This is a genomic window from Sagittula stellata E-37 (assembly GCF_039724765.1).
In the GTDB taxonomy this organism is placed as follows: domain Bacteria; phylum Pseudomonadota; class Alphaproteobacteria; order Rhodobacterales; family Rhodobacteraceae; genus Sagittula; species Sagittula stellata.
In genome coordinates this window covers 2718227-2773598 of the sequence record NZ_CP155729.1, presented here as the reverse complement: position 1 = coordinate 2773598, position 55372 = coordinate 2718227, and the positions used below count along the sequence as shown (strand labels likewise).

Genomic DNA, 55372 nt, shown 5'->3' with positions numbered 1-55372 from the left:
ACGAAGGCGAGGACGCACCCAGCACCGCCGCGACCTGATCGGGCAGGGTCTCGTCCCCGAGTGCGTCCATCGCCTTGATCGTGTCGCGGGCGAGGGCGTCGGCTAGGTCGTCGACAACGGCCATGGCTGGCTCCCTGAAGCAAAGGCGCCCGGGCGCCTTTGCCCGGGCTATCGGTTCAGCGTGTGCTTTCGGTCAGACGCCGCTTCACGTAGCCGGTGACGCTGTCGATCATCGTTTCCATGTGCGGCTCTTCGAAGAAATGGCCGGAACCGTCGATTTCCTCATGAGTGATCGTGATGCCCTTCTGCTCGTGCAGTTTGGACACCAGCGAACGGGTGTCGGCGGGCGGCGCCACGCGGTCGTTCGTGCCGTTGATGATCAGGCCAGAGGAAGGGCAGGGCGCGAGGAAGGAGAAGTCGTACATGTTCGCGGGCGGAGACGCGGACACGAAACCGGTGATTTCCGGCCGCCTCATCAGAAGCTGCATTCCGATCCACGCGCCGAACGAAAAGCCCGCGACCCAGCAATGCTTGGAGTTCTGGTTCATCGACTGCAGATAGTCGAGCGCGGATGCGGCGTCCGAAAGCTCTCCGACACCCTGATCGTATTCGCCCTGGCTGCGCCCGACTCCGCGGAAATTGAACCGCAGGACGGTAAAGCCCATGTTGTAGAAGGCGTAATGCAGGTTGTAGACCACCTTGTTGTTCATCGTCCCGCCGAACTGCGGGTGGGGATGAAGAACGATGGCGATCGGGGCATCGCGGTCTTTTTGCGGATGGTAGCGGCCTTCGAGGCGGCCTTCGGGTCCTGGGAAGATGACCTCGGGCATGTACGGGCGCAGGCTCCTTGTTGGTGGGCGTCGTCGACGCTATCTTGGGTGATGCGCCAGAATTGTTGACGACTTCACTCGGACACTTTAGAAAGATTCTAAACCGGCACTGGGCCGGTCAGGGCTCCGAAGCAGATAGGCAATCGCGCGCGCAAGGTCAATCGGATCGCGCGGCGCGGATGCGCTGTGCGGCGCCGAAGCGAAGGGGCGAAGATGAAGCTGAGCACCAAGGGGCGTTACGCGATGGTCGCGTTGGTGGATATTTCCTTGCAGGGCTGCGACGACCTGGTGACGTTGGGTGACGTGTCGAAACGCCAGGACCTGTCCCTGCCGTATCTGGAGCAGCTTTTCGTGAAGCTCCGCCGCGCCGGGCTGGTCGAGTCGGTACGTGGCCCAGGCGGCGGATACCGTCTGGCGAAATCCCCGAGCGACATCCGCGTGGTCGATATTCTCGCCGCAGTCGATGAAACCGTGGATGCCATGCACAAGGGCGCGGGCGCGTCGGGCGGTCTGTCCGGGTCGAAGGCGCAATCGCTGTCGAACATGTTGTGGCAGTCGCTTTCGGCCCATGTCTACGTCTTCCTGCACCAGACCCGGTTGTCGGACGTGGTGGAGCGCGGATTGGCGCCCTGTCCGGCGGTGCCGGCGCTGTTCGCGGTTGTCGAAGATGACGGGTGAGGCAATGCAGAGTTTTCGCGGAAAACTTTGTCTTAGGTGGGCAAAGTCTTCGTCGAAGACTTTGTGGCGCCCATGACGCGCGTCTACCTCGATCACAACGCGACGGCGCCGTTGCGGCCCGAGGCGAGGGTGGCGATGATCGCCGCCATGGATCTTTGTGGCAATCCGTCTTCGGTGCATGGCGAGGGACGGGCCGCCAAGGCCGCCGTCGAGAAGGCGCGGGCCCAGGTGTCTGCGGCGTTCGGCGCAGACGGTGCCGACGTGGTCTTTGTCTCGGGGGCCACCGAAGCGGCGGCGCTGGCCTGCGCAGGGCGTGGGCTGGCGGGCGCGGACGTGGAACATGACGCCGTTGCCTCCTGGATAGATCCGGTTCTGCCCGTGGACCGCGACGGCCGCGTGACGGTGGACGATCCCGCGATGACCGCGCTGCAAGCGGCGAACTCGGAGACCGGCGTGATCCAGGCACTGCCCGACGGGCTGGCGGTCGTGGATGCGACGCAAGCCTTCGGCAAACTGCCCGTCGCCTTCAACTGGCTGGGTTGCCGGATGGCGTTGGTGTCGGCTCACAAACTCGGAGGTCCCAAGGGAATCGGCGCGCTGGTGATGAAACGCGGCACGGACATCGCCGCGCAGATCCGCGGCGGCGGCCAGGAAATGGGCCGCCGGTCCGGTACGGAAAACGTGATCGGTATCGCGGGTTTCGGTGCGGCCGCCGAAGCCGCCGCGCAGGATATGTCCGCGGGCGTCTGGTCCAACGTCGAAAACCTTAGAACGATTCTAGAGAATTTGATTGCGACCGGCGCGGAAGACACTATTTTTGTCGGGAAAGGCGCGGAGCGTCTGCCAAACACCTCGTGCTTCGCCACTCCGGGCTGGAAAGGCGAGACCCAGGTGATGCAGATGGACCTGGCCGGATTCGCGATCAGCGCGGGCAGCGCCTGTTCCAGCGGGAAGGTCCGCGCCAGCCGTGTGCTGCGGGCCATGGGATACGACGATACGGTCGCGTCGAGCGCCATCAGGGTCAGCCTGGGGCCGGAGACGACCGAAGAGAATGTGGTGCGCTTCGCCGAGGCGTGGCTGAAGAAACACCAGCGGTTCCGCGAACGGGCCGCGTGAGAAAGGATAGACGCATGTCCATGACCGAAGACGTTGCAGTCAAGGAAGGTGTCGACCAGCAGACGGTGGATGCCGTTCGCGACGTGTCGACCTACAAGCACGGCTGGAACACCGACATCGAGATGGAATACGCGCCGAAGGGGCTGAGCCCGGACATCGTGCGGCTGATTTCCGAGAAGAACGAAGAACCTGAGTGGATGACCGACTGGCGTCTGCAGGCCTATGAACGCTGGCTGCAAAAGACGGAACCGACTTGGGCTATGGTCGATTATCCGGAAATCGACTTCCAGGAACAGTATTACTACGCGCGTCCCAAGAGCATGACGGAGAAGCCGAAGTCGCTGGACGAGGTCGATCCCAAGCTGCTGGAGACATACGAGAAGCTGGGCATCCCGCTGAAGGAGCAGATGATCCTCGCGGGTGTCGAGGGCGCAGGGGACGCACCGGCGGAGGCCAAGGAAGGCGAGCGCCGTGTGGCCGTCGACGCGGTGTTCGACTCTGTTTCGGTGGGCACGACCTTCCAGAAGGAACTGAAGGCGGCTGGCGTGATCTTCTGTTCCATCTCCGAGGCGATCCGCGAACATCCCGAACTGGTAAAGAAGTACCTTGGCTCGGTCGTGCCGGTATCGGACAATTTCTATGCCACGCTGAACTCCGCCGTGTTCTCGGACGGGTCCTTCGTCTACGTGCCCCCGGGGGTTCGCTGCCCGATGGAACTGTCGACCTATTTCCGCATCAACGCCGAGAACACCGGCCAGTTCGAGCGGACGCTGATCATCGCCGACAAGGGCAGCTACGTGTCGTACCTCGAAGGCTGCACCGCGCCGCAGCGCGACACGGCGCAGCTTCACGCGGCGGTGGTCGAGATCATCGTGGAGGAAGACGCGGAGGTGAAGTACTCCACCGTCCAGAACTGGTTCCCGGGCGACGAAAACGGCAAGGGCGGCATCTACAACTTCGTCACCAAGCGGGCGGACTGCCGCGGCGACCGGGCGAAGGTCATGTGGACGCAAGTGGAGACTGGCTCGGCGGTGACTTGGAAGTACCCGTCCTGCATCCTGCGCGGGAACGAGTCGCAGGGCGAGTTCTACTCGATCGCCATCGCGAACAACCACCAGCAGGCCGACACCGGCACCAAGATGATCCACCTCGGCCGCGATACCAAGTCGCGCATCGTGTCGAAGGGGATCTCGGCGGGCGTCGCGCAGAACACCTATCGCGGCCTCGTGTCCATGCACCCCAAGGCCAAGAACTCGCGCAACTATACACAGTGCGACAGCTTGCTGATCGGCGGCAAATGCGGGGCGCACACGGTCCCCTACATCGAGGTGAAGAACAATTCGTCCCGGTGCGAACACGAGGCGACCACATCGAAGGTGGACGACGACCAGCTCTTCTATTGCCGCCAGCGCGGCATGGACGAGGAAGAGGCCGTGGCGCTCGTGGTGAACGGTTTCTGCCGTGAGGTTCTTCAGGCCCTGCCGATGGAGTTCGCAATGGAAGCGCAGCAGCTTGTGGCGATCTCGCTCGAAGGCTCGGTTGGCTGACGCTACGGGGACGGGGCGCGTTTCGCTCCGTTCCGCCGGCCCGAAAGGAATGAAACGATGTTGGCCATGGCGATCCATCAGTCTGCCGGCGTAGGCGTGGGCACCTTTCTGGGTGTGTTGATCATGATGTTCCTCATGCGGCGCTCCGGCAAGAAGGTGCGGCTGCTGAACGACAGCGTGGTTTACACGGCACTCGTGGCCGGCATGGGGGCCTGGACATTTGCCGCAGTGCTGCGCCTCGTCGTGGGGATGACCTGATGTCGGGCACGGTGAACCTTCATGCGGGCAGGGCTCGCGGCCATACCGCCCGCCACAAGGTGCGCTGCTACGACGTCAACATGAACTACCTTGTGCAACCCGCTGGAGAAGCACCATGATTGTCACAACGACACCCTCTGTCGAAGGCCACCTGATCGCTGAATACAAGGGTATTGTCGTCGGCGAGGCCATCCTCGGAGCGAACGTGTTCCGGGACATCTTTGCCGGGATCACGGACATTATCGGCGGTCGCTCCGGCGCTTACGAGGCATCGCTGGGCGAAGCACGCGAAACGGCGCTGAACGAACTTCAGGCACGCGCGGCGGCGCTTGGCGCCAATGCAGTGGTGGGTGTCGACCTGGACTATGAGGTCATCAACAACATGCTGATGGTCTCTGCCTCGGGCACTGCGGTTGTGCTTGGCTGATCTTGCGCGATGCGGTCCGGTCTTCATATCGCGGTGGGCTTTCCGGTACTGTTCCGATCGGAGGGGCGTTCATGAGCGCGCCGACACGGATCGACCGGCCCGAGCTGACTCTGCCGGAGGCGGAGGCGGCACTGCTGCGCGAGGCGTACCGCCGGGCGTCCGTGATCCTGGAATACGGGTCCGGGGGATCGACCGTGATGGCCGCCGAGATGCCGGGCAAGACGGTCTTTTCCGTCGAATCCGATCAGGATTGGGCGCACATGATGCGCGGCTGGTTCGCCGACAACCCGCCCGCGCAGGGCAGCACGGTGGAGGTCGTCTGGTCGGATATCGGGGCCACGAAGGAGTGGGGCCACCCAGTCGATCACACCGAATGGCGCCGCTTTGCGCGCTACCCGCTGGAAGTGTGGTCCCGGTCGGACTTCCGCCAGCCGCAGGTTGTGCTGGTCGACGGGCGGTTCCGGCAAGGCTGCGCGCTGGCCTGCGCCTTCATGTCCGGGGACCCTTTGGACCTGTATTTCGACGACTATGTACAGCGCCAACACTACCACAAGGTCGAGGAAATCCTCGGTCCGCCAAAGATCATCGGGCGCATGGCGCACTTCCATGTGCCCCCCCGACCTATCCCGCCGGAGCGCCTGATGTGGATCATCAAGCTGATGCAGAGCCCCTGACCGGCAAACGAACCCGCCCTTGAGCCGTCACACGAGACGGCAGGGCAAAAGAACCGGCCCATCGGCTGCCAAACGGCGGCGGGCACCCAAAACGAGAGGATGACAGAGATGTTGGAAATCAAGAACCTGCACGTGAAACTTGAGGAAGAGGACAAGCAGATCCTCAAAGGCGTCGACCTGACCGTCGAGGCCGGCAAGGTGCACGCGATCATGGGGCCGAACGGCTCTGGCAAATCGACGCTGTCTTACGTCCTGTCGGGCCGCGATGGCTATGAGATCACCGAAGGGACCGCGACGCTCGAAGGCGAGGACCTGCTTGAGATGGAAGTCGAGGAGCGCGCCGCCGCCGGTCTGTTCCTGGCGTTCCAGTACCCCGTCGAGATCCCCGGCGTCGGCAACATGACCTTCCTGCGCACCGCGGTGAACGCACAGCGCAAGGCGCGCGGGCAGGAGGAAATGTCCTCTGCCGAGTTCCTGAAGGTTATCCGTGAGAAGGCCAAGAGCCTGAAGATCGATGCCGAGATGCTGAAGCGTCCGGTGAATGTCGGCTTTTCGGGCGGCGAGAAGAAGCGCAACGAGATCCTCCAGATGGCGATGCTCGAACCGAAGATGTGCATCCTCGACGAGACCGACTCGGGCCTCGACGTGGACGCGATGAAACTGGTGGCCGATGGTGTGAACGCGCTGCGCGATGCGGGCCGCGGTTTCCTCGTGATCACACACTACCAGCGGCTTCTGGACCACATCAAGCCGGACGTGGTGCACATCATGTCGAACGGCCGCATCATCAAGACCGGTGGTCCCGATCTGGCGCTGGAAGTCGAGCACAACGGTTACGCGGACCTGATCGCGGAGGAGGCGTAAATGGCTTTGCCTCAAGCGAAAGAGAGCACGACCGAAGCGCGTCTGGCGTCGCTGACCCTGCCCGAGGGAGGCTGGTCGGATGCGGCCAGACAGGACGCGCTGACCCGGTTGCAGGCCATGGGGCTGCCGGGCGCGCGCGATGAGTACTGGAAATACACCCGGCCCGACACGCTGAACGCGGTGGAGGCGCCGGCAGCTACGGCGCTTGAGGCGCACGAAGCGCCGTTGTTCGGGGAGCGCGACCGCCTGCGGATCGTCTTTGTCGACGGTGTGTTCGACGCGGAAGCGTCGGACGACCTGTCGATGGAGGGCGTGACCATCGAACGCCTCGCCGAGGCGCGCGATATCCATTGGGCCAAGGACGTCTACGGCGTGCTCGAAGCGCGTGGCCAGACCCCGGTGCAGCGGCCCTTCGCGGTGCTGAACACGGCGTTTGCCACGGACGGTCTGCTGATCCATGTGACCGGCAAGGTCGCCAAGCCGATCCACATCAACTACGTCCACAAGGGCGAGACCTCGGACGCGATGCTGCACCACGTCGTGAAGGTGGACGCCGGGGCGGACCTAACCATCCTGGAGAACGGGCCTGCCGCTGCGCGGTTCAACCACGTGATGGAGGTGGAGATCGCCGACAAGGGCGCGCTGCACCACGTCCGTGCCCAGGGGCGCGACCACGACCGCCGGGCCGTCACACATGTTTTCGCGCGCCTCGGCGTCGAAAGCACGTTCAAGAGCTTTACGCTCACGGTGAACGGTGGGCTGACCCGCAACGAGTGCGTGATCGAGTTCACCGGTGACGACGCCGTTGCGCATGTCGCCGGGGCCTGCATGGGCGACGGGTCGTTCCACCACGACGACACTGTCTTTGTCACCCATGACGCGGTGAACTGCGAAAGCCGCCAGGTGTTCAAAAAGGTGTTGCGGAATGGGGCGGTCGGCGTCTTTCAGGGCAAGATCCTCGTCAAACCTGACGCGCAGAAGACCGACGGCTACCAGATCAGCCAGTCGCTGCTGCTGGACGAGGACAGCCAGTTCCTCGCAAAGCCGGAGCTGGAGATCTACGCCGATGACGTGGCCTGTTCGCACGGCTCCACCTCTGGCGCCATCGACGAGGATTCGCTGTTTTACCTGCGTGCACGCGGCGTGCCGCGCGGCGCCGCCGAGGACATGATGACCATCGCCTTCATCGCGGAAGCGACGCAAGAGATCGAGGACGAGTCGCTTCGCGAGGAACTGGTCGAACGGGTCGCGGCCTGGCTGTCGCGGCGCAGGGCCTGAGACTTGGCGGTCTCGACCGATATCGTCGCGATGTATCGGGGGCCGGCGCCGGTATGGCGGCGGCTCCTGTCGCGCGCGCACAGCGAACCGCGCGCGTTGGCCTATCTGATGGGGGCCTGCGGCATCATGTTCGTGGCCCAGTGGCCCGCCATCGCCCGCCGCGTCTGGGAAACCGATCCGGCCCGTTTCAACGCCGAAGGCGGCGCGTTCCAGCAGGCCGTGCAGCCCGAGATAGGTGGCGCTCTTTTGGGGGCGGTGATCTTTCTGCCGCTCATTTTCTACGTACTGGCGCTGATGCTGTCGCTTCTTTCGCGGCTGACCGGCCGACGTGTCGTGGCCTTCGACGGGCGGCTGATCCTGTTCTGGTCGCTCCTGGCTGCAACCCCTCTTGCGCTTCTGAACGGCCTCGTGGCCGGTTTTGTCGGCCCGGGTATCGGATTGACCATCGTGGGTGCCTTGTGGTTCGGGGTGGTTTTGTGGTTCGTGGGCACCGGGGTGCGGGAGGCGCACCGCGAGGCAGGAGTTACCGCATGACCCCCAAAGGTTTCTTCAATCTGGCTGTCGAGAGTATCTCGGCCCCACGGGAGGTCGCGCGCCTGCTCATGTCGATCAACATGAACAGGGAAGCGATCCTGACGGCTTTTGCGCTGGCCATCGTCCTGAACTCGCTGGTGTTCGGATTGACGCTGATGATGTCGTCCGCGCCGGAAAACGTGCCGTTCTTCCTGGCCTCGCCAACCGGTTTCCTCGTTGCGGAAACGGTGACGCTCGGCGGTACGATCATCGCCTTCACGGCCATGGGGCGGGTTCTGGGCGGCAGCGGACGCCTGCCCGACATGGCGCTCCTGATGATCTGGCTTCAGGTGCTCAACGTGCTGGTGCAGGTCTTCACCATTGCGCTCATTCCGGTGTCCGAGGCCTTGGTCGGTCTTGTCGTGCTGGTGTCTTCGGGCGTCGGCATCTGGATACTAGTGAACTTCGTGGCCGAAGCGCATGGGTTGCCCGGTCTCGGACGCGCGCTGGCCGTCGTTATGCTGGGTCTTCTTGCGCTCGGCTTCACTCTGTCGGTGCTACTTGTCTTGGCAGGGGTCTCCCCGGAAGGGATCATGGGAAATGTATGATGTGAACGCGGTCCGCGCGGACTTCCCCATTCTCTCACGCGAAGTGAATGGCAAACCGCTCGTCTATCTGGACAACGGTGCCTCTGCGCAGAAGCCGAAGGTGGTGATCGATGCGGTGACGAAGGGCTATGCTGAGGAATACGCAAACGTCCACCGCGGCCTTCATTTCCTGTCGAACCTCGCGACCGACAAGTACGAGGCGGTGCGCGGCGTGATCGCGACCTTCCTCGGCGCGAAAGACCCGGAAGAGATCGTCTATACAACCGGCACCACCATGGGCATCAATCTCGTGGCCTACGGTTGGGCGATGCCCCGGCTGGAGGCGGGCGACGAGATCGTCCTGTCGGTGATGGAACATCACGCCAACATCGTTCCCTGGCACTTCCTGCGGGAACGGCAGGGCGTGGTGCTCAAATGGGTCGACGTTGACGCCACCGGCGCGCTTGACCCGCAAAAGGTCATCGACGCCATAGGGCCGAAAACCAAGCTGGTCGCGGTCACGCATGTCTCGAACGTGCTGGGCACCGTGGTCGATGTTAAGGCGATCTGCGAAGGCGCCCACGCCAAGGGTGTTCCGGTGCTTGTCGATGGCTCCCAGGCGTCGGTTCACATGCCTGTCAACGTCGAGGAAATGGGCTGCGATTTCTACGCCATTACAGGACACAAGTTGTACGGTCCCTCTGCCTCCGGTGCGATCTGGATCCGCTCGGAACGCATGGCCGAGATGCGCCCCTTCATGGGCGGCGGCGACATGATCAAGGAAGTCTCCAAGGATGCGGTCAGCTACAACGACCCTCCGATGATGTTCGAAGCGGGAACGCCTGGCATCGTCCAGCAGATCGGTCTCGGCACCGCGCTGGAATACATGATGGATCTCGGAATGGAGAACATCGCCGCCCACGAGGCGGGGCTGCGCAACTATGCCATGACCCGGTTGGGCGGGCTGAACTGGCTGAATGTGCAGGGCACGACGCCAGACAAGGCCGCGATCTTTTCCTTCACGATGGAAGGGTCGGCGCATGCGCATGACATTTCGACCATCCTCGACAAGAAAGGCGTCGCGGTGCGTGCGGGGCATCATTGTGCGGGGCCGCTCATGGATCATCTGGGCGTGACGGCGACCTGTCGGGCATCCTTCGGTCTCTACAACACCGAGGCAGAGGTCGACGCACTGGTCGACGCGCTTGAACTGGCGCACGATCTCTTCGGCTGAGAAATCCGGGATCCGGGCCGCAGATCAGGTGTTGCAGCGGTCCGGGGCAGGGGTTATACGCCCCGTCAGACGTCCATGGTCAGGTGGGAAAGAGCACTGCTCTGATACGGCTTGGGTCATGGGTCGACTGTGTTGAGACGAGTGAAAATAGTAGATACAGATCAGTGGTTTGCGGGGCCGTCGATCTTTGCTTTTGTCCCGCGAAGATTTGAAGTAAAGTCTGCGCAAGCAGTTTGCACCCATAGCTCAGCTGGATAGAGTGTCGCCCTCCGAAGGCGAAGGTCGTAGGTTCGAATCCTACTGGGTGCGCCACTTCCCCCGACATCCCATACAATTGGTTCGCTGCGGTCGCTTGCCGACCGTTGCTACGCTTATGTCCAGACGGCCGGGGTTCAGTCGGTCCTTTACGGCGGTAGAGGCTTTTCGTTCGACACTCTTCGACCGCGCCGTCTACATCACGTGATGGGGTGAACGGGCAACCGGTATCCGTACGGAAGCCTTGTCATTTGAGGCGCGCGGCACTCACTGGATATGACCGTTCTCCCCGGGAGACGCCTCTTTTCGGCTGGGGAAGAAGGTCGATGCTGCTTCGGTGCGCCAACACAAGGTGCAAAGCCTGAACGATACGCAGCGACCGCCATAACTGACAGCAGACCTTGTGTGCGGCGTGTGACCGCTCTGGCGCAGGCCGGACGAGTTTGCCATCATGGGTGGTGACAGAAAAATCGGCGATCCGGACAGGCGATCCCGCAGAGTTGATCTGAACCCGTATTGCGTCAACGCGTGCCTGCGCTCGACACAGCCGCCGTCCCGCAATCAGCCACCCCGAGCCAAGAGGGCGTGCAACATGATGATCTCGACCCATTACTGCCTGACCATGGCGCGCTATAATGCGTGGCAGAACAAGCAGTTGAAGGCCTGTTTCGAGAAATTGGACAAGGCAGAGCTTGAGCGCGACAGGGGCGGATTCTTCGGGTCGATCTTTGCCACGGCCAACCACCTGCTCTGGGGCGACTCGATCTGGATGTCCCGTCTGACCGATCGTCCGCGCCCTCCGGGAGGCATAGACGACAGCCCCCGCATGACGAGATCCCGGGAAGACTGGGAGATCGGGCGTTTCCAGCTCGACGGGGACATCCTTCTATGGGCGGAACATCTGCGCGCCATCGACCTGGCAGGGGAACTGCGCTGGTACTCCGGCGCGGTCGGGGCCGACATGGTGAGGCCCGTTTCGCTTTGCGTCGCGCATATGTTCAATCACCAGATACACCACCGTGGACAGATCCATGCGATGCTGACGGCTGCCGGGCTGAAGGCCCCGACAAGCGACCTTGTCTTCATGTCGCAGGAGGGGCCCTGGCTCTAGGGTTGCGCTCCGCCTGCGGCTCAGTGAGAAAAGGCGCAACGTCATAAAGGAGAGCGATATGTTCAAGGCACTCGTGGTGGAGAAGGACGAAGAGAGCGGCAAGACCTCCGCGTCGGTGAAGGATCTCTCGCTGGATGACCTGCCCGATGGTGAGGTGACCGTCGCCGTCGACTATTCGACCGTGAACTACAAGGACGGGCTCTGCGTCGGCTCCGGCGGCGGGCTGGTGCGGAAGTGGCCGCATGTTCCGGGCATCGACTTTGCAGGTGTGGTCGAGGAGTCCTCCGATGACCGTTACAAGCCGGGCGACAAGGTCGTCCTGACCGGATGGCGCGTCGGAGAGGCGCACTGGGGCGGGTATGCGCAGAAAGCCCGGGTCAAGGCCGACTGGCTGGTTCCATTGCCCGATGGCCTGGACACGCGTTCGGCGATGGCCGTTGGAACCGCGGGTCTGACGGCGATGCTGGCGGTCATGGCATTGCAGGATCACGGTCTTGAACCCGGTCATGGCCCTGTCCTCGTGACGGGCGCCGCGGGTGGCGTGGGTTCCGTGGCGACGGCGATCCTTGCCAATCTTGGGCACGAAGTGGCGGCGGTCACCGGCCGCCCTGAACAGGAAGCCTACCTGCGCGGTCTCGGCGCCACTGAAATCGTGCCCCGCGAAGAGCTGACCGAGGTCACGAAGAAACCGCTGGAAAGCGAACGCTGGTCCGGCTGCGTCGATGCGGTCGCGGGTGCGATGCTGGGCCGCGTGCTGAAGCAGATGAATTACGGCGCCTCGGTCGCGGCCATCGGCCTCGCGGGCGGGGCGGCGATCGACGGGGCGCTCATCACGCCTTTCATCCTGCGCGGCGTCAACCTTCTGGGCATCGACAGCGTCATGCAGCCCTATGCCAACCGCGTCCGCGCGTGGGAACGCATCGCCTCCGATCTTCCCATGGCCAAGCTTGAGGAAATGGTTCAGCCGGCGGTACTGTCCGATCTGCCGCAGCTTGGCCGCGATATCCTGAAAGGCCAGGTGAAGGGCCGCGTCGTGGTGGATGTGAATGCCTGAACCGTCAGAGGCGGAGCTTGCCAGGATCCACGACGAACGCGCGGCAATCTTCCGCCCCGCATGGTTCGGGAACCTAGCAAAGGGGCGGCTGTCGCTCGGCGAGACCTTCTGGGGCGGTTATGTCGGCGTGCAATTGATCGCCATGCCGCTTTGGATCCTCGCCATGGTGCCTGCCATCGCTGCGGAAAGCGACGGGCTTGTGCCCTACAGCCTCCCGTGGGTCCTCGTGCTGGTGTTCTACCTGTTGCAGCTTGGCTGGACCCTTGCCGTCACCCGCGCCGTATTGGGCGTGGCGCCGAAAGCCAGGCAGGCCGGCGGCTGGCGCTGGGTGGCGATGATCGTTGCGCTCGTGATCGCGGCCCAATCCCTTGCGCTGATCTTCACGTGGGTCACGGGACGCCTCTGACGCAGGCGCGGCCCTTGCCTTGCGCCCGGACGTGCTACGTCCGGGCAAAGCAAGGAAAGAAGACCGATGACCGACACGCCGCCGACCCTCGTCTGGTTCCGCCGGGACCTGCGCCTCTCTGATCACGCCGCTCTGACAGAGGCCGCCAGTGGCGGACCGGTGATACCCGTTTTCATCCGCGACGCGCTGGTCGACGGCCTCGGCACCGCTCCGCAATGGCGCCTCGGACTGGGGCTGAAGTCCTTTGCAGAGGCGCTCGAGGCCAAGGGCAGCCGGCTGATCCTGCGGTCCGGTCCGGCGGTAGAGGTGCTCTCTGAGCTGGTGAATGAAACCGGTGCCAAAGCCGTCTACTGGAGCCGCGCCTACGATCCCGACAGCGTGGACCGCGACACCCGCGTCAAGGAGACGCTGAAGGGCGACGGCATCGATGCGCAAAGCTTCACCGGGCACCTGCTGTTCGAACCCTGGACGGTCGAGACCGGGCAGGGCGGGTTTTACAAGGTCTACACGCCCTTCTGGAAGGCTGTGCGCGGGTGCGACGTGCCCGCCGCGCTGTCCTCCCCCTCCGATCTCCAGGCGCCCGCCACCTGGCCCGATGGCGAAACCCTCGCCGATTGGGAACTGGGCAAAGGCATGCGCCGCGGTGCGGATGTCGTGCGCCCCTACGTTCAGCTTGGCGAGCAGGCGGCACAGACCCGGCTCGGGGTGTTCATGCGCGACAAGGTGGCCGACTATGCCACCACCCGCGACGAAGTCTCGAAAGACGGCACCTCGTGCCTCAGCGAGAACCTGTCGCTGGGCGAAATCAGCCCCGCCCAATGCTGGCACGCGGGCTGCCGCGCAATAGAGGACGGCAAGCCCGGCGCAGAAACGTTCCTCAAGGAACTGGTCTGGCGCGAGTTCGCGTATCACCTCATGTGGCATACGCCGCGCCTGCTCGACGGCAACTGGCGGCAGGAATGGGACGGCTTCCCGTGGAAGACCGACGAACGCCTGCGCGAAGTCAAGGCATGGAAGCAGGGCCGCACCGGCATTCCCTTTGTCGACGCCGCGATGCGTGAACTCTACGTCACCGGGCGCATGCACAACCGCGCCCGCATGATCGTTGCCAGCTACCTGACCAAGCATCTTATGTGCCACTGGAAGATCGGCATGGCGTGGTTCGAGGACTGCCTGATCGACTGGGACCCGGCCTCGAATGCACTGGGCTGGCAATGGTCGGCGGGATCAGGGCCGGATGCAACGCCTTATTTCCGGGTCTTCAACCCCGTCACCCAGCGCGAGAAGTTCGATCCGGACTGCGCTTACGTGACCCGCTGGATCGCCGAGGGACGCAAATCCCCCTCCGACACCGCACTCAGCTACTTCGACGCCATCCCCGAAAGCTGGCCGATGGCGCCAGGCGATGCCTATCCCGACCCGATCGTCGACCCGAAGGAGGGCCGCGAGGCGGCGCTCGACGCCTACCAGAACCGCGATTTTTGACAGCCGCATCCAGCCGCCACCGGCCCCTTCATCTTGGAAAAATACCTCGGGAGGGGTTCGGGGAGGGCAGGGCCCTCCCCGCGCGCGGGCCCGAAGGGCCCGCAAACCGGTCAGCCATTCGACACGCCGGCCATCGATCCCATGGCGACCCAACCGGTCCGCCCATTGCCGAAGTTCATCTTGCAAACCGGCTTTGAGTCGTCGCAGGTCTGGATGAACCCGCCCTCTCCGGGCAGCAGCGTGCCTGTGGCGGTCGTGCGCTCGGCTTCGCTGTAGATCGACACCGCGTCGCCGCCCATGTTGAAGTAGGCGATGTTGCGCGGCAGGTCCCGGCGCCAGTTCTGCGTGGCCGGTGTGGCGGCCGGCTGGCCGGGGGCCGGGCTGGACAATGTGGTGGAGCCCGACAGGGTGATCGGTCCGTCGGTTCGCGGGGACGGCTGGGTCGCAGGTTGCACCACCTGCCGCACCTGTCCGCATGAAGCGAGGCCCGCAGCCAGCAAACATGCCATCAGAATCTTTCGTCTCACGCCCCTGTATCTCCTGTTTTCAATTCATTCGGGCATCCGGGCACCCAGAAAACACCACTTTCAGCGAAATCCCAAGCCCGAAGCCTTGCCGGGTTGTTTCTCAAGCATAAACTCCTTCGAAATAAATGAAAATCGAAAGCTGCACATGGCCCTGACCTCACTCGCGAACCAGACCGGACTGCCCCGTTATTTCAGCCGCGTTTTCGAAATGGCGCAGGGAATGGAGCGCGGTCGGCTGGACATGATCCTTCCGGACGGTCGGCGTTTCAGGGCCGAAGGTGCCACACCCGGCCCGGTTGCAGAGGTCCAGCTCAACGATCCGGATATCTTCGCGCGTTTGATCCGCGAAGGAGACCTGGGGTTCTGCGAGGCCTACCTCGACGAAGGCTGGTCGACGCCGGACCTCATGGCCTTCCTCGATTTGGTGCATGCCAATGAGGACTCGCTGTTCGATGGGTTCCCGGGGCAGGGCCTCGTCCGTACGTGGGAGCGGTTCCGTTTCTGGATGGTGCGAAACTCCAGGAGGCAGGCGCGCCGGAACATCGCGCATCACTACGATCTCGGCAACGACTTCTACGGCCTCTGGCTTGACGAGACGATGACCTATTCCTCGGCGCTCTTCGAAACCGGGCAGGAAAGCCTGGAGAATGCCCAGATCGCCAAGTACGCCGCGCTCGTCGACGCGATGGAAGCGCAACCCGGCGATCACGTCCTCGAAATCGGCTGCGGCTGGGGCGGCTTCGCGGAATACGCCGCACGGGAACGCGGGTTGCGCGTCACCGGCCTGACGTTGTCGAAAGAGCAGCACGATTATGCACGGGACCGGATGCGGCGCGAGGGTCTTGCGGACCGGGTCGAGATCAAGCTGCAGGACTATCGTGACGAGCAGGGCATCTACGACGGCATCGCGTCCATCGAGATGTTCGAGGCCGTGGGAGAGAAGTACTGGCCGGTCTACTTCGACAGCGTGCGCGGCCGTCTGCGCCCGGGGGCGAATGCGTCGCTTCAGGTGATCACGGTCCAGCACAAAAGGTGGGAGGTCTATCGCAAGGGTGTCGACTTCATTCAGAAATACATCTTTCCCGGCGGCATGCTGCCCAGTCCCGAGGTCCTGCGCCGCGAGGTTGAGCGCGCAGGGCTGCAGGTGGTGAAATCCATCGAGTTCGGCGAAAGCTACAGCACGACTCTGCGCCGCTGGCACGACGTCTTCAACGACCGCTGGGACGAGGTCGCCTCGCTTGGATTCGACGACCGTTTCCGTCGCATGTGGAATTTCTATCTCGCCTCTTGCGCCGCCACGTTCCGCAGCGGTAACTGTGACGTGACCCAGATCACGATCAAGAGGCCAGCCTGATCCATGCCAACCGCCGCAAGACTGGTCGCCGCAATCTGTCTGGCGGTCGTTGCGTGGTTCGCATCGGAGGCGGTCAAGCAACTGTTTCCCGAAGGCACGAATTTTGGCTCATTCGATACGGTCAACGTGAGTATCGGCCTGCTGATCGGCTGGTTCGTTCTAGGCGCGCGCAGCGGGCGGGGCTATGCTTCGGGCATATCGAACGGCTTCACCAGCGTGATCGCCCTGACGTTCTGGGCGTTGTTCGTGCAGGCGACCTACGAGATGGTGAACCGTTCCTTCCGGCGCTTCTACGACAGCCCTTTCGAAGCCATCGGCTCGATATTCGAGATCGGTATGGATTATGGCCTGAAGATGCTCGATCCGACTGTGATCGTCACTCTGCTGATCGGGGGTATCGTCTCCGGTCTGGTGGCGGAGGTTGCCGGTCAGCGATGGAAGTGATCCGATGACCGACCTGTTCTTTTACGGTACGCTGCGCGATCCGGCCCTTCTGGACATCGTACTTGGCCGAGCCGCAGATACGACGCCGGCGCATCTGCCGGAACACGCTGTGGTCGAAGCCGAGGGCCAATCCTTCCCGCTGCTCATCGCAAAGGAGAACGCAAGGGCCGAGGGCGTACTTGTGCGCGACCTTTCCGAGCGCGACATCGCACGTCTGGACTTCTACGAAGGCGCCTTCGACTATGCACTGATGTCCTTGACGGTGGACACGGCGGACGGTGCGGCGGACGCGCTCGTCTACATGCCGCCCGTGGGGCGCTGGCCGGAGGGGAACGCATGGTCGCTTGACGCCTGGCAGGCACGGTGGGGAGAGGTCTCGCGGCGCGCCGCCTCCGAAGCGATGGGCCGTTTCGACACGCAATCGGGGGAATCGGTCCGGGCGCTCCTGCCGTTTTTCCGCAATCGGGCATGGTCGCGGATGATCGCTGCGGAGGGCGCACCGCAAACGCTGCGCACCTCGCGCACCATTGCCGACGTCGAACTGAAGGCCGAGGATGGCGGCTATGACGGCTTTTTCCGCCTGAAGCCCTTTCGACTGCGCTATCCCACCTTCGACGGCGGCATGAGCGAGGAACTGAGGCGAGAGTGCTTCGTGGCATACGACGTCTCGCTGGTGTTGCCCTACGATCCGGCGACCGATTGCATCCTGCTGGTCGAACAGCTCCGCTTCGGCCCGATCCACCGTGGCGACCCGGTCCCATGGGTACTGGAAGTGGTGGCCGGGATGGTCGACGCCGGTGAAACCCCCGAAGAGGCCGCCCTGCGCGAGACGCGCGAGGAGGCCCGGCTCGACCTCGACCGGCTGATACGGGTGTCAGGCGGCTATGCCTCGCCCGGATACAGCACGGAGTTCTATCACAATTTCATCGGTCTGTGCGATCTCTCCGAGAGCAGTGCGCGCTTCTCCGGCGGCCTCGACGAGGAACACGAGGACATTCGCAACCATGTCCTGAAGTTCGACGACGCCATTCGCCTGATCGAAACCGGCGAGATCAACGCCGTCCCGCTCCAGATGCTGCTCTATGCCCTGATGGCGCGGCGCCCGGAATTGCGCGCGGATGCTTGAGTTCCCGGAGGGGCACGCCTAAACCATAGGGCCAGACCACGCGAGCCGAAAGGACCCCTGATGCATATCGCCGCCGACCTCCCCCAGGCCGTTGGGAACACGCCGCTGATCAAGCTCAGGAAAGCTTCCGAGATGACCGGATGCGAAATCCTCGGCAAGGCGGAATTCATGAACCCGGGCCAGTCGGTGAAGGACCGGGCCGCGCTCTACATCATCAAGGATGCGGTGGAGAAGGGTCTCCTTGCGCCCGGTGGCACCATCGTCGAAGGCACGGCAGGCAATACCGGAATCGGCCTTGCGCTGGTCGGCGCCTCCATGGGCTTCAAGACGGTCATCGTCATGCCCGAGACGCAGAGCCAGGAAAAGAAGGACATGCTGCGCCTTGCCGGGGCCGAACTGGTTCTGGTGCCCGCCGCGCCGTACTCCAATCCCAACAACTATGTCCGCTATTCCGGCCGCCTGGCCGAGGAGCTGGCCAAGACCGAGGCGAAGGGCGCGATCTGGGCCAACCAGTTCGACAACACCGCCAACCGTCTGGCGCACATCGAGACCACCGGTCCGGAGATCTGGGAACAGACCGGCGGCAAGGTGGACGGCTTTGTCTGCGCCGTGGGTTCCGGCGGTACGCTGGCCGGTGTCGGCATGGCGCTGCAACCGAAGGGCGTGAAGATCGGTCTGGCCGATCCGGAAGGCGCGGGCCTTTACAAGATCTACACCGGCGAGGAAAACCCCGGAAACTCGATCACCGAAGGTATCGGGCAGGGGCGGATCACCGCCAACCTCGAAGGCTTCACCCCCGATTTCTGCTGGCGCGTGCCCGATGACGAGGCGCTGCCGGTTGTCTTCGATCTGTTGCAGGAAGAAGGGCTTTGCCTCGGCGGGTCGTCCGGCGTGAACGTCGCGGGCGCGATCCGCCTCGCGAAGGAAATGGGGCCGGGTCACACCATCGTCACCATACTTTGCGATTATGGCAACCGCTATCAGTCCAAGCTGTTCAACGTCGACTTCCTGAAGGACAAGGGCCTGCCCGTTCCGGCGTGGATGGACCGCGCACCTGCCAGCATCCCGGGCGTGTTCGAAGACGCATGACCTATCTCAGACGGGCATTGTCGCGGGTCCTGATCGCAGGGCTGCTTTGTCTTGCCATGTTCGCGGGCGAGGTATCGGCCCAGGACGTGGCTCAGCCGGACTACACGGAATGGGAGCTGCGGGCGCGGGCCGACGAGGTGAAGCTGGACCTTGGCACCGCGGCCGTGACCGAGCTGGAAACCATGCGTGCCCGGATCGCCGACTGGCGCGCGCAATTCCTCTCCGCTCAGGGCACGAACGAGGCACGCATTGCCACGGTACGCGCGCAGATCGACGCGCTGGGTCCCGCGCCCAAGGAAGGGGACAGTGAACCGGCGGACATCGCGGCACGGCGCGAGGCGCTGAACAGCCAGCTTGCGGAACTGCGCGCCCCGGTGATCCAGGCCGAAGAGGCCTACACCCGCGCCGATGGCATCATCTCCCAGATCGACAGCATCATCCGCGACCGCCAGGCTCGGGAGGTTCTGGCGCTGGGGCCTAGCCCGCTCAATCCGGCCAATTGGACAAGGGCGGCGTCCGATCTGCTCAATTCGTGGCAAGGTGCCTGGCAGGAGATCAAGGACAACGTCACATCGCCTGCCTACCAGACAGAGGCGCGGCGCAACCTGCCTTTGGTGCTCCTGCTTATGGTGATCGGCGTGATGCTGATCGCGCAGGGCAAACGCTGGGCGCTGATGGGTGTGGAACAGGTCCGCGGCAAGGCCCGGCGCGGCACCGGTGTCTTCCGTTTCCTGATTTCCCTGGGCCAGATCCTGCTGCCCTACCTCGGGATCTACGCGTTGGTCGAGGCCGTCGAGGCCACCGGCTTTTCGGGCACGCGCTGGGAATTCCTGCTGGGCGAATTGCAGTACTGGGCGGCGCTCATGCTGGGCACACGCTGGCTGGCCGACCAGACCTTCCACGAGGACAGCGACCGCGCCACCATCCCCCTCAAGGACAATGCACGCTGGGAGGCCCGCCGCCTCGCCAATGCGCTGGCGTTAGTCTACGTCTTCGCCGAGATGGTCGTGGCCCTTGGCGAAGTCGACAGCTATTCCGCCGAAACAGCCGCAGTGGTGAAGTTTCCGGTGCTGGTGATCGCCAGCCTCGCACTGTTCCGACTGGGGCGGATCATCTCCCTAGACGGCAACGCCGAGATGTCGGACGGCGAGGATCGCACCGCCTTTCGTCTGCGCTTCCAACGCTTGCTGGGCCGGATGGCCATGGTGGTGTCGGTCGTGGGCACGTGCATGGCGGCGATCGGTTACTTCCGCTTCGGCGAGGCCACGGTCTACCCCTATATCGCCACCCTCGCTCTGGTGTTCATCGTCCTCGTTCTCCAGCGGTTCATCTTCGACCTGTCGGAACTGATCAACGGGTCGACACACACGGAAGGCGATGGTCTGATCCCGGTTCTCGCGGGTTTCATTCTGAGCGCCGCCGCGTTGCCGTTCCTCGCTTTGATCTGGGGCGCGCGCAGCGCCGATTTGTCCGAGGTCTGGACGCGGTTCCGCGAAGGCTTTGTCTTTGGCGACACCCGGATTTCGCCGACCGATTTCCTCGTGGTCATCATCGTCTTTGTCGTCGGCCTCATGCTGACGCGCCTGTTGCAGGGCGCGCTCAAGTCCTCCGTGCTCCCGAAGACCAAGATCGACAAGGGCGGGCAGACGGCGATCACTTCAGGTATCGGGTATATCGGCATCTTCCTTGCCGGTGTCGTGGCGATCACCGCCGGCGGGCTAGACCTATCGTCGCTTGCCATCGTCGCAGGTGCACTGTCAGTCGGTATCGGTTTCGGTCTCCAGACCATCGTCTCCAACTTCGTCTCGGGCATCATCCTGCTGATCGAACGCCCGATTTCCGAGGGCGACTGGATCGAGGTCAACGGCACGCATGGCATCGTCAAGGACATCTCTGTCCGCTCCACCCGGATCGAGACCTTCGACAAGTTCGACCTAATCGTTCCCAATGCTGACCTGATCTCTGGCACCGTGTCGAACTATACGCGTGGCAACTCGCTCGGGCGGCTCATCGTGTCGGTCGGCGTGGCCTACGGCACCGACACGCGTAAGGTGGAGAAGATCCTGCTCGACATCGCGCGCCGTCACGACATGGTGCTGATGAACCCCGAGCCGTTCATCAACTTCGCGGGGTTCGGAGCAGACTCGCTCGATTTCGAGATCAGGGTGATCCTGCGCGATGTGGGGCAGGTGCTGGTGGTGGGCACCGACATGCGCCATCAGATCATGGAGGCCTTCAGGGAGGCCGGGATCGAGGTGCCGTTCGCGCAGCGCGACATCTGGCTCCGCAATCCGGAGGTGCTGTCGCCCGGCGGCGGCCGGCAGCCCAAGGAGCCGGCCAGAGAGGCCACCGTCATACCGACACAGAAGGGCGGGCCAGGCACCGCCGCCGGAGCCGAGCCGCCGGGTAACGATGGCGAACCGTCGGGCGACACCGGAGAAGGAGACAGGTAGATGACGGACCACTTGTACGGCGAGGACACGTACCGGCGCGACGCGCCCGGTGTCGTGGTCGCCCAAACGCCAGAGGGCGGCGTTGTCGTCGAACCCGCTCTCTTCTACCCCAAGGGCGGCGGGCAGCCGGGAGACAGCGGCTGGCTCGAATGGGATGGGCGTTCGCTGGCCATTGCCACGACCGTCAGGGGCGAGGGCGGTTCCAGTATCCTCGTCCCGGCCGAACCTGCGCCGCTGCCGCCGCTCGGCGCCCATGTGGTCCAGATCCTCGACTGGGAACTGCGCCACAAATACATGCGTGTCCACACGGCGCTTCACCTGCTCAGTGTCGTCATCCCGCTACCGGTCACCGGCGGCCAAATCGGAGCAGGGACCGGACGGCTCGACTTCCTCATGCCGGAACCGCCGTCCGACAGAGACGGGATAGAACAGGCATTGGTCCACCTCGTCGACCGCGACCTGGAAGTGACCGATGGCTGGATCTCCGAGGATGAACTGGACGCGCGCCCGGAACTGGTCAAGACCATGTCGGTCCAGCCGCCGCGCGGGGCGGGGCGCATCCGGCTCGTCCGTATCGGCACTGGCACCGAACAGGTGGATCTCCAGCCATGTGGGGGCACGCATGTGGCCCGTACCGGCGAAATCGGGGCCGTGAAGCTCGGCAAGATCGAGAACAAGGGCAAGCAGAACCGACGGGTGAACATCATCCTCGCCTGAGGTCTGTTGCGGCAAAGTGCTGGCTTGCCGACCCTGCGGTGGGCGGGCCCGAGTGGCGACCGGTCGGACTTGGCGATGAGAGTGAGGGCCACGGCGGTCCAATCAAACGGGAGTTGCGCCGGGACACTGCGTTGTCGGGCTGACCGCATCGAATAGTCCGCACCCGAACCGGCGCGCGGGTCTTACTTTCGCTTCTTGATCGGGGTGCCGTACAGTTCCATCCGGTGGCCCTTCAGCCGGTAACCGAGCTTCTCTGCGATCTTTTCCTGCAGGGCTTCGATCTCTTCATCTACGAACTCGATGACCGCTCCGGTGGTCAGGTCGATCAGGTGGTCGTGGTGTTCCCGGTCGGCGTCCTCGTAGCGCGCACGGCCGTCGCCGAAATCGACCTTTTCAAGAATGCCGGCCTCTTCGAACAGCTTCACCGTCCGGTAGACCGTCGCAATCGAAATGTTGGGATCGCGGGTCGAGGCGCGGGCATAAAGCTCTTCCACATCCGGGTGATCTGTCGCGTCTTCAAGCACTTCCGCGATTGTGCGCCGCTGGCCTGTCATGCGCAGACCCTGCGCGGCGCAACGCTCTGTGATGGTGTCGGGCATGTGCGGTCCGGCAAGGTTATGACTGCGTGTCCTCCGTTGTAGGCAATCGCGTGGCGAAGGCCAAGAGGCGCGCGGCGTCTTGGAGACCGGAACCGACCTGCCAACGGAGCCGGGTGTCGCACCGGGGATTGACCCGGAGCGTGATCGGGTGTCTGGGAAGGCATGGAACGCAAGAGCTCTATGGATTTGCCCGGAGCGGCCGGTTTGACGGCCTTTGCCGTGGCGCTCGCCTTCAATCAGGTCGTCATCAAGCTGACCAATGCCGGATTCGGCCCGGTGTTCGGGGCCGGACTACGGTCACTTCTGGCCTTGGCGGTGCTGTCCCTCTGGGTGGTGATGCGCCGCCGCCGCATGGGCAATTTGACGGCGACGCTTTGGCCGGGTCTGCTTCTGGGCTCTCTCTTCGGGCTGGAGTTCATATTTCTATTCAAGGCGTTGGACATGACCTCCGTCTCGCGGGCCTCGATCCTCTTCTACTCGATGCCGGTCTGGCTGGCGGTGGTGGCGCATCTGACCCTTCCGGGCGAACGGCTGTCCCTGCGGCGCACGGCTGGGCTCGGGCTGGCCATGGCTGGCGTGGCCTGGGCGCTTGCCGATCCGCAAAGCCGGGCCGGGGGCGACCTGTTGGGTGATCTGCTGGCCCTTTGCGCCTGCTGGTGCTGGGCCGGGATTGCACTCACGGTCCGCCTGTCGAAGGTATCGCAACTCCCTGCCGAAGGGCAGTTGTTCTGGCAGCTTGCGGTGTCGAGCGTGATCCTTCTGTGCGTCGCACCGCTCATGGGGCCACTGATCCGGACCCCGGACTGGATAAGCTATTCGGCGCTGGGGTATGGCGTGCTGGTGGCAAGCATGGGCTTCCTGTTCTGGCTATGGCTGATGACGATTTACCCGGCCTCCGATATCGCATCGTTCAGCTTTCTCTCGCCAGTGCTGGCGGTTGTGTTCGGCTGGCTCATCTTCGCAGAACCGGTCGGCCCGCAATTCATCCTGGCGCTTGGGCTGGTGGCCGTGGGGATCGTTCTGATCAACCGGCGAAAGCGACCTTCGCCGCTGGCCGAACCCGCTGGTCCCGAAGGACTCGCCTCCGCCGGTCGCGACACAGGTTCACTCAAGTCGGACTGACACGTTTCTGGGTAGGCGCGTCAGCGTATCGAGTGACGGATTCGTGCGTGCCCCTACGCTGCCGACTGGCTTGGCAAAAAGCGGGCCCGCAACGGCATTTTTCCCAGAAACGAAGCTGTCGTTTGCGCCACTACTGCAGGCGCCGAGCTTCCAAGGCGCGATCAAATGCTGTGCGAGGGGCTGCCAAGGCCCCTCACGATTGTGCCGAGTTATCACGTACCGCAGAAGGTGGCGGTGACGACTTCATCCTCTTTCGGCGGCCGCGTCAGGTAGTAATAGTCCTCCGAAAGTTCATACGGCTTGGCAAGCGCGTCGCGCAACATATTGAAAACGCTGTCATCACCAGTGGCCGCTGCCTGGATCGCTTCCTCGATCCGATGATTGCGCGGAATGACAAACGGGTTCGCGGCAGAGAGCACGGCCTGCGGATCGTCCTCTTCCGACAGGCGGTCTTGCCAGCGGCGGTGCCAATGGTCGTAGGCCGCGCGGTCAGCGATCTCATCCCGGGCCGATCCGAGCCTCAGCGCTGCGAAAGTGTTGGTGAAGTCGGACCCGCCCGCCTGCATGAGCTGCAACAGCTCGCCGATCAGCGCACCGTCCCCGTCGCGTGGGGCGTCAATCCCCAGTTTCGCGGAGAATCGGGCCAACCACTCAGCCTGGAGGTGGTCCGGCATGGCGTGGACCTCCTTTGTGAAGGTCTCTACCGCCGCTTCCTGATCCTGCATCAGGGGAATCAGCGCGGTCGCCAACTGAGCCATGTTCCAGACGATGATGTCAGCCTGGGCCGCATAGGCGTAGCGCCCGTAGGTGTCGATCGAACTGAAGACCTTGCGAGGGTCATAGGCGTCGAGGAAGGCGCAGGGGCCATAGTCGATGGTCTCGCCCGACAGCGTGCAGTTGTCGGTGTTCATCACCCCGTGGATGAAGCCGACGGACATCCATTGCATCACCAGCGCGGCCTGCCTGCGGATCACGGCGCGGAGCAGGTCGGTCGGAGAGCCCGCGTCGGGATAGTGGCGATCCACGGTGTAATCGAACAGCGTCTGGAGGCCCGAATGGTCCTTGAGGTTCGCGAAGTACTGGAAGGTTCCGACGCGGATGTGGCTGGACGCGACGCGGGTGAAGACGGCGCCGGGCAGAGGGCGGTCGCGGATGATCTCCTCTCCGGTGCGACACGCGGCCAGCGCACGTGTGGTCGGAATGCCAAGCGCATGCATCGCCTCGGATACGAGGTATTCACGGATGACCGGACCGACCCACGCCCGCCCGTCGCCACGGCGCGAAAAGGGAGTCGGTCCCGATCCCTTCAACTGGATGTCGACGCGGCGGCCGTCGGGGGTCAGCACCTCGCCCAGAAGATGCGCGCGGCCGTCGCCCAGTTGCGGTGAATAGCCGCCGAACTGATGCCCGGCATAGACCTGCGCCAGTGGCTCCGCACCATCCGGCAGCGCGTTGCCCGAGAAGAGCGCGGCCAACGCGTCGTCGGTCATGTCGCGCGTTCCGGTGATCCCGAGGCTTTCCGCAAGCGGGTGGTTGAAGGCGATCAGGCTGGGACGCGCCACGCGGCTGGGAGGCAGGCGGGCTGCAAAACCTTCGGGGAGGCGGGCGTAGCTGTTGTCGAACGGGATATGCAGGGTCATGACCGAAATATAGGCGGGCAGGGGGCCGCTTGACAGGGGGAGCAGCGGTGTATCGCTTTCCCTATGCGCGCGCCAACGCACTGGACCGGAAGATGTGCGTGACATGCCGCGCTGCAGGAGCACGTCCCCGGTGTGGTGTCAGAGCACGCGAGACATGAAGATGTAACCATCGCGCGCCTTGAACTTGTTGCGGGCGTAAAAGGTCTGGGCCTTGTCGTCTTCGCGGTCGACCTCAAGGTGCAGGGCGCGGACACCCGCGTCCTTCAGTGCCATGGCGATGCCATGCACCGCCTCGCCGCCCATGCCTCGTCCGCGAACGGCGGGCCGTATGTAGATCTCGTCCACGATGGCGTCGAGCCCGCCGAATTCCAACGACCAACCGAAAGTAATAGCGATGTACCCGACCGGAGCCCGACGCGGTCCGATCAGCCAGATCGCGCCATGCGGAGAGCCGTCGAGCAACGGCTGGATCGCGGCCCGATGATGCTCGGCATCCGTGCCAAACTCCATTTCCGCATGAAAACCGGCCACCATGGGGAGCAATTTCGGCAGATCGTCGGCAGTGGCGAGGTGCAGGGATTTCATGCGGACGTCCAACGGGCAGAGGCCGCAATCAGAGCAAAGGGGTCCGGAGCCGCGCAAGACAAGGGGTCTGTTGCATCCTGTCGCATAGCAAACCCGGCACCGGCCAAAAAAAGTGACAGGGCGCGTCCACGAGCGCTGCCATCCTGCTTCCGCACGCACATGTTTCGAACTGTCATAGTCGGCCCAGCCGTTCGGTGAGCAGGGCAAAGAAGCCGTCCGCGTCTATGGAGCCCATAAAGGTCGCGTTGGGCGCGCGGTCAGTGACACGCCACCAGTCGGCGACGGTCATGCCGAGGGTGAGGTCGGAGGCGGTCTCGATCTCGACGTTTATGTGCCGGCCTTTGAACAGGTCGGGGGCAATCACGTAGGCCGTCACGCAAGGGTCGTGCAAGGGGGCCCCGAGGGAGCCGTATTTCTCCTTGTCGAAGCGTTCGAAGAAGTCGGTCATCTCGGCCACAGCTTGGCCCACCGGTGTTCCGAGCGCGCGGAAGGCATCATTGCGGGGCTTTGTCACCAGTGCCTTGTGGGTGACATCCAGCGGCATGACGGTGATCGGCGCGCCACAGGCAAACACGAGCTTGGCGGCCTCCGGGTCGACGTAGATGTTGAATTCTGCGGTGGGCGTGATGTTGCCGACCTCGAAATAGGCGCCGCCCATCAGGACGATCTCGGCGATGCGCGATGCGATGTCGGGGGCCTTCTGCAACGCAGTCGCGATGTTCGTAAGCGGTCCGAGGGGGCAGAGGGTGACGCTGCCTGCCGCCTCGGCGCGCAGGGTGTCTATGATGAAATCCACCGCGTGCTGGTCGGCGACGGGCATCGTGGGTTCGGGCAGAACGGGGCCGTCGAGGCCGGTCTTGCCATGGACATGTTCGGCGGTGACCAGGGGCCGGGCCAACGGTGCATCGCAACCCGCGAAGATCCGGGTTTCTGGCTTGCCTGCCAGTTCGCAGACGATCCGAGCGTTTCGGGTGGTCAGGTCCAGCGGCACGTTGCCCGCGACCGTGGTGACGCCGAGGACCTCGATGTCTTCGGGAGAGGCGAGGGCCAGCAGAATCGCGACGGCGTCGTCCTGCCCGGGGTCTGTGTCGATGATGATCTTGCGGGGCGTGGTCATGGCGCGTCTCCTCGTGCGGGGTTTTGGTGACACGCGGGGCGGAGTGCTGCAAGTGGCGAAAGGAAGCCGGCAGGCAATGGCCCGCCGAAAAGGCTTGCACCGCGGCGGCTTACACGTTGGGGATGATTTGCTGACCGAGAATCGCGTACCTCAGGCCGAACAGCTTGCCCCGCCGAGGACGCAGAACTTGGCGCAATGGGGATGGTTCAGGGCGACCTCGCCCTCGGCCTCCGCCAGGGTGGTGCCAAGCTCGAACTCCGCATCGTAGGGCAGGAGCGTGCAGGCAAGGACGGCGGGGCGGTCGGCGCCTTTCCGTTTCACAACCATGCGCGAGGACGAACACATCACGGAGGACGGCTGTTTGCCGAGGATGCCCCAGCATGCGGTCGTGATCTCCGGCACCTCGACGGTCTCGTCCATCTCGGGGAAGAGCACGGTCTGGCCCGGGTTGGTCGCGTTGATGTCGAAGTGTTCGAGCGCGAACAGATCGGCAAAACCCTGCCGCGCCCCGGCATCGGATTCGTGCCAAAGGGTGCGTCCGGCGACGGCCATCCTGATCCCCTCGTCACGCAGCCAGCGCATGCCTTCGATTGTCTTGGCAAAGCTTCCCGCGCCGCGCTCTGCGTCGTGCTGGCTGGCGGAATAGTGGTCGAGCGAGATGCGCAGGTTCAGCCGGTCGCCGTGTTCCGCCTGAAGCTCCCTAAGGCCGCGCTGGACGTGGGGGCGCATCATCGGGCGCATGGCATTGGTGAGGATCAGCACCTCGTACCCACGTTCGAGCGCGGCGCGGGTCATGGCGATCATTTCGGGGTTCATGAAAGGCTCGCCGCCGGTGAATCCGATCTCGCGCACGCCCCAGTCGCGATCTTCGAGCTGGTCGAGATAGCTCTCGACCTCGGCGGTGGTGATGTAGACGAGGCTGTCGTTCTCGGGCGAACTTTCGATGTAGCAGTTGGCGCATGTGATGTTGCAGAGCGTGCCTGTATTAAACCAGAGCGTCTGAGGGTCCGTCAGCGCGACACGCGCCCGGGGTTCGCCTTTCGCGGTCACGTACGGATCGCTGAATTTGCCCTCGTTGGCGAGGTTGGCGTCTTTCATCTGGCTCTCCGTGCTGTGCGACCGTGCCAGAAGATGATGCATCTCTTGGGCCGACAAGACAATTTGGTCCCACGCCTTTGTGAAGGGCAAGATCGCTGTTAGACTCTGTGCAACAGATGGGCTACGTCGTGCTCGACAGGTCGTTAGCGCTAACGATGCTGCGGAACTGAAAGGATGTTTTGCCATGGTGTCTCGTGTCATTCCTGTGGATGGTTTCGACCTCGTGATCTTCGGCGGCACAGGCGATTTGGCGCGCCGCAAGATTTTGCCCGGCCTCTTCCGCCGTTTTTGCGCGGGCCAGATGCCAGAGGATGCCCGTATCATCGGCGCCGCCCGGTCCGAGATGGACGACGCGGCGTTTCGCGAGACGGTCGCCGAGGCGATCCGGGAGTTCGGCGGCGCACAGGGGGCCGACGAAGCGCTGGCCGAGGCCTTCCTTGAGCGGGTCGGCTACGAGCACGTGGACGCCACGGGCGAAACCGGCTGGGAGTCGCTGAAAGGGCGGCTCAGGGATGGCGTGGTGCGGGCATTCTATTTTTCGGTCGCGCCGTCGCTTTTCGGGGCGTTGGCGGAACGGCTGCGCAGCTTTGGACTTGCCGACGACGAAAGCCGCGTGGTGGTCGAAAAGCCGTTCGGCAAGGACCTTGAGACGGCAAAGGCGCTGAACGCCACGCTGGCCGAGCATTTCGACGAGACACAGATCTACCGGATCGACCATTACCTCGGGAAGGAGACGGTTCAGAACCTCATGGCCGTGCGGTTCGGGAACATGCTGTTCGAGCCCCTGTGGAACGCGCAGTACGTGGACCACATACAGATCACCGTGGCCGAAACGGTGAGTGTGGCGGGCCGGGGTTCCTACTACGACACGTCCGGCGCGATGCGGGACATGGTGCAGAATCACCTGATGCAGCTCCTGTGTCTAATCGCGATGGAGCCGCCTGCGCGGTTCAATCCTGACGCTGTGCGCGACGAGAAGCTGAAGGTGATCCGGGCGCTGGACCCAGTGGACCACCACCAGGTCGTGCGTGGGCAGTACGAAGCGGACGACACACAGCCGGGCTACAGGACCCATGTGGACGACCTGCGCTCGACGACCGAAAGCTTTGTTGCGCTGAAATGCCATATCTCCAACTGGCGATGGGCGGGCACGCCGTTCTACCTGCGCACCGGCAAGATGTTGCGCTCGCGCACCTCCGAGATTGCTGTGGTCTTCAAGGACGCGCCGCATTCGATCTTCGGTCCCGAAGCGGGCACCCACCGCAACGTGCTGGCGATCCGCTTGCAGCCGAACGAAGGCATGACGCTCGGCGTGACCATCAAGGAGCCGGGACCGGGCGGCATGCGCCTTGTCGACGTGCCGCTGGACATGACCTTCGCCGAAGCGCTGGGGCCGGATGCAGAAGAGGTGCCGGATGCCTATGAAAGGCTCATCATGGACGTGATCCGGGGCAACCAGACGCTGTTCATGCGGGGTGACGAGGTTGAGGCAGCCTGGGCCTGGACCGACCCGATCATCGCGGGCTGGAAACGGCGCGGCGATGTGCCCAAACCCTACGATCCCGGTTCGAACGGGCCCGAGGATGCGCTGATGCTGATGCATCGTGACGGCCGCAAGTGGCGAGAGATCAAGGCTTGAGACACGACGCCCGATGACGCATTTTCCCGGCGGCGGCTCTCGACCGTGGTCGGGTCTTCGCCGAATAGGGTTGCAGTGGACGGTCTTGCTCCCGAGTGACGAGTGGCGCGCCTGTGGCGGGTGCGCCGCGGACAGACCGAGGAAGGACATGACGGTTTGACCTACGAATTTTTCGAGTACCCGGATCGCGAAATGCTGTCGATCGAGCTTGCGCAACGTTTGGCGGGCGACCTGCGTCTGGCGCTGCAGCACGAGGATCGTGCTGCACTGGTTGTGCCGGGCGGCACGTCACCCGGTCCGATCTTCGACGATCTCTGCGCGGCAGACCTGGATTGGAGCCGGGTGGATGTGCTGCTGGGCGATGAACGCTGGGTGCCGGAGGACAGCCCGCGCTCAAACACTGCGCTGATAAAGTCGCGGCTGCTGGTCGATCGTGCGGCAAAAGCCCGTTTTCTGCCCCTCTATGCCCCTTTCGATGCGCCTGAAGACGCGCTTGAGGACTTGAGTGCGCCCATCGCCGATGTGCTTCCGCTGGCCGTCGTCCTTCTGGGGATGGGCACGGACATGCACACCGCATCGATGTTCCCGGAGGCCGACCGCCTGGAAGAGGCGTTGAAGCCTGACGCGCCGATCCTGATGGCGATGCGTGCCCCCGGTGCGCCTGAGCCGCGGATCACGCTGTCGGCGCATGTGCTGAACGGCGCCATGTCGAAACACGTGCTGATCTACGGTGAGGAAAAGCGGGCGGTGCTGGAAAGCGCCCGTGGAAAACCGGCTCTCGAGGCGCCCATCAACGCGGTCCTCGATGAGGCCAAGGTACATTGGGCGCTTTGAACCGCTGTTTCGCGCGGCAGAGCAGTGAGACATCTGAAATCAGGCCGGATGCTAACGCCCGGCGAGCAATGGGGAAACTGGAATGTTCGAGGCTGTAAAGGCGCAGGCGGCGCGCATCGGAGATCGCAGGATCGAGGACCTGTTCGCCGACACCGGGCGTGCCGAGAGGTTCAGCGTAGCCGCGCTGGGGATGCTCTTCGACTATTCCAAGACGCAGATCGACACGGAGGTCGAGGCCGCACTGCTGGCGCTGGTCAATGAAGCGAAGGTCGCGGAGCGGCGCGAAGCGATGTTCGGCGGCGCCAAGATCAACGAGACCGAAGGGCGCGCGGTGCTGCATACCGCACTGCGCAACCTCGACGGCGATCCGGTTCTTGTCGACGGCAACGATGTGATGCCGGAAGTGCTGGAGACACTCGGACGGATGGAAGCCCTGTCCCGTGAACTGCGGGGCTCCAACGTGACCGACGTGGTGAACATCGGCATCGGCGGTTCCGATCTGGGGCCGGTGATGGCGACGCTGGCACTGGCACCCTACCACGACGGACCGCGTTGCCATTTCGTGTCGAACGTCGATGGCGCCGATATCACTGACACGCTGAAGGGACTGGATCCGGAGAAAACGGTTTTCATCGTGGCGTCCAAGACATTCACCACGATCGAAACGATGACCAATGCACGATCGGCCAAGGACTGGTTGGCAAGCCATGGTGTTTCCGACGAGGGAAAGTTCATCGCTTTGTCCTCCAACGCGGAGAAGGCCGGAGCCTTTGGTATCCCGGAGGAACGCGTCTTCGGCTTCGAGGACTGGGTCGGTGGACGCTATTCCATGTGGGGCCCCATCGGTATGTCTGTGATGATCGCCATCGGGCCGGAGAATTTTCGGGCCTTCCTGAACGGCGCGCGTGCGATGGACGTCCATTTCCGCGAAGCGCACCCGTCGGCGAACCTGCCCGTCATGTTGGCCCTTGTGGGGATTTGGCACAATCAGGGGTTGGGGTATGCGACGCGGGCGGTGCTGCCGTACGAAAACCGGTTGATGCGGCTGCCGGCCTACCTCCAGCAGCTTGAGATGGAGAGCAATGGCAAGGGTGTCAGCATGGACGGCGCCGATCTGCCCTTCGACAGCGGTCCTGTCGTGTGGGGCGAACCGGGCACCAACGGCCAGCACGCCTTTTACCAGCTGATCCATCAGGGCACGCGGGTCATCCCGTGCGAGTTTATGGTCGCCGCGAAAGGGCATGAGCCCGGTTTGGCACATCATCATCAGCTTCTCGTCGCGAACTGCCTGGCACAATCGGAAGCGCTGATGCGTGGCCGGAGCCTCGACGAAGCGCGCAACAAGGTCGCGGACAAGTTCGTGGGGAACGAGTTGGAGCGTCAGGCGAGGCACCGGGTTTTCCCGGGCAACCGGCCCTCGACGACGCTGATGTACGAAACGCTGGACCCGGAAACCCTGGGCAAGATCGTGGCGCTCTACGAGCATCGGGTGTTCGTCGAGGGGGTGATCCTCGGGATAAACTCTTATGATCAATGGGGCGTGGAGCTGGGCAAGGAGCTGGCGACTGCGCTTGGACCGCTGGTGAGCGGAGAGGCGCCGATATCCGGAAAGGACGGCTCTACCGAGCAATTGCTGCATTTCGTCCATACAAATCAGGGTTGAGCGTGTCGTGAAGTATCGTCGCAAGAGGCGTGGAACGCGGATGAATGCGGAATGTTCCGCGCCAATGCGAAAATATTGAGCGGAACAGAAAAGGGAGGGTGGCGTTTTCCGGTCATCTGGATGGGATATGGAGAATTCCTATGAAACGCTTTCTTTTGACGACCGCAACCGCCGCGCTGATTCCCGCTTTCGCGCTTGCGCAGCAGGCGTCTGACGACACGAAGCTTCTGCCGAAGGATCAGGTGGAACAGTCCGACCAAGCGATGACCGACGATTCCGCATCCGATGCCGAAGACATGGTCGACAGCACGTCCGAGGAGGCCACCTCCGCCGACGGCGAGATGACCGCTGACAGCACCGATCCGATGGCACAGGATCAGGACGCCACCGATACCGCCGACGCGAACGACACCCCGGTGTCAGAGGATCCGATGGCCGGCGCGGAAAATGCGTCCGATGTGGCTGAGTCCGACACACCGATGGCAGAGGAAGAGCAGTCGGCCGAGAATGCCGACACGACCGATCCCATGGCTGCCGGGAACGACACGATGGAGACCGCTGAAGGCACCGACTCCATGGCCGGTGACGCGGACCTGCCGAGCGACATGGCGATGAACGAAGACGGTCTTGGCGTGACTGGCGACGTGGCCGCCACCTCTATCATCGGCAACCGTGTCTACGTGATCGAAGGCGAGTGGGACAAGACCGCGTCCTTCAACGCCGTGGCCCAGGACTGGACCCGCGTGGGATCGGTGCAGGACATCGTTATCAGCGCTGACGGTGGGATCGAAGGCATCGTTGCGGAAGTCGGCGGTTTCCTCGGCATCGGAGACAAGTTCGTGCTGCTGCAGTCCGGTGAAGCAAAGCTCGTACCGCTTGAAGGCGGTGGCTACGACGTCGTGACCTGGTACTCCAACGACCAACTGTCGGAGATGCAGGCGTACGATACGGCTCAGATGCAGTAAACGCCTTTCACACGACAAGAGCGGCCCGGGCTTAGCCCGGGTCGTTTCGTTTCCGGAAGTGTTCTCGATCTTTGTGTCGGTTCAGTCAGGCAATGTCGAAACCCGGCGGCGCCAGTTCGAAGCCTTCGAAGTGGAAGCCGGGCGAGACAGTGCACCCTACAAGCGCCCAGCCCGTTCCCGCCCGCGCCGCCTGCCAGTGTCCTTCGGGCACGATGACCTGCGGGGTTTCGCCCTGCGTCAGATCCGGTCCCAAGAGTACGTCCTGTCGCGGTCCTTCACGAGCGGCAGAGATGGACAGGACCAAAGGCGTCCCGGCGTAGAAATGCCAGATCTCGGTTGCATCGACGGCGTGCCAATGGCTCTTCTCTCCGGCCCTAAGCAGGAAGTAGATGCAGGTGCCGGCGGGTCTCGACCCATTTTCTGCCTCGGCGATCCACGTTTGCCGGAAGTGGCCGCCTTCCGGGTGGGGCGCAAGATCCAGACGCGCAACGATGTCTTCGGCGGTCAGCTCCGTCATGGCGGCGCGCGCTCCTCACAAAGGCTGTTAACCAAACCACAGCAGGGTTGCGGCATCGAGTGACTCTCATGAGGAGGCAAGAACGATGGCAACAGCACAGCATGTGCGGCAAATGGCACAGGAAATCGTTGCGCGCGAGGGTGGCTATGTCAATGATCCCGACGATCCTGGCGGCGCCACGAAGTACGGGGTGACGGTGCATACCATGCGGCGGCTTGGTCTCGACCTGACACGCGATGGTGCGGTCGACGCCCAGGACGTGAAGCGCATCACACGTGCGCAGGCGGTGGAAATCTACCTCGAACACTATTTCCTGCGTCCGCGCATCGCGGAATTGCCGGAGGCGCTGCAGGCGACGGTCTTCGACATGTACGTCAATGCCGGTGCCAATGCGGTGCGTATCCTTCAGCGGCTGTTGGTGGAAATGGGAGAACAGGTCAGCGTCGACGGAGCCATCGGCCCGCTGACCATCGCCGCTTGCGCGCGCGCCTATGTCAAGGCACCGAACCACATGGCGGATGCCTATGGGATCGCGCGGCGCAACTATTATTTCCGTCTGGCGGACCAGCGCCCGGCCTCGCGCAAGTACGCTCGCACTCGGGCGGGTGGAAAGGGTGGCTGGATCCGTCGCGCAGAGGAATTCATCTCGGCCCGTTATCACATGACAGATGCTGAGTTTCAGGCTCGGGTGGCGACATGGGGATAGTGCAGGGTCTTCTTGAGACGTTGTTCGGCAACGGCAGGAACGTGATCCGCGACACTGCCGAGGTCTTCCGGGTGAACGCCGAACAGGACGCGGTGCGCGAGGCGATGGCCCAGCAGGCCGCGCTCGGCCAGTTCGGGACGGAGTTCCGGGTGGCGGACCGTGGCTGGTTCGACCGACTGATGGACGCACTCAACCGCATCCCGCGCCCGGCCATGGCGCTTGGCACAATGGGCCTTTTCGTGGCGGCGATGGTCGATCCCGTCTGGTTCGCGGCACGCATGGCCGGGATCGCGCTTGTACCTGAACCTCTGTGGTGGCTGCTCGGTGCGATTGTCAGCTTCTATTTCGGCGCGCGCCATCAGGCGAAGGGACAGGAATTCCAACGTGAGATCGCAGTGACCATGGCGGCTGTGCCGCAGGTGGTGCAGACAGTGCACGACGTAGAGGCGTTAAGGGGCGGCGCGCAGGTGAATGCCGATGCCCGTGAGCCAGAGGTGTTCGAGGCATCCGGCGACAATGCGGCCCTGAACGACTGGCGCAAGGCATCCTGAGGACACCTCACAAGAAACCTACAAGACAGGCGTCGGGCACTGGCCGGCGCCTGTTTCCTTTCATCGTGTCGCCATGCAATGGCCAAGGCAACAGAGCGCAACGGTTGCCCGCGACAAAGTGAACGGATGATCCGCGCGATTTCGTTTGGCCCGGCGTTGCCAGACACCTATAACCGGCGGCATGATTGCAGAGCTCGGACACTTCGCCCTTATCCTCGCTTTTCTCGTCAGCCTCGTGCAGGCGACGGTGCCGCTGATCGGGGCACACCGAAGGTGGCCGGGGTGGATGGCCGTGGCCGAACCCGCCGCAACTGCGCAGTTACTTCTGGTGGCGGCCTCATTCGCGGCATTGACCTATTCGTTCGTCGTGTCGGATTTCTCGCTGCGGCTGGTCGTGTTGAACAGCCACTCCGCCAAGCCGTTGCTGTACAAATTCTCCGGCGTCTGGGGCAACCACGAGGGCTCCATGCTGCTGTGGGTGCTGATCCTTGCTCTCTTCGGGGCGATGGCTGCGTGGTTCGGGGGCAACCTGCCGCCGACTCTTCGGGCGCGCGTTCTGGCCATCCAGTCGCTGATTGCCGCGGCCTTCTTCGCGTTCATCCTGTTCACCTCCAATCCGTTCCTGCGCATGGCCATCCCGCCGCTGGACGGACAGGACCTGAACCCGCTCCTGCAGGACCCCGGGCTCGCCTTCCATCCGCCGTTCCTCTATCTCGGCTACGTGGGCCTTTCGATCTGCTTCAGCTTTGCAGTCGCCGCCTTGATCGAGGGGCGCGTGGACGCCGCATGGGGCCGCTGGGTGCGGCCCTGGACGTTGGCCGCGTGGGTCTTCCTCACAATCGGCATCGCACTGGGATCGTGGTGGGCCTACTACGAACTGGGCTGGGGCGGGTTCTGGTTCTGGGACCCGGTCGAGAACGCCTCTTTCATGCCCTGGCTCTTCGCGGCGGCGCTGCTGCATTCCGCCATCGTGGTCGAGAAACGCGAGGCGCTGAAAAGCTGGACCGTGCTCCTGGCGATCCTGGCCTTCGGGTTCTCGCTGATCGGGACGTTTATCGTTCGGTCCGGTGTTCTGACCTCCGTCCACGCCTTCGCCAACGACCCTGAAAGGGGCGTCTTTATCCTTGCCATCCTCGTTTTCTTCACTGGCGGGGCGCTGACGCTGTTCGCGGCGCGTGCGTCGACGATGGAGGCGAAGGGCGTCTTCGGTGTCGTCAGCCGGGAATCCGCGCTGGTTGCGAACAACATCCTGCTGGCGGTGTCCTCCTTCGTGGTTTTCGTCGGAACGATGTGGCCGCTCGTCGCCGAGATGGCCTTTGACCGGAAACTCTCGGTCGGCGCGCCTTTCTTCGAGATGGCATTCCCGCCGTTCATGATCGTACTGGGACTGATCCTGCCCGTTGGCTCCATGCTGGCATGGAAACGCGGGTCTATCGGCCGAGTGACGCGGCAACTGGTGCCGGCCTTTATCCTTGCCGTGGCGCTGGCGGGACTCGTCTGGGCCATGCAGACCGGACGGACGCTGCTGGGGCCGATCGGTGTTTTCCTGGGGGCCTGGGTCATCGCCGGGTCGCTGACAGACCTCTGGAGCCGCACGGGCCAGAAACGGGAACTCGGCCGTCTTCTGCGCCTGCCGCGCGCCGAATGGGGCAAGACGGTGGCCCACGCGGGGCTCGGCATCACGATCCTCGGCGTATCCGGGCTGCTGGCCTGGCAGCAGGAGGACATCCGTGTCGCACAGGTGGGCGAACCCTTCGACGTCGGCGCCTACACCCTCGAACTGACGGATGTGCAGCGCGTGCAGGGGCCGAACTACATGTCCACCACGGGCGAGGTGATCCTGTCCCAGGACGGCAACGAGATGGCGCGCCTATTCCCGGAAAAGCGGACATACCCGGTCCAGCAGATGCCCACCACCGAAGCGGCCATCGATTACCGTTTCCTGCGTGACGTCTACGTGGTGATCGGCGATCCGCAAGACAACGGGGGCTGGGTGATGCGGTCCTACATTAAGCCGCTGGCGAACTGGATCTGGGGCGGATGCATCCTGATGGCCATCGGTGGCCTTCTGAGCCTGAGCGACCGGCGCTATCGCGTGGCCGCCGGCGCCCGCAAGACCGCGCGCATGCAGGGCGTTCCCGCGGAATGATCGGGCGAAGAGATATGCGGGGGTGGATCGCGGGTCCACTTTGCCTTTTGGTTCTGGTCTTCGCGTTTGCCGCCAACTTGGCACTTGCGGTCCAGCCGGACGAGATGCTGGACGACCCGGCGCTTGAGGCGCGCGCGCGCGACATATCCGCCGGTCTGCGCTGCCTCGTGTGCCAGAACGAAAGCATCGACGACAGCAATGCCTCGCTCGCGCGGGACCTGCGGTTGCTGGTCAGGGAGCGGCTGGTGGCCGGTGATAGCGATGCCGAAGCCGTGGAGTTCATCGTGGACCGCTACGGTGAGTTCGTTCTGCTGAAACCGACGGCGGGCGGATGGAACTGGCTGCTTTGGGCCGCCGGACCCTTGATGTTTGTGATCGCTATGGGATTGGGCCTGGCTTACATCCGGCGCCGGTCACGGGCTCCGGAAACTGTTCAGGACGAATTGTCGGACGAAGAACGTCGGCGGCTGGAAGAATTGCTGAACAACTGATCTTTGGCCGGATGCTGCGGACGGTACGCGCTTGCTCTGCAGCTTGGGCACCCTCCCGCATCTTGCGGGTTCCGCGGCTCCGGGTGCTTTGCAGGTCCACCCGAAAAACCCACCGAAGGGACGCGGCGTTTCACTTTGCCAATCCCCGCGCTCCGGTGTTTGATGCGCTCCGACAGAGGAGATGCCCGATGATTTACGAAACGATCAACTACGCCGTTAGGGACGATGTCGCGACCATCACGCTGAACAGGCCGGACGTCATGAACGCGCTCAATACGCAGATGCGGGCAGAAATTGCCGACGCCTTCGGGGCGGGCGGGCGCGAGGCGCGTGTGGTGGTGATGACCGGCGAGGGGCGCGCGTTCTGCTCGGGCCAGGACCTTGGCGATCGGGAGACAGCGGCCAATCTCGACCTCGAACGGGTGCTTCGGGACGAATACGTGCCGATGCTCAAGGCAATATACGACTGCCCGGTTCCGACGATCTGTGCGGTGAACGGAGCGGCGGCGGGGGCAGGGGCGAATCTTGCGCTGGCGGCCGACGTGGTGATCGCCACCGAGTCCGCCTTCTTCATGCAGGCGTTCACCAAGATCGGCTTGATCCCGGACGCAGGTGGGACGTGGTTCCTGCCGCGCCAGATCGGTCTCGCGAAGGCCATGGGCGCCGCACTGTTCGCCGAGAAGGTGACCGCCATGCAGGCCGATCAGTGGGGCATGATCTGGGAAGCGGTCCCTGACGCCACCTTCCGCGACCACGTGGCACAACGCGCCGCATCTCTCGCACAGGGGCCGACGGCGGCTTATGCCCGGGTCAAGCAAGCGCTATACGCCGCCACGGACAACACACTCGAAGAACAGCTTGCGGTGGAGTCGCGCCTGCAGGGCGAATGCGGCAAGACGCGCGACTTCAAGGAAGGGGTCGTAGCCTTCATGGAGAAACGTCCCGCAGTCTATGAAGGTCGCTGACCGAGACGCCGGCAAGCTCTTAATAAAGGAAAACCCCCGAAGCTCAGGCTCCGGGGGTTTAAAAAGTCAGGTCCGACAGGCGTCAGCGGTTTTCGATATTGACGTAATCGCGCTCCGTTTCGCCAAGGTAGAGCTGGCGCGGGCGTCCGATCTTGTTCTGCGGATCCGCGAGCATTTCCTTCCACTGGGACACCCAGCCGACAGTCCGCGACAGCGCGAAGATCGGCGTGAACATCGACGTCGGGAAGCCCATGGCCTCCAGGATGATGCCCGAATAGAAGTCCACGTTCGGGAACAGCTTCTTTTCGGCAAAATACGGATCGGCGAGGGCCTGCTGTTCCAGTTCCTTCGCCGTGGCGAGGATCGGGTTGTTCTCGATTCCCAGCAGGTCCAGCACTTCGTCCGCCGATTGCTTCATCACCTTGGCGCGCGGGTCGAAGTTCTTGTAGACGCGGTGCCCAAAGCCCATCAGGCGGAACGGGTCATTCTTGTCCTTGGCGCGCGCGATGTACTCCGGGATCTGGTCCGGGCTGCCGATTTCCTTCAGCATTTCGAGACATGCCTGGTTCGCGCCACCGTGAGCAGGTCCCCAGAGGCAGGCCACACCCGCGGCGATGCAGGCGAACGGGTTCGCCCCGGACGACGACGCCAGGCGCACCGTGGAGGTGGAGGCGTTCTGCTCGTGGTCGGCGTGCAGGGTAAAGATCCGGTCCATCGCGCGCGACAGGATCGGATCGACGTCATACCGCTCCGCCGGAACGGAGAAACACATGTGCAGGAAATTGGCCGCGTAATCGAGATCGTTGCGCGGATACACGAAGGGCTGGCCGATGGAGTACTTATAGGCCCATGCCGCGATGGTCGGCATCTTGGCGATCAGGCGGTGCGAAGCGATCTCGCGCTCCCGCTCGTCGTTGATGTCGGTGGAATCGTGGTAGAAGGCCGCCATGGCACCGACCACGCCCACCATGACCGCCATCGGGTGTGCGTCGCGGCGGAAACCGCGGAAGAAGTACTGCATCTGCTCGTGCAGCATGGTGTGGCGGGTGATCGTGCTTTCGAAGTTTTCGAGTTCCTCGGCCTTCGGCAGGTAGCCGTAGAGCAGCAGGAAACAGACTTCGAGGTAGTGCGACTTGCTGGCGAGCTGGTCGATGGGATAGCCGCGGTGCAGAAGCTCACCCTTCTCACCGTCGATGAAGGTGATGGTGGAATCGCAGGACGCGGTGGACGTGAAGCCCGGGTCGTAGGTGAAAACGCCGGCCTGGCCGTAAAGCTTGCGGATGTCGATAACATCGGGCCCGGCGGTCGGGGAGTGGACGGGCAACTCGTAGTTCTTGCCCTCCAGGGTCAGAGTCGCAGTCTTCTGGGCGTCAGCCATGCTTGTCATCCTTGCCTTAAATGGTGGGGCCGGGCCGCATCGGACGGCCCGACCGGGTAGGTCTCACATGGCCGAGGTGCGCTTCAAGCGCGCCCGTCGGCCGCCTGGTCCTGAATACGGGAAAGGCTTTCCTCCCGTCCCAGGACCAGCATCATGTCGAAGACCGAAGGAGTCACGGACCGGCCCGCCAAGGCCGCACGAAGCGGCGCTGCAAGCTTGCCGAACTTGGTCCCCTGTTCTTCGCAGAAGCGGTTCATCGCCGCCTCCAATTCCTCTCGCGTCCAGCTAGCATTTTGCAAGTGCGGCGTCAACTTGACCAGTATACCACGGGATACCGTATCGAGGGCCTTTTGTGCCTTCTCGTCCGGTGAGATCGGCCGAGACGCAAGGATAAACTCTGCTTTTTCAAGGAGTTCCGGGAAAGACTTGGCGCGCTCCTTCAGGCTGTACATACCACGCAACAAGCCGTCGCGCTGTTCGGCGGACAGCGGTTCACGCCCGTTTGCATCAAGGAAAGCCTCGATTTCTTGCAGCAACGCGGCATCCTCTGCGACAGCTATATGTTGACCACACAGGTTTTCGAGCTTCTTGAAGTCGAAACGTGCGGGCGACTTACCGATTCCATTCAGGTCGAACCACTCGATTGCCTGATCGTCGGTAAAGAATTCGTCGTCGCCGTGGCTCCAACCCAGCCTTGCGAGGTAGTTCCGCATCCCGGCCGCCGGGTACCCCATCTTTTGGTACTCGTCCGCCCCGAGTGCGCCGTGCCGCTTGGACAGTTTCTTGCCGTCGGGCCCATGGATCAGCGGGATATGTGCATAGACCGGCAAGTCCCATCCCATCGCGGTGTAGATGCCCATCTGGCGCGCGGCGTTGTTGAGGTGGTCGTCGCCGCGGATGACATGGGTCACGCCCATGTCGTGGTCGTCGACCACGACCGCCAGCATGTAGACCGGCGTGCCATCGGACCGCAGCAGCACCATATCGTCGAGCTGGTCGTTGCGGATCCTGACCGTGCCCTGCACCTCGTCGTTGATCACGGTCTCGCCGTCCTGCGGTGTCTTCAGGCGCACGACATATGGCAGATCGGGTTGAGACGATGGATCGGCGTCGCGCCACGGGCTCTGGAACAGGGTGGAACGGCCGTCGGCGCGGGCGGCTTCGCGGAAGGCCTCGATCTCTTCCTGCGTCGAGAAGCACTTGTAGGCGGCGCCTTTCTCCAGCAGTTCTTGCGCAACCTCGGCGTGGCGGTCAGCGCGCTCGAACTGGCTGATGACTTCGCCGTCGTGGTCGAGGCCAAGCCAGGACAGCCCCTTCAGGATCGCCTCTGTCGCCTCCGGGGTGGAGCGGGCTCGGTCCGTGTCCTCGATGCGCAGCAGGAACTGACCGTCCCGCCCGCGCGCATACAGCCAGTTGAACAGGGCCGTGCGTGCTCCGCCGATGTGAAGGAAACCGGTGGGCGAAGGGGCAAAGCGGGTGACAACCCGGGACGAAGCGGCGGACATCTTGGTTAACCTTATCCTAGGGATGGCGGGGCTAGAGTTTGAGCGTTCCTAACCCGGCGCCCGGTGCCGGGGCAAGCAGGGGTCTGCCTGCCGATGATGAGGTTATTCCGCCGGATCGCCGAAGCGATGGGGGCACAGTGCGGTTGGCTGTTTCCATGGGTCCCGGTCTTCCTGGGCTGCGGCATCGGGCTTTACTTCCAGATACGGTGGGAACCTCCGGTCCTGATGCTTTGGCTGGCATTCCTGCCTGCCGCGCTGATCTTCTTCCACGCCCGCGCCGGCGAGGTTGCCGGCCCGCTGCTGGCCGCACTCGGTCTGATCTGCGCCGGCTTCGGGCTGGCCGGGATGCGTGCCCATGCCGTCGCCGGGCCGGTCATCGACTTCCGCTACTACGGTGCCATCGAAGGCCGCGTTGTGGACATCGACCGCTCCGCCTCCGACGCCACGCGACTGACGCTGGACAACGTGGTGCTTGAACGAATGGACCCCAATGATGTGCCGCGCCATGTCCGCGTTTCCCTGCACGGCGATCTGCAACCGTTGAAGCCACTGCCGGGCATGACGGTCATCCTGACCGGACACCTCGGACCACCCGGCGGCGCGGTAGAGCCCGGAGGTTTCGATTTCCGCCGCCATGCGTGGTTTCAACAGATCGGCGCAGTAGGATACACCCGCACGCCGGTCCTGATGCTCGAACCGCCGCCCCGAGGGTTTGCCTCCGGCTTGACGGTCACCCGTGCGCGCATGGCACTCTCCGCGCATGTTCAATCGGTCCTGGAAGGAGAGACCGGCGCGTTTGCCGCCGCAATCATGACCGGCGACCGGGCCGGGATGGGCGCGGACACGCTCCAGGACCTGCGCGACACCAATCTCGCACATCTGCTGGCCATATCAGGATTGCACATGGGGCTGTTGGCGGGATTCGTCTTCGGCACGCTGCGTCTCGCTTTGTTGCTTGTGCCGCGCGTCCGTCACCACTGGCCGGTCAAGAAGATTGCCGCAACGGGTGCCCTCGTGGCGGCGGCGGCGTATCTGGGCTTGTCGGGCGGCAATGTTGCGACCGAACGCGCCTTCATCATGGTGGCCGCCGCGCTGACCGCACTGCTGCTGGATCGTCGGGCATTGTCATTGCGCTCCGTGGCCATTGCGGCACTTGTGGTGCTGATCCTGCAACCAGAGGCGCTGCTGGGGCCGGGCTTCCAGATGTCGTTTGCCGCGACGACGGCTCTGGTCGCGGTCTTCGAACGGCTGAGCGCGGCGCGCGCGGGGCGAAAATGGCCTGGCTGGCTGGGCCCAGTGCTGTCCGTCTTCGTCTCGTCCGCCGTGGCGGGGGCGGCGACAGCGCCCGTCGGCATGGCGCATTTCAACCAGGCATCGGTCTACGGACTATTGGCCAACCTCGTTTCTGTTCCGGTGATGGGCGTCGTCGTGGTTCCGCTGGGCGTGGTCGCGGGCCTGCTGATGCCGTTGGGTCTGGACTGGATCGCCCTGCACGTTATGGCGCTGGGACTCGACTGGATACTTTGGGTCGCCCGTGCCGTCTCTGACTGGCCCGGATCGGTCAGACCTGTCGTCGCACCGCCACCGGTCGTCCTGCCGACGATCGCGGCAGGCGGGCTGGTCCTGTGCCTGTGGCGGGGCAGGGCGCGGCTGGCCGGGCTGATTCCCGTGGCGGTGGCCGTCGCGCTCTGGTCCCAGACGCAAAGGCCGGACGTGCTGATCGCAGACAACGGTTCGCTGGTCGGTATCATGACACCGCAGGGTCGGGGCTTGTCACGCGATCAGGGCGCGGGGTTCATCGCCGACAACTGGCTGGAAAACGACGGACGCGGCGGCACACAAGATGACGCGGCGCGTCGTTGGCCCGGTACACACCGTAATCGTTTTGCACAAGCGGACAGCACGGTCGGGCAGGTGATCCACGTTCAAGGAAAGCGCGCGGCCCGCCTTCTGACCCGCTGCGTCTCAGACCAGATTGTGGTGGCCAGCGTGGACATCGCCATCGACGGCACTTGCCGGGTCTTCGATCCCGTCACGCTTGGCGCCACCGGGTCCGTCGCGCTCTGGAGCACACCCGGCGGCCTGCGTGTGGAAACGGCGAGCGAGCGCTCGGGTCGCCGTCTCTGGCTCGGCGCCGAACCGGCGCGCCCAGGACTGGCGATTTTGCGTTTTCGGTCAGGTCAGTAAGTGCGGATCAATCCGACAAGGCGTCCTTGCACATTGACGTCCCCACGTGGAAGCACGCGCGGCTCGTACGCGGGGTTTGCCGCTTCCAGAACGATCATCTCACCCTTGCGGCGAAAGCGTTTGAGCGTCGCCTCGTAGCCCTCGATCTGGGCCACCACGATGTCACCGTCCGCTGCATCGCTGGTTTCGCGTATCACGACGACATCGCCATCGTTGATACCCGCCTCGATCATCGAGTCGCCCCGAACTTCCAGCGCATAGTGGCGGCCCTGACCCTTCAGCATCATGCCCGGCACTGCGATGCCCGGCGGCTCGTCGTTGATCGACTCGATGGGCACGCCGGCGGCGATGCGGCCCATGATTGGCAGCTCCGTCACATCCAGAGTGTTGATCTCGGTCGCGCGGCCGGGCGTGTTGTCAGGGCGGTCGCCCTCGATCACGCGCGGCGAAAACCCGGCTGGCGCACCGCCGAGGCTTTCGGGCAGCTTGACGATCTCGATCGCGCGGGCACGATGCGCAAGCCGACGGATAAAGCCGCGCTCTTCCAGTGCGGTGATCAACCGGTGGATGCCGGATTTGGACCGCAGGTCGAGCGCATCCTTCATCTCGTCGAAGCTGGGCGGCACACCGTCACGCGCCATCCGCTTGTTGATGAAATCCAGCAGGTCCAGTTGTTTCTTGGTCAGCATGCTCGTGCCCCATACCCGTTTTTGTGCCGCACCCTGCGCCAGGCAGGCCGCGTTAGCGTTTGTTCTACGCATGTTCCCGTTTTGTGTCAACGGTCTTGGGGAGGACAAGATCTAGTATCAGTTGAGTGGAATGTACTCCACGCGCTCACCGACCTCGCGTGCAGGATCGTCTACCGGGCGGACCAGCAGGGCATTGGCGCCGCTCAGAACGCTCAGCAGGCTGGAGTCCTGGCGCGTCGCAGCCCGAAGTCCGTCCGTGTCCAGAATGGCGCGCATGTAGTGTTCGCGATTGCCGTTCGCGGGCAGGGCGTCCTTCAGCAAAGCGGAGCGTCGGGGCGCAGCCTGCCGGGGAAGGCCCAGCATGGCGCGGATCACCGGCAGGACAAAGACCTGTCCGCAGACCATTGCAGAGACCGGGTTGCCCGGCAGTCCGATCATCATCGTCTCGGCCAGCCTGCCGGACATGAGGGGTTTGCCGGGCCGCATCGCCACCTTGTGGAAGGCGCGGTCCATGCCCAGTTCTGCCGCGACAGGGGCCACAAGGTCGTGGTCGCCGACAGACGCACCGCCGATGGTAATGACCAGATCGGCGTCGTCAATCAGCGAGAAGGCGTGCCTGAGAGAGTCCTTGTTGTCCCGCGCGATGGGCAGGATACGCGGCGCGGCGCCATTTGCGCTCAGCAGGGCATGCAGGCCGAAGGTGTTCGACACGATGATCTGATCGGGACCCGGAGTTTCCCCGGGCATCACTAGTTCGTCCCCGGTAGAGATCAGGGCAACCTTCGGCTTCCGAGCCACCGGCACGCGAGCGACGTTCATCGAGGCGAGCAGAGCAATATCGAACGGGTTGAGGGTTTTCGGGGCATCAAAACGGGCGTTTTCCGCAAAGTCGGTGCCAGCTGGCCGGATGTTGGCCCCTTGGTCCAGCCTGTTCCCCACTGTGATAAGGTCGCCGTCCCGCGTCACGTCTTCCTGGATCACCACGTGGGTTGCGCCTGCCGGTACGGGGGCGCCGGTGAAGATGCGCACGGCTTGACCTTCGGCAACTGCGCGGTCGAACCGATGACCTGCGGCACTTTCGCCGATCACGGTAAAGGTCATCCCCGGAGCAGCATCAGCCACCGCATAACCGTCCATGGCCGAGGAGGGGAAAGGTGGCTGGTCTCGCTTTGCCGAAACGGCGCGCGCCAATGTCCGGCCCGACGCCGACACCAGCGGAATCTCTTCCGTCTCCATCGGTCGCACAAGAGAGAACAACTGTGCGAGGGCTTCAGCGACCGAGATCATGATGCCTCGTAACGCCCGGATTTTCCTCCGTCTTTCAGGATCACCCGGATGCCCCCGATCTCCATCGCCTTGTCGACCGCCTTGACCATGTCGTAGACGGTCAACGCTGCGGTCGAGACCGCGGTCAGCGCTTCCATTTCAACCCCGGTCTGGCCGGTTGTCTTGACCGTCGCAGCAATGCGCAGGCCCGGAAGATCCGCGTCGGGTTCGAGGTCAACGGACACCTTGGTCACGGGCAAGGGGTGACAGAGCGGGATCAGTTCGGGCGTCTTCTTCGCGCCCATGATCCCGGCCAGCCGTGCGACGCCGATCACGTCACCCTTCTTGGCATGCCCCTCGGTGATCAGGTTGAATGTCTCTTGTGCCATACGGACCCAGCCTTCGGCGGTGGCGACGCGGGCCGTCACCGCCTTTTCGGAAACGTCCACCATATGGGCTGCGCCGCGATCGTCGAAATGCGTCAGGTCGCTCATGGTCACTCTCAGGCCGGAACGGGATTTTTCAGCAAGGTTTCGGTCGCTTCCCGCACATTCTCCTGGCGCATCAGGCTTTCGCCGATCAGGAAAGCACGGGCACCGTAACCGGCCATGTCTGCCAGATCGGCAGGCGTATTGAGACCGGATTCGGAGATCAGGAAGCGTCCCTCAGGCAAACGTTTTGACAGAGTCCGGGTCGTGTCGAGCGTCGTCTCGAACGTCTTCAGGTTACGGTTATTGATCCCGATCAGCGGCGATTTCAGATCAAGCGCGCGGTCGAGCTCTGCCTCGTCGTGCACCTCAATCAGGGCATCCATGCCCCATGTCGCCGCGGCGTCTTCGAGTTCCGCCGCCTGTCCGTCCGAAACGGAGGCCATGATGATAAGGATGCAGTCCGCCCCAAGCGCGCGCGCCTCTGCAACCTGGAACGTGTCGTACATGAAGTCTTTGCGCAAGACGGGCAGTGCGGTGGCCTGGCGGGCTTCGACAAGGAAGTGTTTCGCACCCTGAAAAGATGGCGTGTCGGTCAGCACTGACAAGCAGGTGGCGCCACCGGCCTCATAAGCTTGCGCGAGCCGCGCCGGTTCGAAGTCGGAGCGGATCAACCCCTTGGACGGGCTGGCTTTCTTGACCTCGGCAATCAAACCGTAACCGGTCCGTGCCGCCTCGTACAGTGCTTTGGCAAAGGGCCGGACAGGCGATGCTTCGCGGGCTTCGGCCTCGACCTCGGACAACGGTTTGGCGCGCTTGTCGGCGGCGATCTCCTCCAGCTTGTAGGCCTTGATCTTGTCGAGGATCGTCTGGGTCATGGCGCCTCTCCGGTCCAGTTGATAGGTGCGGCGCCTTGCGTCTTAAGCCAGTCGTTGATGCGGGAAAAGGGCCGCGAGCCGAAAAAGCCGCGACGGGCGGACAAGGGCGACGGATGTGCTGTCTTCAGAACGAGATGGCTGTCGCCATGTATGTCGCTGGCGAAGCCTTGGGCATGCTTGCCCCATAACAGGAAAGCACGTGGCTTGTCGGACAGGCTATTCAGCACCTGGCGCGTCAGTTCGGACCATCCGAGCCTCGAATGGCCACCGGCCTGACCCGCGGGAACTGTAAGGGCGGTGTTAAGCAAAAGGACGCCCTGATCGGCCCAGAACCTTAAATCGCCGTTTGCCGGACAGGATCCCAGATCTTCGGACATCTCCTTGTAGATGTTGTTCAGCGATCGGGGGAGGGCAACCTCCGGTGCGACGGAAAACGCAAATCCATGTGCGTGGCCCGGCGTGGGGTAGGGATCCTGGCCAAGGATCACCACCTTGACGTCGGCAGGTGCGCAGGCCTCCAGGGCCGCGAAACGTTCGTCCCCTGGTGGCAGAACATCGTCCTTGCCTGCAAGATCCGCAGCGATACGGGGAAGATCCTGCTGGAAGAACGGCAGTTGGCACCAGGATTGGGGAGGTTTCATTCAGCCCGAGTGGCTTTCGCCAGTGCCTCGATCTTCTCCTTCGCCGCGCCGGAATCGATGCTCTCGGCGGCCAGCGCGACGCCTTCTTGCAAGTCTGATGCCCGGCCCGCGATGGTCAGCGCTGCGGCGGCGTTCAGCAGGACAGCATCGCGATAGGCCGAGGGCGCACCGGCCAGCAAAGCGGTCATGGCCTTGGCGTTCTCTTCCGGGGTGCCGCCGATGATCGCTTCGAACGGATGTTCGGGCAGGCCGGCGTCTTCGGGGTGCAGCTCGACCTCGCGGATGCTGCCATCCTCTTCCAGCGATGCCACCCACGACACGCCCGCGATGCTCAGCTCGTCCGTACCATCAGAGCCGTGCACCAGCCACGCACGTTCGGACCCGAGCTTGCCGAGAACCTCAGCCATGGGGCGGATAAGGTCGCGGGTGAAGGCGCCGGTCAACTGCCGTTTCACGCCCGCCGGATTGGTCAGCGGCCCGAGGATGTTGAAGATCGTTCGGGTTCCAAGCTCGGCTCGGACCGGCCCGACATGCGCCATCGCCGGATGATGCATCGGCGCCATCATGAAGCAGATGCCCACGTCCCGCAGCGCCTTCTCGACACGTTCGGCGGGCAGCATCACGTTGATCCCGAGCTGGGAAAGCGCGTCGGCTGCTCCGGACTTCGACGAGAGGTTGCGATTGCCGTGCTTGGCCACCGTTACACCCGCCCCAGACACGACAAAGGCCGTCGCCGTCGAGATGTTCAACGTGCCTTTGCCGTCACCACCGGTGCCGACGATGTCCATCGCACCTTCCGGCGCGTGGACCTTGTTGCATTTCGCGCGCATCACTGCGGCGGCTGCGGCGTATTCGTCCACCGTTTCGCCGCGCGTGCGCATCGCCATCAGAAGACCGCCGATTTGGGCGGGCGTCGCTTCGCCGTTGAACAGCGTGGTAAAGGCGCGCTCCGCCTCGTCACGGGTCAGGGCGCGGTCGGCAGATGCGCCGATCAGGGGTCTGAGATCGTCGCTCATGCCGGGACTTTCAATACGTCGAGGAAGTTACGGAGCATGGCATGTCCATGCTCCGACGCGATGCTTTCGGGGTGAAACTGGACACCGTGGATCGGCAGGTCTTCATGTGCCAGGCCCATGATCGTTCCGTCGTACAGTTCTGCCGTCACCTTGAGGCACGAAGGCAGGCTGGCCCGGTCGACGACAAGGGAGTGATACCGGGTGGCCTGAAGCGGCGAAGGCAGTCCCTTGAAGACGCTTTCTCCCTCGTGATGGATCTCACCCATCTTTCCGTGCACGATTTCGGTATGTCTCTGCACGATACCGCCAAAAACCTGTCCGATCGTCTGGTGTCCCAGGCACACGCCGAACAGCGGTGTGCCTGTTTCGGCGGCCGCTTCGGTCAGCGCGCAGCAGATGCCGGACTGCGAGGGTGTACCGGGGCCGGGGCTGAGGACGATACCCGCCGGGTTCATCGAGATGGCCCGCTGCACATCGATCGCATCGTTTCGCCAGACCTGAACATCGGCGCCCAGTTCGCCGAGGTAATGCACGAGGTTGTAGGTGAAACTGTCGTAATTATCGATCAGGAGCAGCATTTCGCGGCCTTTCTGGGATGGCGGGCGGCACTTGTGTCGGGGTATAAATGCGCAGGAGGGTCTTGCGGCGTCAAGGGCTTGAGGCCACGGTATGTCCATGGGTACGGGGCCGCAGAATGCCCACGTGACACGACGCGAGAAACGTCAGGACCCGAAAGCAACGGGACAGCGAGGGGAGTAGGGGTGCATGGCACGGGGATTTCTGGCAGGAGCGGTGGTTGGCATCGTCGTCTCTGGGCTTGGGGCCGGGGCGTTATCACTGGCTACCGGCGTACCGGAAGACGTCCGGGCACGAGTCCTGCCGACTCCATCGCCGTCCCTTAGCGGTACGCCTCCGGCAACAAATGCTCAAACGATGCCTGCATCCGATGTGTCGGTGGACGACGATGTCGTCGCAGTGTTGCCAGCCGAGGAAAGCATCCCTGAAACGCCCGCCGTCGTGCCGGAAGCGCCGTCTTCCGTTCTTGAAACGACCGATGCCGTGGGAAGTGAGCCAGATGCCGCCCCTGCGCCGGACGTAGGAGAAACCCCGGCAGAACCGGAGGCTCCGCTCCAGCCTGAAGCGGATACCCAGCTTGCCGTGACGGAGGAAGCGCCGGTCGCACCGCCTGCCGCAATCGAGTCACCGCCCGAGCCCGCCGCAGAGGCTGGGCCGGAGGCTGTCGAAGACGCTGCGCCGCCGGTCGAAACGGCGACATCCGAAGTGCCCGCACCGGTCACACTCGAACCCGAAGACGCGCCGGAATTGGCCGCTGACGATCCGAAGGAAACACCGGGCAGGCCCACCATTGGGACGCCCGCGGGTTCGCTGGCCGATCGGGCGCCTGCCGTTTCGGAAGGGCGCCTTCCTACAATAGGGGCCGAGGCCGAAACGCCAGTGGCGACCGAAGAACCCGAAGCGTTGGAAACGGTCGCCGATCCGCTTGGACCCGACAGCCCTCTAGTGAAGTACGCGTCGCGCTTCACCCCTCAGACGGACGTGCCACGGATGTCGTTGATCCTGGTAGACGATGGCTCCGGCCCGATGGGGCCCGAGGAACTGGAGACTTTTCCCTTTCCGGTCAGTTTCGCGATCTCGCCCGCGCATCCCGATCCGAAAGGCGCGGCAGAGGGGTACAGGGAACGCGGGTTCGAGGTGCTGGCCCTGGGCGACATGCCGGAGGGGGCCGTGGCGTCCGATGTCGAAGTGAGCCTGACGGGTCTCTTCGATGCAATCCCCGGCGCCGTGGGTGTGTTGGAAGATCCGTCAGGCGGCCTTCAGGGCAGTCGCGAAGTGTCGATGCAGGCGGCGGCCTTCCTCGGGTCGACGGGGCACGGGCTTGTCATGGTTCCGAAAGGCCTGAACACCGCGCAGAAACTCGCGGCGAAGGAAGGGGTGCCCTCCGCGACACTCTTCCGGGATCTCGACAGCGAAGGGCAGGATCAGGGCCTGATCCGACGGACGCTCGACCAGGCGGCTTTCCGGGCCCGCCAGGAAGGGGCGGTGATCATGCTGGGGCGGCTGCGCGCGGACACGATCTCGGCGCTGCTCCTCTGGGGGCTTCAGGACCGCGGCAACACCATTGCGCTGGTGCCGATTTCAACCGTTCTAAAGGAATCGCTGGCGCCTGCAGAATGACGGTCCGCAAGGCTGTCGTCAGGCCGCGGCCCATCGCTCCAGCGTCGAGGCCAGCTCACCGTAACCGGTAAAGCGCCGTTCAAAGGCAAGGCCAAGGCGGTCGGCACAGGATTCGGCGCGCGCGGTCAGAGCGGGATCGTCAGTCTGGGCGAGATAGACCAGAGTTTCATAATGGCCGAAGTACATCGGCAACAACTCCGGATGTCGGTCCAGTCCCAGGGGTTTCCAGACGAAGGCATCGAACTGCCGCGCAAGGAAATCGGTGAGGTAGAAGGCGGTGATCTCGTCCCGTGACGCGAATTGGTCCAGCCCGTCGAAGAAGGCGTAGCAATGCGGGCCGGCCATCATTTCGACTCCAAGCTCCGCGCAGGCGGTCTGCAGGTGACCGCCGGTGCCGCAATCCGCGTAGACCACGGCAATACGGTCGTAGCGCGTCCCATGGCTTGCCACCGCTCCGCGCACCGCGTCGGTGATACGGTCCGGGGCGTTGTGCAGGATTGCGGGCAGGCAGGTCAGGTCGATGTGATCCCACCCGTTCAGCCGTTTCAAAGCAAGGATTTCCCGCGCCAGCGCGCCACAGGCGATCAAGAGAACGCGCCCTTTGCCGGAAGGCCGCATCCCGTCGGTGGTCAGGGTCGAGTCGTCAGGAAGATGTGCTGTCGTCATAAGGGACAGGCGCCATCGCCCAGCGGGCGATAAGAACCAGTATCAGAAAGATCGGCAGGACGGGCAGGATGCCCCAGCTCGACAAGGCCCAAACCGCAAGGACCGCCGCGCAGACCGCGGAACAGACAATCATGGCGAAGGATGTCACAGGCATACCGATCTCCTCTCCCACTCAATATGAGGCAAAGCCGCCGAGAGTAAAACAGTAATCTTGTCAACGCTTCGTGTGTTTGACCGCCACAAATGCACATTGCTCAACAATCGCGCTGCGCGACGCCGCGTCAACACCGCGCTTGCGATCCGGCGGCGTGTTGCATTTGGCCCTTTGGAGAAGACGGCGGCCAATTTGAGGCCGCCGTCCGAAGTGGAAGCCGAGCGGACAAAGCGTCAGCCGGCGCGCATCTGATTGTGCTTGCGGGCGATGAATTCCTTGGCCGTCTCGACCGCCACGGCGGCGTCGCGGCAATAGGCGTCGGCGCCGATCGCCTTGCCGAATTCTTCGTTCAAGGGCGCGCCGCCCACGAGAACGATGTAGTCGTCGCGGATGCCCTGTTCCTTCATGGTGTCGATGACGACCTTCATGTAAGGCATGGTGGTGGTCAGAAGGGCCGACATGCCGAGGATATCGGCCTCTTCGGCCTTGAGCGCGTCGAGGTACTTTTCCACCGGGTTGTTGATGCCCAGGTCGACCACCTCGAAACCGGCGCCTTCCATCATCATGGAGACAAGGTTCTTGCCGATGTCGTGGATGTCGCCCTTGACGGTGCCGATGACCATCTTGCCCATGCGTGGTGCGCCGGTCTCTGCCAGCAGCGGCTTCAGGATGGCCATGCCCGCCTTCATCGCATTCGCGGCCAGAAGCACTTCGGGCACGAAAAGGATGCCGTCGCGAAAGTCGCGTCCAACGATTGTCATGCCGCCGACAAGCGCCTCTGTGAGAACGCGGTAAGGGGCCCAGCCACGCTCGAGCAGGATGTTGACGCCTTCTTCGATCTCTTCCTTAAGACCGTCGTAGAGGTCGTCGAACATCTGTTGGACGAGTTCTTCGTCGTCGAGTTCGGAGAGGATGATGTCGTCGTCTTCATCGGACATGGATGTCTTTCCTTCTGCGCTGCGCAGGGTGCATTTGGGCAGGGCCCTCCCTGCGACTAATCGTCGTTTTACAGTCGCGTCAATTGGCGGATTGCGACATTGGGCAGAGTTCTACCGACGCGCCGCAAGGCGAATGGCGCCACATTGCGCGTGTTCACGTTAAGTTCTAGTGTGCGTGCATGGATCATGAGCATCGCATATTGCCGGACGACCGGCGCCGGGCGCGTGGCGCGCTGAGCCGCGACACGGGACGGTTCGAGCGGTTCGACCGGGTGGAGACGGAAGACGGCTGGGACATCCCCGAGGACCGTCCGGCATTCGTGACCGAGGTGCGCGAGGAAAGCGCCCGTTCGGCGGTGAACTACGTACGCTCCCCCGATCTGCCGTTCGACCGGTCGCTGAACCCGTACCGCGGGTGCGAACACGGGTGCATCTACTGTTTCGCCCGGCCAACGCACGCCTATCTGGGCCTGTCGCCCGGGCTCGACTTCGAAACGCGGTTGGTTGCGCGCCCGAATGCGCCGGAAGTCCTGGCGCGGGAATTGGCGGCGCGCCGGTACAGCGTCGCGCCGCTCGCCATCGGGACGAACACCGATCCTTACCAGCCGGTGGAGCGGGATCGCGGTATCATGCGGGCCTGCCTGGAGGTGTTGCGAGACTTCCGGCACCCGGTGGCCATCGTCACGAAGGGAACGCTGATCGAACGCGACATCGACATCCTGTCGGAGATGGCGGCGCAGGGTCTGGCGCGTGTCGGCATCTCCGTCACGACGCTGGACGACACCCTGTCTCGGCGGATGGAGCCGCGCTGCCCGCGTCCCGCCCGCAGGATCGCCACCATCCGCGCCCTCGTGGACGCCGGTGTTCCGGTGCGTGTCATGGCCTCGCCCATGGTGCCGGCGCTGACCGACCCCGAGTTGGAGGCGATCCTTGCGGCAGGTGCCGATGCCGGTGCCAGTGCTGCAAGCTACATCATGCTGCGCCTCCCGCGCGAAGTTGCCGGGCTTTGGCAGGAATGGCTGGAGGCGCACTATCCCGACCGGGCTGCGCGGATCATGGGACACCTGCGCGACATGCACGGCGGAGAGGTCTATTCCTCCAAGTGGTTCCATCGGATGAAGGGGGAAGGCGTCTATGCCGACCTGCTGGCCCAGCGGTTCCAGCGCGCTGTCCGGCGCCTGAACCTTGACCGGCCGCAACCCGACCTGAGGTGCGACCTGTTCCGCGTGCCCCCGAAAGCTGGCGACCAGATGAGTCTGTTCTGACCGAAGGGCGGCATCGCGGCACGTGCGCACCGCATGCAGGGTCAGGCCATTCATCCCCTGCGGCGGCGCCCGCGGCGTTCGCGGCCCGCGCCCTCGTCTTCGCCAGTGCCGTCGGATGCGGAGGAGAAGCCCCCCAGTTTCTCGGCAATGACCTCAAGCGTCGGGCGCGGTTGGGGCGCACGTGTTTCCAGCGCAGCGCGCATGGCCGCGAGGTGAACGGACATGGTGCCACAGCATCCGCCGATGATGCGCGCACCCGCGTCACGGGCGAGGCAGGCGTAGTCCGCCATAAGTTCTGGGGTGCCGTCGTAGTGGATATGCCCGTCGACGTATTTCGGGATGCCAGCGTTGCCCTTGGCGATGATCGGACGGTCCGTTCCGGTCGCCGCGAAACCCAGCACGGTGCGCATCAGGTCCGATGCGCCGACGCCGCAGTTTGCCCCGAAGGCGATGGGCGGGTTTGGCAGACTGTCGACAAGCGCGACCATGTCCTGCGAGGTGACGCCCATCATCGTGCGCCCGGCGGTATCGAAGCTCATCGTGCCACACCATGGCGCGCCGATGTTGTCGAAAGCCGCGGCGGCGGCGCGGAATTCCTCGGGGGCCGAGATCGTCTCGACCCACAGGACGTCGGCACCGCCGTCCATCAGGCCGCGCGCGGTTTCCTCGAACATCTCGACCGCGCGTTCGTGTGACAGATTGCCAGCGGCGCCCATGATCTCTCCGGTCGGGCCGACAGAGCCGGCGACGATGATCTGGCGACCGGCGGCATCGGCCACCTCGCGGCCCAGTTCGGCGGCGCGTTTCGACAGTTCGTAAGCCCGGTGCGCGGCATCGTGCAACTTCAGGCGCGACGCGTTGGCGCCAAAGGAGTTGGTCAGGAAAAGGTCCGAGCCGGCATCCACCGACCCCTTGTAGAGGGCGCGGATCTTGTCCTGCTCCGTCTCGTTCCAGAATTCCGGCGCATCGCCCGACATCAGCCCCATGTTGAACAGGTTGGTTCCCGTGGCGCCATCGGCCAGAAGCCAGTCGCGCTCGGCCAGGGCCTTGGTCAATGCGTCGCTCATCCTGTCGTCTCCTTCGCTGATGGCATCGCGTGTTTCATAGTTGTATCCATGACGCAAACTCATAATCTGCATCATCTTTATGAAGGGTTTATCACAACGTTGGGCAGGCTCAGGCCAGCAGGATATCCGGAAAAACCCCGCCGAGCCCAAGCGCGGATGCGATCGAGAAGGCAATCGCGCGCGGGATGTTGACCGCCCAGGCGGCCACCTCGCGCAGCAGGACCTTCGCCTTCCGGGTTGGCGTGCCACTGGTCTCTGACGTCGTGCAGACCGCTGCCGGTCGTCCGGCCCATGCCAGACTGGCCGCGCCCCGGAGGCCATGGAAAGGCTCGGTCACGACGAAGCGGGTTTCGCCCCGGGGCAGATCGGGACGGGAAAACAGCGCATTCTGCAGAGTCGACAGGGACTGACCTTCCCACGTCACGGCCGT

The 55372-nt window shown here is 63.8% G+C and carries 57 protein-coding genes and 1 tRNA gene (2 of these 58 cut by a window edge); 35 read left to right on the top strand and 23 right to left on the bottom strand.

Going from position 1 to position 55372, the window contains the following annotated elements:
* Both ABFK29_RS13155 and ABFK29_RS13150 read right to left on the bottom strand, forming a co-directional pair.
* On the bottom strand, positions 1 to 124 hold the beginning of the coding sequence (locus tag ABFK29_RS13155) for a hypothetical protein (RefSeq protein WP_005855585.1). The gene continues 158 nt to the left of window position 1, outside the view; 124 of the gene's 282 nt are visible here — the first part of the coding sequence; it begins with the start codon at positions 122 to 124; its stop codon lies off the left edge, out of view.
* A 52-nt stretch (positions 125 to 176) separates the two neighbouring features.
* Positions 177 to 830 carry an alpha/beta hydrolase gene (locus ABFK29_RS13150; protein ID WP_005855583.1) on the bottom strand — a complete coding sequence of 218 codons (654 nt, stop codon included), beginning with the start codon at positions 828 to 830 and terminating at the stop codon, positions 177 to 179.
* Positions 831 to 1043: 213 nt separating this feature from the next.
* Between ABFK29_RS13150 and ABFK29_RS13145 the strand changes: the two genes are divergently transcribed.
* From ABFK29_RS13145 to ABFK29_RS13070, 16 genes are all read left to right on the top strand, one after another.
* On the top strand, positions 1044 to 1508 hold the full coding sequence (locus ABFK29_RS13145) for an Rrf2 family transcriptional regulator (protein ID WP_005855582.1): 465 nt from the start codon (positions 1044 to 1046) through the stop codon (positions 1506 to 1508).
* Positions 1509 to 1580: 72 nt separating this feature from the next.
* Positions 1581 to 2624 (top strand): cysteine desulfurase family protein, encoded by a 1044-nt coding sequence (locus ABFK29_RS13140; RefSeq protein WP_040604194.1) that lies wholly within the window; start codon positions 1581 to 1583, stop codon positions 2622 to 2624.
* A 14-nt stretch (positions 2625 to 2638) separates the two neighbouring features.
* On the top strand, positions 2639 to 4171 hold the full coding sequence (gene sufB / locus ABFK29_RS13135) for a Fe-S cluster assembly protein SufB (RefSeq protein WP_005855579.1): 1533 nt from the start codon (positions 2639 to 2641) through the stop codon (positions 4169 to 4171).
* Between the two features lie 66 nt (positions 4172 to 4237).
* A complete protein-coding gene (locus ABFK29_RS13130; RefSeq protein WP_232281503.1) occupies positions 4238 to 4429 on the top strand; it encodes a hypothetical protein in 192 nt (63 codons plus the stop codon).
* 115 nt (positions 4430 to 4544) lie between these two features.
* Positions 4545 to 4856, top strand: a complete 312-nt coding sequence (locus ABFK29_RS13125; RefSeq protein ID WP_005855576.1) for a heavy metal-binding domain-containing protein — start codon at positions 4545 to 4547, stop codon at positions 4854 to 4856.
* Positions 4857 to 4927: 71 nt separating this feature from the next.
* Complete coding sequence (locus ABFK29_RS13120) at positions 4928 to 5530, top strand: hypothetical protein (protein ID WP_005855574.1); 603 nt, start codon at positions 4928 to 4930, stop codon at positions 5528 to 5530.
* A 108-nt stretch (positions 5531 to 5638) separates the two neighbouring features.
* Positions 5639 to 6394, top strand: coding sequence for a Fe-S cluster assembly ATPase SufC (gene sufC, locus ABFK29_RS13115; protein WP_005855573.1), 756 nt, complete (start codon positions 5639 to 5641; stop codon positions 6392 to 6394).
* On the top strand, positions 6395 to 7672 hold the full coding sequence (locus ABFK29_RS13110) for a SufB/SufD family protein (RefSeq protein ID WP_005855571.1): 1278 nt from the start codon (positions 6395 to 6397) through the stop codon (positions 7670 to 7672). It abuts the gene before it with no gap.
* Between the two features lie 3 nt (positions 7673 to 7675).
* Positions 7676 to 8206, top strand: a complete 531-nt coding sequence (locus ABFK29_RS13105; protein ID WP_005855570.1) for a hypothetical protein — start codon at positions 7676 to 7678, stop codon at positions 8204 to 8206.
* Positions 8203 to 8793 (top strand): YIP1 family protein, encoded by a 591-nt coding sequence (locus ABFK29_RS13100; protein ID WP_005855568.1) that lies wholly within the window; start codon positions 8203 to 8205, stop codon positions 8791 to 8793. Before ABFK29_RS13105 ends, ABFK29_RS13100 begins: the two co-directional genes overlap by 4 nt.
* Complete coding sequence (locus tag ABFK29_RS13095; RefSeq protein WP_005855567.1) at positions 8786 to 10006, top strand: cysteine desulfurase; 1221 nt, start codon at positions 8786 to 8788, stop codon at positions 10004 to 10006. The genes ABFK29_RS13100 and ABFK29_RS13095 overlap by 8 nt, the downstream gene beginning before the upstream one ends.
* Positions 10007 to 10241: 235 nt before the next feature.
* A tRNA-Arg gene (locus ABFK29_RS13090) sits at positions 10242 to 10318 on the top strand.
* A 535-nt stretch (positions 10319 to 10853) separates the two neighbouring features.
* Positions 10854 to 11372, top strand: a complete 519-nt coding sequence (locus ABFK29_RS13085) for a DinB family protein (RefSeq protein ID WP_005855565.1) — start codon at positions 10854 to 10856, stop codon at positions 11370 to 11372.
* A gap of 58 nt (positions 11373 to 11430) precedes the next feature.
* Positions 11431 to 12426, top strand: coding sequence for an acryloyl-CoA reductase (gene acuI / locus ABFK29_RS13080; RefSeq protein ID WP_005855564.1), 996 nt, complete (start codon positions 11431 to 11433; stop codon positions 12424 to 12426).
* Positions 12419 to 12832 carry a hypothetical protein gene (locus ABFK29_RS13075; RefSeq protein ID WP_005855562.1) on the top strand — a complete coding sequence of 138 codons (414 nt, stop codon included), beginning with the start codon at positions 12419 to 12421 and terminating at the stop codon, positions 12830 to 12832. The genes acuI and ABFK29_RS13075 overlap by 8 nt, the downstream gene beginning before the upstream one ends.
* Before the next feature lie 66 nt (positions 12833 to 12898).
* Positions 12899 to 14317, top strand: a complete 1419-nt coding sequence (locus tag ABFK29_RS13070) for a cryptochrome/photolyase family protein (protein WP_005855560.1) — start codon at positions 12899 to 12901, stop codon at positions 14315 to 14317.
* A 110-nt stretch (positions 14318 to 14427) separates the two neighbouring features.
* Here ABFK29_RS13070 and ABFK29_RS13065 read toward each other — a convergent pair whose 3' ends face one another.
* Positions 14428 to 14844, bottom strand: coding sequence for a hypothetical protein (locus tag ABFK29_RS13065; protein WP_157136545.1), 417 nt, complete (start codon positions 14842 to 14844; stop codon positions 14428 to 14430).
* A gap of 145 nt (positions 14845 to 14989) precedes the next feature.
* Between ABFK29_RS13065 and ABFK29_RS13060 the strand changes: the two genes are divergently transcribed.
* From ABFK29_RS13060 to ABFK29_RS13035, 6 genes are read left to right on the top strand one after another with little or no spacing between them, the layout of a single operon-like run.
* Positions 14990 to 16198 (top strand): SAM-dependent methyltransferase, encoded by a 1209-nt coding sequence (locus ABFK29_RS13060; protein WP_005861028.1) that lies wholly within the window; start codon positions 14990 to 14992, stop codon positions 16196 to 16198.
* Positions 16199 to 16201: 3 nt separating this feature from the next.
* Complete coding sequence (locus ABFK29_RS13055) at positions 16202 to 16642, top strand: TrgA family protein (RefSeq protein ID WP_005861026.1); 441 nt, start codon at positions 16202 to 16204, stop codon at positions 16640 to 16642.
* A gap of 4 nt (positions 16643 to 16646) precedes the next feature.
* A complete protein-coding gene (locus ABFK29_RS13050; RefSeq protein ID WP_005861024.1) occupies positions 16647 to 17768 on the top strand; it encodes an NUDIX domain-containing protein in 1122 nt (373 codons plus the stop codon).
* Between the two features lie 60 nt (positions 17769 to 17828).
* Positions 17829 to 18857, top strand: a complete 1029-nt coding sequence (locus ABFK29_RS13045; RefSeq protein ID WP_005861022.1) for a cysteine synthase A — start codon at positions 17829 to 17831, stop codon at positions 18855 to 18857.
* Complete coding sequence (locus ABFK29_RS13040) at positions 18854 to 21310, top strand: DUF3772 domain-containing protein (protein WP_005861020.1); 2457 nt, start codon at positions 18854 to 18856, stop codon at positions 21308 to 21310. The genes ABFK29_RS13045 and ABFK29_RS13040 overlap by 4 nt, the downstream gene beginning before the upstream one ends.
* Positions 21311 to 22027 carry an alanyl-tRNA editing protein gene (locus ABFK29_RS13035; RefSeq protein WP_005861018.1) on the top strand — a complete coding sequence of 239 codons (717 nt, stop codon included), beginning with the start codon at positions 21311 to 21313 and terminating at the stop codon, positions 22025 to 22027.
* Positions 22028 to 22209: 182 nt separating this feature from the next.
* On the opposite strand, the gene ABFK29_RS13030 is transcribed toward ABFK29_RS13035, so the two are convergent.
* Positions 22210 to 22626 (bottom strand): Fur family transcriptional regulator, encoded by a 417-nt coding sequence (locus ABFK29_RS13030; RefSeq protein ID WP_005861016.1) that lies wholly within the window; start codon positions 22624 to 22626, stop codon positions 22210 to 22212.
* A 162-nt stretch (positions 22627 to 22788) separates the two neighbouring features.
* Between ABFK29_RS13030 and ABFK29_RS13025 the strand changes: the two genes are divergently transcribed.
* Positions 22789 to 23748, top strand: a complete 960-nt coding sequence (locus ABFK29_RS13025; RefSeq protein ID WP_050772449.1) for an EamA family transporter — start codon at positions 22789 to 22791, stop codon at positions 23746 to 23748.
* 212 nt (positions 23749 to 23960) lie between these two features.
* Here ABFK29_RS13025 and ABFK29_RS13020 read toward each other — a convergent pair whose 3' ends face one another.
* The 4 genes from ABFK29_RS13020 to ABFK29_RS13005 form a co-directional block, all read right to left on the bottom strand.
* On the bottom strand, positions 23961 to 25388 hold the full coding sequence (locus ABFK29_RS13020; RefSeq protein WP_005861012.1) for a protein adenylyltransferase SelO: 1428 nt from the start codon (positions 25386 to 25388) through the stop codon (positions 23961 to 23963).
* 138 nt (positions 25389 to 25526) lie between these two features.
* A complete protein-coding gene (locus ABFK29_RS13015) occupies positions 25527 to 25973 on the bottom strand; it encodes a GNAT family N-acetyltransferase (RefSeq protein WP_005861010.1) in 447 nt (148 codons plus the stop codon).
* Between the two features lie 172 nt (positions 25974 to 26145).
* A complete protein-coding gene (locus tag ABFK29_RS13010) occupies positions 26146 to 27090 on the bottom strand; it encodes a nucleoside hydrolase (protein WP_005861008.1) in 945 nt (314 codons plus the stop codon).
* Positions 27091 to 27240: 150 nt separating this feature from the next.
* Complete coding sequence (locus ABFK29_RS13005; protein WP_040604830.1) at positions 27241 to 28188, bottom strand: radical SAM protein; 948 nt, start codon at positions 28186 to 28188, stop codon at positions 27241 to 27243.
* Positions 28189 to 28372: 184 nt separating this feature from the next.
* On the opposite strand from ABFK29_RS13005, the gene zwf reads away from it, so the two are divergent.
* The 4 genes from zwf to ABFK29_RS12985 all read left to right on the top strand — a co-directional run bounded on the left by zwf (position 28373) and on the right by ABFK29_RS12985 (position 33289).
* A complete protein-coding gene (gene zwf / locus ABFK29_RS13000) occupies positions 28373 to 29827 on the top strand; it encodes a glucose-6-phosphate dehydrogenase (RefSeq protein WP_005861004.1) in 1455 nt (484 codons plus the stop codon).
* A gap of 156 nt (positions 29828 to 29983) precedes the next feature.
* Positions 29984 to 30661, top strand: coding sequence for a 6-phosphogluconolactonase (pgl, locus tag ABFK29_RS12995; protein ID WP_040604804.1), 678 nt, complete (start codon positions 29984 to 29986; stop codon positions 30659 to 30661).
* Between the two features lie 82 nt (positions 30662 to 30743).
* Positions 30744 to 32324 carry a glucose-6-phosphate isomerase gene (pgi, locus tag ABFK29_RS12990; RefSeq protein ID WP_005860999.1) on the top strand — a complete coding sequence of 527 codons (1581 nt, stop codon included), beginning with the start codon at positions 30744 to 30746 and terminating at the stop codon, positions 32322 to 32324.
* A gap of 140 nt (positions 32325 to 32464) precedes the next feature.
* Positions 32465 to 33289, top strand: coding sequence for a PRC-barrel domain-containing protein (locus ABFK29_RS12985; RefSeq protein WP_005860997.1), 825 nt, complete (start codon positions 32465 to 32467; stop codon positions 33287 to 33289).
* An 85-nt stretch (positions 33290 to 33374) separates the two neighbouring features.
* Here the strand turns inward: ABFK29_RS12985 and ABFK29_RS12980 are convergent, their stop codons facing one another.
* Positions 33375 to 33806: a cupin domain-containing protein gene (locus ABFK29_RS12980; RefSeq protein WP_005860995.1), complete on the bottom strand. Its 432-nt coding sequence runs from the start codon at positions 33804 to 33806 to the stop codon at positions 33375 to 33377.
* An 85-nt stretch (positions 33807 to 33891) separates the two neighbouring features.
* On the opposite strand from ABFK29_RS12980, the gene ABFK29_RS12975 reads away from it, so the two are divergent.
* From ABFK29_RS12975 to ABFK29_RS12955, 5 genes are all read left to right on the top strand, one after another.
* Positions 33892 to 34512 (top strand): holin-associated N-acetylmuramidase, encoded by a 621-nt coding sequence (locus tag ABFK29_RS12975; RefSeq protein WP_040604803.1) that lies wholly within the window; start codon positions 33892 to 33894, stop codon positions 34510 to 34512.
* The gene (locus ABFK29_RS12970) at positions 34503 to 35063 is read left to right on the top strand and encodes a holin family protein (RefSeq protein ID WP_040604802.1); all 561 of its coding nucleotides are present in this window, start codon (positions 34503 to 34505) and stop codon (positions 35061 to 35063) included. The genes ABFK29_RS12975 and ABFK29_RS12970 overlap by 10 nt, the downstream gene beginning before the upstream one ends.
* Positions 35064 to 35244: 181 nt before the next feature.
* Positions 35245 to 37212 carry a heme lyase CcmF/NrfE family subunit gene (locus ABFK29_RS12965; RefSeq protein ID WP_005860989.1) on the top strand — a complete coding sequence of 656 codons (1968 nt, stop codon included), beginning with the start codon at positions 35245 to 35247 and terminating at the stop codon, positions 37210 to 37212.
* 14 nt (positions 37213 to 37226) lie between these two features.
* Complete coding sequence (locus ABFK29_RS12960; protein WP_050772448.1) at positions 37227 to 37703, top strand: cytochrome c-type biogenesis protein CcmH; 477 nt, start codon at positions 37227 to 37229, stop codon at positions 37701 to 37703.
* A gap of 188 nt (positions 37704 to 37891) precedes the next feature.
* The gene (locus ABFK29_RS12955; protein WP_005860985.1) at positions 37892 to 38668 is read left to right on the top strand and encodes an enoyl-CoA hydratase-related protein; all 777 of its coding nucleotides are present in this window, start codon (positions 37892 to 37894) and stop codon (positions 38666 to 38668) included.
* A gap of 82 nt (positions 38669 to 38750) precedes the next feature.
* Here ABFK29_RS12955 and gltA read toward each other — a convergent pair whose 3' ends face one another.
* Both gltA and gltX read right to left on the bottom strand, forming a co-directional pair.
* Positions 38751 to 40046 (bottom strand): citrate synthase, encoded by a 1296-nt coding sequence (gene gltA / locus ABFK29_RS12950; RefSeq protein WP_005860983.1) that lies wholly within the window; start codon positions 40044 to 40046, stop codon positions 38751 to 38753.
* An 83-nt stretch (positions 40047 to 40129) separates the two neighbouring features.
* Complete coding sequence (gene gltX, locus ABFK29_RS12945) at positions 40130 to 41551, bottom strand: glutamate--tRNA ligase (protein WP_005860981.1); 1422 nt, start codon at positions 41549 to 41551, stop codon at positions 40130 to 40132.
* A 93-nt stretch (positions 41552 to 41644) separates the two neighbouring features.
* On the opposite strand from gltX, the gene ABFK29_RS12940 reads away from it, so the two are divergent.
* Positions 41645 to 43738: a ComEC/Rec2 family competence protein gene (locus ABFK29_RS12940; protein WP_157136544.1), complete on the top strand. Its 2094-nt coding sequence runs from the start codon at positions 41645 to 41647 to the stop codon at positions 43736 to 43738.
* On the opposite strand, the gene lexA is transcribed toward ABFK29_RS12940, so the two are convergent.
* The 7 genes from lexA to ABFK29_RS12905 all read right to left on the bottom strand — a co-directional run bounded on the left by lexA (position 43732) and on the right by ABFK29_RS12905 (position 49234).
* Positions 43732 to 44427: a transcriptional repressor LexA gene (gene lexA, locus ABFK29_RS12935; RefSeq protein ID WP_005860978.1), complete on the bottom strand. Its 696-nt coding sequence runs from the start codon at positions 44425 to 44427 to the stop codon at positions 43732 to 43734. The genes ABFK29_RS12940 and lexA overlap by 7 nt on opposite strands.
* 117 nt (positions 44428 to 44544) lie before the next feature.
* Positions 44545 to 45714 carry a molybdopterin molybdotransferase MoeA gene (locus tag ABFK29_RS12930; RefSeq protein ID WP_040604801.1) on the bottom strand — a complete coding sequence of 390 codons (1170 nt, stop codon included), beginning with the start codon at positions 45712 to 45714 and terminating at the stop codon, positions 44545 to 44547.
* Positions 45711 to 46187 carry a cyclic pyranopterin monophosphate synthase MoaC gene (gene moaC / locus ABFK29_RS12925; protein WP_005860974.1) on the bottom strand — a complete coding sequence of 159 codons (477 nt, stop codon included), beginning with the start codon at positions 46185 to 46187 and terminating at the stop codon, positions 45711 to 45713. Before moaC ends, ABFK29_RS12930 begins: the two co-directional genes overlap by 4 nt.
* 8 nt (positions 46188 to 46195) lie before the next feature.
* Positions 46196 to 46999: an indole-3-glycerol phosphate synthase TrpC gene (trpC, locus tag ABFK29_RS12920; protein WP_005860972.1), complete on the bottom strand. Its 804-nt coding sequence runs from the start codon at positions 46997 to 46999 to the stop codon at positions 46196 to 46198.
* Positions 46996 to 47640: a uracil-DNA glycosylase gene (locus ABFK29_RS12915; RefSeq protein WP_005860970.1), complete on the bottom strand. Its 645-nt coding sequence runs from the start codon at positions 47638 to 47640 to the stop codon at positions 46996 to 46998. Before ABFK29_RS12915 ends, trpC begins: the two co-directional genes overlap by 4 nt.
* On the bottom strand, positions 47637 to 48656 hold the full coding sequence (gene trpD, locus ABFK29_RS12910; protein ID WP_005860968.1) for an anthranilate phosphoribosyltransferase: 1020 nt from the start codon (positions 48654 to 48656) through the stop codon (positions 47637 to 47639). Before trpD ends, ABFK29_RS12915 begins: the two co-directional genes overlap by 4 nt.
* Positions 48653 to 49234, bottom strand: a complete 582-nt coding sequence (locus ABFK29_RS12905) for an anthranilate synthase component II (protein WP_005860967.1) — start codon at positions 49232 to 49234, stop codon at positions 48653 to 48655. Before ABFK29_RS12905 ends, trpD begins: the two co-directional genes overlap by 4 nt.
* A gap of 355 nt (positions 49235 to 49589) precedes the next feature.
* Between ABFK29_RS12905 and ABFK29_RS12900 the strand changes: the two genes are divergently transcribed.
* Entirely contained in the window at positions 49590 to 50852 is a 1263-nt protein-coding gene (locus tag ABFK29_RS12900) for a divergent polysaccharide deacetylase family protein (protein WP_005860965.1), read from the top strand.
* Positions 50853 to 50870: 18 nt separating this feature from the next.
* Here the strand turns inward: ABFK29_RS12900 and ABFK29_RS12895 are convergent, their stop codons facing one another.
* The 3 genes from ABFK29_RS12895 to ABFK29_RS12885 form a co-directional block, all read right to left on the bottom strand.
* On the bottom strand, positions 50871 to 51518 hold the full coding sequence (locus ABFK29_RS12895) for a DUF1638 domain-containing protein (protein WP_005860963.1): 648 nt from the start codon (positions 51516 to 51518) through the stop codon (positions 50871 to 50873).
* Positions 51496 to 51672: a hypothetical protein gene (locus tag ABFK29_RS12890; RefSeq protein ID WP_005860961.1), complete on the bottom strand. Its 177-nt coding sequence runs from the start codon at positions 51670 to 51672 to the stop codon at positions 51496 to 51498. The genes ABFK29_RS12895 and ABFK29_RS12890 overlap by 23 nt, the downstream gene beginning before the upstream one ends.
* A 233-nt stretch (positions 51673 to 51905) precedes the next feature.
* Positions 51906 to 52610 carry a corrinoid protein gene (locus ABFK29_RS12885; RefSeq protein ID WP_005860959.1) on the bottom strand — a complete coding sequence of 235 codons (705 nt, stop codon included), beginning with the start codon at positions 52608 to 52610 and terminating at the stop codon, positions 51906 to 51908.
* A 179-nt stretch (positions 52611 to 52789) separates the two neighbouring features.
* Between ABFK29_RS12885 and ABFK29_RS12880 the strand changes: the two genes are divergently transcribed.
* Positions 52790 to 53875 carry a PA0069 family radical SAM protein gene (locus ABFK29_RS12880; RefSeq protein ID WP_005860957.1) on the top strand — a complete coding sequence of 362 codons (1086 nt, stop codon included), beginning with the start codon at positions 52790 to 52792 and terminating at the stop codon, positions 53873 to 53875.
* Between the two features lie 50 nt (positions 53876 to 53925).
* Here ABFK29_RS12880 and bmt read toward each other — a convergent pair whose 3' ends face one another.
* Positions 53926 to 54942 (bottom strand): betaine--homocysteine S-methyltransferase, encoded by a 1017-nt coding sequence (bmt, locus tag ABFK29_RS12875; protein WP_040604826.1) that lies wholly within the window; start codon positions 54940 to 54942, stop codon positions 53926 to 53928.
* 109 nt (positions 54943 to 55051) lie between these two features.
* Positions 55052 to 55372: the 3' portion of a YdcF family protein gene (locus ABFK29_RS12870; RefSeq protein WP_050772447.1), read on the bottom strand. 306 nt of this gene lie beyond the right edge of the window; 321 of the gene's 627 nt are visible here — the last part of the coding sequence; the start codon falls outside the window, past its right edge; its stop codon occupies positions 55052 to 55054.

Bases quoted from the DNA above. Each gene is read 5' to 3' on its own strand.
- ABFK29_RS13150 (WP_005855583.1), bottom strand. From the start codon at position 830: ATGCCCGAGGTCATCTTCCCAGGACCCGAAGGCCGCCTCGAAGGCCGC.
- ABFK29_RS13145 (WP_005855582.1), top strand. From the start codon at position 1,044: ATGAAGCTGAGCACCAAGGGGCGTTACGCGATGGTCGCGTTGGTGGAT.
- ABFK29_RS13140 (WP_040604194.1), top strand. From the start codon at position 1,581: ATGACGCGCGTCTACCTCGATCACAACGCGACGGCGCCGTTGCGGCCC.
- sufB (WP_005855579.1), top strand. From the start codon at position 2,639: ATGTCCATGACCGAAGACGTTGCAGTCAAGGAAGGTGTCGACCAGCAG.
- ABFK29_RS13130 (WP_232281503.1), top strand. From the start codon at position 4,238: ATGGCGATCCATCAGTCTGCCGGCGTAGGCGTGGGCACCTTTCTGGGT.
- ABFK29_RS13125 (WP_005855576.1), top strand. From the start codon at position 4,545: ATGATTGTCACAACGACACCCTCTGTCGAAGGCCACCTGATCGCTGAA.
- ABFK29_RS13120 (WP_005855574.1), top strand. From the start codon at position 4,928: ATGAGCGCGCCGACACGGATCGACCGGCCCGAGCTGACTCTGCCGGAG.
- sufC (WP_005855573.1), top strand. From the start codon at position 5,639: ATGTTGGAAATCAAGAACCTGCACGTGAAACTTGAGGAAGAGGACAAG.
- ABFK29_RS13110 (WP_005855571.1), top strand. From the start codon at position 6,395: ATGGCTTTGCCTCAAGCGAAAGAGAGCACGACCGAAGCGCGTCTGGCG.
- ABFK29_RS13100 (WP_005855568.1), top strand. From the start codon at position 8,203: ATGACCCCCAAAGGTTTCTTCAATCTGGCTGTCGAGAGTATCTCGGCC.
- ABFK29_RS13095 (WP_005855567.1), top strand. From the start codon at position 8,786: ATGTATGATGTGAACGCGGTCCGCGCGGACTTCCCCATTCTCTCACGC.
- ABFK29_RS13085 (WP_005855565.1), top strand. From the start codon at position 10,854: ATGATGATCTCGACCCATTACTGCCTGACCATGGCGCGCTATAATGCG.
- acuI (WP_005855564.1), top strand. From the start codon at position 11,431: ATGTTCAAGGCACTCGTGGTGGAGAAGGACGAAGAGAGCGGCAAGACC.
- ABFK29_RS13075 (WP_005855562.1), top strand. From the start codon at position 12,419: ATGCCTGAACCGTCAGAGGCGGAGCTTGCCAGGATCCACGACGAACGC.
- ABFK29_RS13070 (WP_005855560.1), top strand. From the start codon at position 12,899: ATGACCGACACGCCGCCGACCCTCGTCTGGTTCCGCCGGGACCTGCGC.
- ABFK29_RS13060 (WP_005861028.1), top strand. From the start codon at position 14,990: ATGGCCCTGACCTCACTCGCGAACCAGACCGGACTGCCCCGTTATTTC.
- ABFK29_RS13055 (WP_005861026.1), top strand. From the start codon at position 16,202: ATGCCAACCGCCGCAAGACTGGTCGCCGCAATCTGTCTGGCGGTCGTT.
- ABFK29_RS13050 (WP_005861024.1), top strand. From the start codon at position 16,647: ATGACCGACCTGTTCTTTTACGGTACGCTGCGCGATCCGGCCCTTCTG.
- ABFK29_RS13045 (WP_005861022.1), top strand. From the start codon at position 17,829: ATGCATATCGCCGCCGACCTCCCCCAGGCCGTTGGGAACACGCCGCTG.
- ABFK29_RS13040 (WP_005861020.1), top strand. From the start codon at position 18,854: ATGACCTATCTCAGACGGGCATTGTCGCGGGTCCTGATCGCAGGGCTG.
- ABFK29_RS13035 (WP_005861018.1), top strand. From the start codon at position 21,311: ATGACGGACCACTTGTACGGCGAGGACACGTACCGGCGCGACGCGCCC.
- ABFK29_RS13030 (WP_005861016.1), bottom strand. From the start codon at position 22,626: ATGCCCGACACCATCACAGAGCGTTGCGCCGCGCAGGGTCTGCGCATG.
- ABFK29_RS13025 (WP_050772449.1), top strand. From the start codon at position 22,789: ATGGAACGCAAGAGCTCTATGGATTTGCCCGGAGCGGCCGGTTTGACG.
- ABFK29_RS13020 (WP_005861012.1), bottom strand. From the start codon at position 25,388: ATGACCCTGCATATCCCGTTCGACAACAGCTACGCCCGCCTCCCCGAA.
- ABFK29_RS13015 (WP_005861010.1), bottom strand. From the start codon at position 25,973: ATGAAATCCCTGCACCTCGCCACTGCCGACGATCTGCCGAAATTGCTC.
- ABFK29_RS13010 (WP_005861008.1), bottom strand. From the start codon at position 27,090: ATGACCACGCCCCGCAAGATCATCATCGACACAGACCCCGGGCAGGAC.
- ABFK29_RS13005 (WP_040604830.1), bottom strand. From the start codon at position 28,188: ATGAAAGACGCCAACCTCGCCAACGAGGGCAAATTCAGCGATCCGTAC.
- zwf (WP_005861004.1), top strand. From the start codon at position 28,373: ATGGTGTCTCGTGTCATTCCTGTGGATGGTTTCGACCTCGTGATCTTC.
- pgi (WP_005860999.1), top strand. From the start codon at position 30,744: ATGTTCGAGGCTGTAAAGGCGCAGGCGGCGCGCATCGGAGATCGCAGG.
- ABFK29_RS12985 (WP_005860997.1), top strand. From the start codon at position 32,465: ATGAAACGCTTTCTTTTGACGACCGCAACCGCCGCGCTGATTCCCGCT.
- ABFK29_RS12980 (WP_005860995.1), bottom strand. From the start codon at position 33,806: ATGACGGAGCTGACCGCCGAAGACATCGTTGCGCGTCTGGATCTTGCG.
- ABFK29_RS12975 (WP_040604803.1), top strand. From the start codon at position 33,892: ATGGCAACAGCACAGCATGTGCGGCAAATGGCACAGGAAATCGTTGCG.
- ABFK29_RS12970 (WP_040604802.1), top strand. From the start codon at position 34,503: ATGGGGATAGTGCAGGGTCTTCTTGAGACGTTGTTCGGCAACGGCAGG.
- ABFK29_RS12965 (WP_005860989.1), top strand. From the start codon at position 35,245: ATGATTGCAGAGCTCGGACACTTCGCCCTTATCCTCGCTTTTCTCGTC.
- ABFK29_RS12960 (WP_050772448.1), top strand. From the start codon at position 37,227: ATGCGGGGGTGGATCGCGGGTCCACTTTGCCTTTTGGTTCTGGTCTTC.
- ABFK29_RS12955 (WP_005860985.1), top strand. From the start codon at position 37,892: ATGATTTACGAAACGATCAACTACGCCGTTAGGGACGATGTCGCGACC.
- gltA (WP_005860983.1), bottom strand. From the start codon at position 40,046: ATGGCTGACGCCCAGAAGACTGCGACTCTGACCCTGGAGGGCAAGAAC.
- gltX (WP_005860981.1), bottom strand. From the start codon at position 41,551: ATGTCCGCCGCTTCGTCCCGGGTTGTCACCCGCTTTGCCCCTTCGCCC.
- ABFK29_RS12940 (WP_157136544.1), top strand. From the start codon at position 41,645: ATGATGAGGTTATTCCGCCGGATCGCCGAAGCGATGGGGGCACAGTGC.
- lexA (WP_005860978.1), bottom strand. From the start codon at position 44,427: ATGCTGACCAAGAAACAACTGGACCTGCTGGATTTCATCAACAAGCGG.
- ABFK29_RS12930 (WP_040604801.1), bottom strand. From the start codon at position 45,714: ATGATCTCGGTCGCTGAAGCCCTCGCACAGTTGTTCTCTCTTGTGCGA.
- moaC (WP_005860974.1), bottom strand. From the start codon at position 46,187: ATGAGCGACCTGACGCATTTCGACGATCGCGGCGCAGCCCATATGGTG.
- trpC (WP_005860972.1), bottom strand. From the start codon at position 46,999: ATGACCCAGACGATCCTCGACAAGATCAAGGCCTACAAGCTGGAGGAG.
- ABFK29_RS12915 (WP_005860970.1), bottom strand. From the start codon at position 47,640: ATGAAACCTCCCCAATCCTGGTGCCAACTGCCGTTCTTCCAGCAGGAT.
- trpD (WP_005860968.1), bottom strand. From the start codon at position 48,656: ATGAGCGACGATCTCAGACCCCTGATCGGCGCATCTGCCGACCGCGCC.
- ABFK29_RS12905 (WP_005860967.1), bottom strand. From the start codon at position 49,234: ATGCTGCTCCTGATCGATAATTACGACAGTTTCACCTACAACCTCGTG.
- ABFK29_RS12900 (WP_005860965.1), top strand. From the start codon at position 49,590: ATGCCTGCATCCGATGTGTCGGTGGACGACGATGTCGTCGCAGTGTTG.
- ABFK29_RS12895 (WP_005860963.1), bottom strand. From the start codon at position 51,518: ATGACGACAGCACATCTTCCTGACGACTCGACCCTGACCACCGACGGG.
- ABFK29_RS12890 (WP_005860961.1), bottom strand. From the start codon at position 51,672: ATGCCTGTGACATCCTTCGCCATGATTGTCTGTTCCGCGGTCTGCGCG.
- ABFK29_RS12885 (WP_005860959.1), bottom strand. From the start codon at position 52,610: ATGTCCGATGAAGACGACGACATCATCCTCTCCGAACTCGACGACGAA.
- ABFK29_RS12880 (WP_005860957.1), top strand. From the start codon at position 52,790: ATGGATCATGAGCATCGCATATTGCCGGACGACCGGCGCCGGGCGCGT.
- bmt (WP_040604826.1), bottom strand. From the start codon at position 54,942: ATGAGCGACGCATTGACCAAGGCCCTGGCCGAGCGCGACTGGCTTCTG.